Annotated in this window: 55 protein-coding genes (2 of these 55 cut by a window edge); 34 read left to right on the forward strand and 21 right to left on the reverse strand. The window is 64.7% G+C overall.

What is annotated here, in order from left to right; all coding sequences use genetic code 11:
* Both AZKH_RS11995 and lexA read right to left on the reverse strand, forming a co-directional pair.
* Window positions 1-347, reverse strand: the 5' portion of a protein-coding gene (locus AZKH_RS11995) for an MATE family efflux transporter (protein WP_083903068.1). 1,045 nt of this gene lie to the left of the window's left edge; only the first 347 of its 1,392 coding nucleotides appear in the window; the start codon lies at window positions 345-347; its stop codon lies off the left edge, out of view.
* A gap of 149 nt (window positions 348-496) precedes the next feature.
* Window positions 497-1,108: a transcriptional repressor LexA gene (gene lexA, locus AZKH_RS12000; protein ID WP_041656122.1), complete on the reverse strand. Its 612-nt coding sequence runs from the start codon at window positions 1,106-1,108 to the stop codon at window positions 497-499.
* A gap of 150 nt (window positions 1,109-1,258) precedes the next feature.
* Here lexA and AZKH_RS26905 point away from each other — a divergent pair, with 150 nt between their 5' ends.
* The 3 genes from AZKH_RS26905 (at window position 1,259) to AZKH_RS12015 (ending at window position 4,355) form a co-directional block, all read left to right on the forward strand.
* Window positions 1,259-1,771, forward strand: coding sequence for a peroxiredoxin (locus AZKH_RS26905; RefSeq protein WP_015436039.1), 513 nt, complete (start codon window positions 1,259-1,261; stop codon window positions 1,769-1,771).
* Complete coding sequence (locus AZKH_RS12010; protein WP_015436040.1) at window positions 1,737-2,216, forward strand: peptidylprolyl isomerase; 480 nt, start codon at window positions 1,737-1,739, stop codon at window positions 2,214-2,216. Before AZKH_RS26905 ends, AZKH_RS12010 begins: the two co-directional genes overlap by 35 nt.
* Window positions 2,217-2,285: 69 nt before the next feature.
* Window positions 2,286-4,355 carry a dipeptide ABC transporter ATP-binding protein gene (locus AZKH_RS12015; protein ID WP_041656126.1) on the forward strand — a complete coding sequence of 690 codons (2,070 nt, stop codon included), beginning with the start codon at window positions 2,286-2,288 and terminating at the stop codon, window positions 4,353-4,355.
* 27 nt (window positions 4,356-4,382) lie between these two features.
* Here the strand turns inward: AZKH_RS12015 and AZKH_RS12020 are convergent, their stop codons facing one another.
* Complete coding sequence (locus AZKH_RS12020; RefSeq protein ID WP_015436042.1) at window positions 4,383-5,741, reverse strand: transglycosylase SLT domain-containing protein; 1,359 nt, start codon at window positions 5,739-5,741, stop codon at window positions 4,383-4,385.
* Window positions 5,742-6,128: 387 nt separating this feature from the next.
* Between AZKH_RS12020 and AZKH_RS12025 the strand changes: the two genes are divergently transcribed.
* Window positions 6,129-7,097, forward strand: a complete 969-nt coding sequence (locus AZKH_RS12025) for a diguanylate cyclase domain-containing protein (RefSeq protein WP_015436043.1) — start codon at window positions 6,129-6,131, stop codon at window positions 7,095-7,097.
* Window positions 7,098-7,130: 33 nt separating this feature from the next.
* Here AZKH_RS12025 and gloB read toward each other — a convergent pair whose 3' ends face one another.
* Complete coding sequence (gene gloB, locus AZKH_RS12030; RefSeq protein WP_015436044.1) at window positions 7,131-7,928, reverse strand: hydroxyacylglutathione hydrolase; 798 nt, start codon at window positions 7,926-7,928, stop codon at window positions 7,131-7,133.
* On the opposite strand from gloB, the gene AZKH_RS12035 reads away from it, so the two are divergent.
* From AZKH_RS12035 to dnaQ, 3 genes are read left to right on the forward strand one after another with little or no spacing between them, the layout of a single operon-like run.
* Window positions 7,921-8,658, forward strand: a complete 738-nt coding sequence (locus AZKH_RS12035) for a class I SAM-dependent methyltransferase (protein ID WP_015436045.1) — start codon at window positions 7,921-7,923, stop codon at window positions 8,656-8,658. The two genes, gloB and AZKH_RS12035, sit on opposite strands and share 8 nt — an antisense overlap.
* A gap of 12 nt (window positions 8,659-8,670) precedes the next feature.
* The gene (gene rnhA / locus AZKH_RS12040) at window positions 8,671-9,138 is read left to right on the forward strand and encodes a ribonuclease HI (protein ID WP_015436046.1); all 468 of its coding nucleotides are present in this window, start codon (window positions 8,671-8,673) and stop codon (window positions 9,136-9,138) included.
* Window positions 9,139-9,175: 37 nt separating this feature from the next.
* Window positions 9,176-9,907, forward strand: coding sequence for a DNA polymerase III subunit epsilon (dnaQ, locus tag AZKH_RS12045; protein ID WP_015436047.1), 732 nt, complete (start codon window positions 9,176-9,178; stop codon window positions 9,905-9,907).
* A gap of 7 nt (window positions 9,908-9,914) precedes the next feature.
* On the opposite strand, the gene AZKH_RS12050 is transcribed toward dnaQ, so the two are convergent.
* Window positions 9,915-10,670 (reverse strand): fused MFS/spermidine synthase, encoded by a 756-nt coding sequence (locus AZKH_RS12050; RefSeq protein ID WP_015436048.1) that lies wholly within the window; start codon window positions 10,668-10,670, stop codon window positions 9,915-9,917.
* A complete protein-coding gene (mutS, locus tag AZKH_RS12055; RefSeq protein WP_015436049.1) occupies window positions 10,667-13,273 on the reverse strand; it encodes a DNA mismatch repair protein MutS in 2,607 nt (868 codons plus the stop codon). Before mutS ends, AZKH_RS12050 begins: the two co-directional genes overlap by 4 nt.
* A 308-nt stretch (window positions 13,274-13,581) precedes the next feature.
* Between mutS and AZKH_RS12060 the strand changes: the two genes are divergently transcribed.
* From AZKH_RS12060 to AZKH_RS12070, 3 genes are all read left to right on the forward strand, one after another.
* Window positions 13,582-13,827 carry a hypothetical protein gene (locus AZKH_RS12060; RefSeq protein WP_015436050.1) on the forward strand — a complete coding sequence of 82 codons (246 nt, stop codon included), beginning with the start codon at window positions 13,582-13,584 and terminating at the stop codon, window positions 13,825-13,827.
* A gap of 9 nt (window positions 13,828-13,836) precedes the next feature.
* Window positions 13,837-14,700: an MCP four helix bundle domain-containing protein gene (locus tag AZKH_RS12065; protein WP_015436051.1), complete on the forward strand. Its 864-nt coding sequence runs from the start codon at window positions 13,837-13,839 to the stop codon at window positions 14,698-14,700.
* 61 nt (window positions 14,701-14,761) lie between these two features.
* A complete protein-coding gene (locus AZKH_RS12070) occupies window positions 14,762-15,427 on the forward strand; it encodes a YceI family protein (protein WP_015436052.1) in 666 nt (221 codons plus the stop codon).
* 63 nt (window positions 15,428-15,490) lie between these two features.
* On the opposite strand, the gene AZKH_RS12075 is transcribed toward AZKH_RS12070, so the two are convergent.
* From AZKH_RS12075 to AZKH_RS12085, 3 genes are read right to left on the reverse strand one after another with little or no spacing between them, the layout of a single operon-like run.
* Entirely contained in the window at window positions 15,491-16,141 is a 651-nt protein-coding gene (locus AZKH_RS12075) for a thioredoxin domain-containing protein (RefSeq protein ID WP_015436053.1), read from the reverse strand.
* A complete protein-coding gene (locus AZKH_RS12080; protein ID WP_369795059.1) occupies window positions 16,138-16,590 on the reverse strand; it encodes a disulfide bond formation protein B in 453 nt (150 codons plus the stop codon). Before AZKH_RS12080 ends, AZKH_RS12075 begins: the two co-directional genes overlap by 4 nt.
* Complete coding sequence (locus AZKH_RS12085) at window positions 16,562-16,858, reverse strand: DUF1330 domain-containing protein (RefSeq protein ID WP_041656131.1); 297 nt, start codon at window positions 16,856-16,858, stop codon at window positions 16,562-16,564. Before AZKH_RS12085 ends, AZKH_RS12080 begins: the two co-directional genes overlap by 29 nt.
* A gap of 182 nt (window positions 16,859-17,040) precedes the next feature.
* Here AZKH_RS12085 and AZKH_RS12090 point away from each other — a divergent pair, with 182 nt between their 5' ends.
* The 4 genes from AZKH_RS12090 (at window position 17,041) to AZKH_RS12105 (ending at window position 20,984) form a co-directional block, all read left to right on the forward strand.
* Entirely contained in the window at window positions 17,041-18,036 is a 996-nt protein-coding gene (locus AZKH_RS12090; RefSeq protein ID WP_015436056.1) for a sulfate ABC transporter substrate-binding protein, read from the forward strand.
* Window positions 18,037-18,121: 85 nt separating this feature from the next.
* Entirely contained in the window at window positions 18,122-19,018 is an 897-nt protein-coding gene (gene cysT, locus AZKH_RS12095; RefSeq protein ID WP_015436057.1) for a sulfate ABC transporter permease subunit CysT, read from the forward strand.
* On the forward strand, window positions 19,015-19,911 hold the full coding sequence (gene cysW, locus AZKH_RS12100) for a sulfate ABC transporter permease subunit CysW (RefSeq protein ID WP_015436058.1): 897 nt from the start codon (window positions 19,015-19,017) through the stop codon (window positions 19,909-19,911). The genes cysT and cysW overlap by 4 nt, the downstream gene beginning before the upstream one ends.
* Entirely contained in the window at window positions 19,908-20,984 is a 1,077-nt protein-coding gene (locus tag AZKH_RS12105) for a sulfate/molybdate ABC transporter ATP-binding protein (RefSeq protein ID WP_015436059.1), read from the forward strand. Before cysW ends, AZKH_RS12105 begins: the two co-directional genes overlap by 4 nt.
* On the opposite strand, the gene AZKH_RS12110 is transcribed toward AZKH_RS12105, so the two are convergent.
* The 7 genes from AZKH_RS12110 to AZKH_RS12140 all read right to left on the reverse strand — a co-directional run bounded on the left by AZKH_RS12110 (window position 20,985) and on the right by AZKH_RS12140 (window position 28,283).
* On the reverse strand, window positions 20,985-21,431 hold the full coding sequence (locus tag AZKH_RS12110; RefSeq protein ID WP_015436060.1) for a GNAT family N-acetyltransferase: 447 nt from the start codon (window positions 21,429-21,431) through the stop codon (window positions 20,985-20,987).
* A gap of 22 nt (window positions 21,432-21,453) precedes the next feature.
* A complete protein-coding gene (locus AZKH_RS12115) occupies window positions 21,454-22,191 on the reverse strand; it encodes a metallophosphoesterase (RefSeq protein ID WP_015436061.1) in 738 nt (245 codons plus the stop codon).
* A gap of 35 nt (window positions 22,192-22,226) precedes the next feature.
* Window positions 22,227-22,697, reverse strand: a complete 471-nt coding sequence (locus AZKH_RS12120; protein ID WP_015436062.1) for an SRPBCC family protein — start codon at window positions 22,695-22,697, stop codon at window positions 22,227-22,229.
* Between the two features lie 114 nt (window positions 22,698-22,811).
* Window positions 22,812-23,594, reverse strand: coding sequence for an ankyrin repeat domain-containing protein (locus AZKH_RS12125; RefSeq protein ID WP_015436063.1), 783 nt, complete (start codon window positions 23,592-23,594; stop codon window positions 22,812-22,814).
* A 59-nt stretch (window positions 23,595-23,653) separates the two neighbouring features.
* Window positions 23,654-24,496: a methylmalonyl-CoA decarboxylase gene (gene scpB, locus AZKH_RS12130; protein ID WP_015436064.1), complete on the reverse strand. Its 843-nt coding sequence runs from the start codon at window positions 24,494-24,496 to the stop codon at window positions 23,654-23,656.
* A 32-nt stretch (window positions 24,497-24,528) separates the two neighbouring features.
* On the reverse strand, window positions 24,529-26,997 hold the full coding sequence (locus AZKH_RS12135; RefSeq protein ID WP_015436065.1) for a bifunctional diguanylate cyclase/phosphodiesterase: 2,469 nt from the start codon (window positions 26,995-26,997) through the stop codon (window positions 24,529-24,531).
* Window positions 26,994-28,283, reverse strand: a complete 1,290-nt coding sequence (locus AZKH_RS12140) for an HD-GYP domain-containing protein (RefSeq protein ID WP_015436066.1) — start codon at window positions 28,281-28,283, stop codon at window positions 26,994-26,996. Before AZKH_RS12140 ends, AZKH_RS12135 begins: the two co-directional genes overlap by 4 nt.
* A 390-nt stretch (window positions 28,284-28,673) precedes the next feature.
* Between AZKH_RS12140 and AZKH_RS12145 the strand changes: the two genes are divergently transcribed.
* From AZKH_RS12145 to AZKH_RS12165, 6 genes are all read left to right on the forward strand, one after another.
* Window positions 28,674-30,026 (forward strand): MFS transporter, encoded by a 1,353-nt coding sequence (locus AZKH_RS12145; protein ID WP_015436067.1) that lies wholly within the window; start codon window positions 28,674-28,676, stop codon window positions 30,024-30,026.
* A 41-nt stretch (window positions 30,027-30,067) separates the two neighbouring features.
* The gene (locus AZKH_RS12150; protein WP_156822097.1) at window positions 30,068-31,582 is read left to right on the forward strand and encodes a cache domain-containing protein; all 1,515 of its coding nucleotides are present in this window, start codon (window positions 30,068-30,070) and stop codon (window positions 31,580-31,582) included.
* A gap of 20 nt (window positions 31,583-31,602) precedes the next feature.
* Window positions 31,603-31,887 (forward strand): sensor histidine kinase, encoded by a 285-nt coding sequence (locus AZKH_RS26910; protein WP_015436069.1) that lies wholly within the window; start codon window positions 31,603-31,605, stop codon window positions 31,885-31,887.
* Window positions 31,884-33,233, forward strand: coding sequence for a sigma-54 dependent transcriptional regulator (locus AZKH_RS12155; protein ID WP_015436070.1), 1,350 nt, complete (start codon window positions 31,884-31,886; stop codon window positions 33,231-33,233). Before AZKH_RS26910 ends, AZKH_RS12155 begins: the two co-directional genes overlap by 4 nt.
* A gap of 124 nt (window positions 33,234-33,357) precedes the next feature.
* The gene (locus AZKH_RS12160) at window positions 33,358-33,624 is read left to right on the forward strand and encodes a hypothetical protein (protein WP_015436071.1); all 267 of its coding nucleotides are present in this window, start codon (window positions 33,358-33,360) and stop codon (window positions 33,622-33,624) included.
* Window positions 33,625-33,767: 143 nt separating this feature from the next.
* Window positions 33,768-34,520 carry an SDR family NAD(P)-dependent oxidoreductase gene (locus AZKH_RS12165; protein ID WP_015436072.1) on the forward strand — a complete coding sequence of 251 codons (753 nt, stop codon included), beginning with the start codon at window positions 33,768-33,770 and terminating at the stop codon, window positions 34,518-34,520.
* A gap of 80 nt (window positions 34,521-34,600) precedes the next feature.
* Here AZKH_RS12165 and AZKH_RS12170 read toward each other — a convergent pair whose 3' ends face one another.
* Window positions 34,601-35,272, reverse strand: a complete 672-nt coding sequence (locus tag AZKH_RS12170; protein WP_015436073.1) for a pyridoxamine 5'-phosphate oxidase family protein — start codon at window positions 35,270-35,272, stop codon at window positions 34,601-34,603.
* 93 nt (window positions 35,273-35,365) lie between these two features.
* On the opposite strand from AZKH_RS12170, the gene AZKH_RS12175 reads away from it, so the two are divergent.
* Entirely contained in the window at window positions 35,366-36,838 is a 1,473-nt protein-coding gene (locus AZKH_RS12175; RefSeq protein ID WP_015436074.1) for a PLP-dependent aminotransferase family protein, read from the forward strand.
* A gap of 277 nt (window positions 36,839-37,115) precedes the next feature.
* Here the strand turns inward: AZKH_RS12175 and AZKH_RS12180 are convergent, their stop codons facing one another.
* The 3 genes from AZKH_RS12180 to AZKH_RS12190 form a co-directional block, all read right to left on the reverse strand.
* A complete protein-coding gene (locus tag AZKH_RS12180) occupies window positions 37,116-40,217 on the reverse strand; it encodes an efflux RND transporter permease subunit (RefSeq protein WP_015436075.1) in 3,102 nt (1,033 codons plus the stop codon).
* A complete protein-coding gene (locus AZKH_RS12185) occupies window positions 40,214-41,434 on the reverse strand; it encodes an efflux RND transporter periplasmic adaptor subunit (RefSeq protein WP_083903167.1) in 1,221 nt (406 codons plus the stop codon). The genes AZKH_RS12180 and AZKH_RS12185 overlap by 4 nt, the downstream gene beginning before the upstream one ends.
* An 84-nt stretch (window positions 41,435-41,518) precedes the next feature.
* A complete protein-coding gene (locus AZKH_RS12190) occupies window positions 41,519-42,136 on the reverse strand; it encodes a TetR/AcrR family transcriptional regulator (RefSeq protein WP_015436077.1) in 618 nt (205 codons plus the stop codon).
* A 118-nt stretch (window positions 42,137-42,254) separates the two neighbouring features.
* Between AZKH_RS12190 and AZKH_RS12195 the strand changes: the two genes are divergently transcribed.
* The 5 genes from AZKH_RS12195 to AZKH_RS12215 all read left to right on the forward strand — a co-directional run bounded on the left by AZKH_RS12195 (window position 42,255) and on the right by AZKH_RS12215 (window position 47,733).
* Complete coding sequence (locus tag AZKH_RS12195) at window positions 42,255-43,760, forward strand: efflux transporter outer membrane subunit (RefSeq protein ID WP_015436078.1); 1,506 nt, start codon at window positions 42,255-42,257, stop codon at window positions 43,758-43,760.
* Between the two features lie 5 nt (window positions 43,761-43,765).
* Window positions 43,766-44,551 (forward strand): SDR family oxidoreductase, encoded by a 786-nt coding sequence (locus AZKH_RS12200; protein WP_015436079.1) that lies wholly within the window; start codon window positions 43,766-43,768, stop codon window positions 44,549-44,551.
* 77 nt (window positions 44,552-44,628) lie between these two features.
* Window positions 44,629-44,961, forward strand: coding sequence for a hypothetical protein (locus AZKH_RS12205; protein ID WP_015436080.1), 333 nt, complete (start codon window positions 44,629-44,631; stop codon window positions 44,959-44,961).
* 102 nt (window positions 44,962-45,063) lie between these two features.
* Window positions 45,064-45,645: a PaaI family thioesterase gene (locus tag AZKH_RS12210; RefSeq protein WP_041657235.1), complete on the forward strand. Its 582-nt coding sequence runs from the start codon at window positions 45,064-45,066 to the stop codon at window positions 45,643-45,645.
* Window positions 45,646-45,828: 183 nt separating this feature from the next.
* Window positions 45,829-47,733, forward strand: a complete 1,905-nt coding sequence (locus tag AZKH_RS12215; RefSeq protein ID WP_015436082.1) for a bifunctional diguanylate cyclase/phosphodiesterase — start codon at window positions 45,829-45,831, stop codon at window positions 47,731-47,733.
* Between the two features lie 44 nt (window positions 47,734-47,777).
* On the opposite strand, the gene AZKH_RS12220 is transcribed toward AZKH_RS12215, so the two are convergent.
* Window positions 47,778-48,353, reverse strand: coding sequence for a TetR/AcrR family transcriptional regulator (locus tag AZKH_RS12220; protein WP_015436083.1), 576 nt, complete (start codon window positions 48,351-48,353; stop codon window positions 47,778-47,780).
* A gap of 106 nt (window positions 48,354-48,459) precedes the next feature.
* Here AZKH_RS12220 and AZKH_RS12225 point away from each other — a divergent pair, with 106 nt between their 5' ends.
* The 8 genes from AZKH_RS12225 to AZKH_RS12250 form a co-directional block, all read left to right on the forward strand.
* Window positions 48,460-48,963: an HPP family protein gene (locus AZKH_RS12225; RefSeq protein ID WP_015436084.1), complete on the forward strand. Its 504-nt coding sequence runs from the start codon at window positions 48,460-48,462 to the stop codon at window positions 48,961-48,963.
* Between the two features lie 115 nt (window positions 48,964-49,078).
* On the forward strand, window positions 49,079-49,228 hold the full coding sequence (locus AZKH_RS27295; protein ID WP_015436085.1) for a hypothetical protein: 150 nt from the start codon (window positions 49,079-49,081) through the stop codon (window positions 49,226-49,228).
* Window positions 49,229-49,317: 89 nt separating this feature from the next.
* Window positions 49,318-50,736 carry a cytochrome ubiquinol oxidase subunit I gene (locus AZKH_RS12230; protein WP_015436086.1) on the forward strand — a complete coding sequence of 473 codons (1,419 nt, stop codon included), beginning with the start codon at window positions 49,318-49,320 and terminating at the stop codon, window positions 50,734-50,736.
* A gap of 11 nt (window positions 50,737-50,747) precedes the next feature.
* On the forward strand, window positions 50,748-51,755 hold the full coding sequence (cydB, locus tag AZKH_RS12235; RefSeq protein WP_041656134.1) for a cytochrome d ubiquinol oxidase subunit II: 1,008 nt from the start codon (window positions 50,748-50,750) through the stop codon (window positions 51,753-51,755).
* The gene (locus AZKH_RS26915) at window positions 51,755-51,919 is read left to right on the forward strand and encodes a DUF2474 domain-containing protein (RefSeq protein ID WP_015436088.1); all 165 of its coding nucleotides are present in this window, start codon (window positions 51,755-51,757) and stop codon (window positions 51,917-51,919) included. The genes cydB and AZKH_RS26915 overlap by 1 nt, the downstream gene beginning before the upstream one ends.
* 72 nt (window positions 51,920-51,991) lie before the next feature.
* A complete protein-coding gene (locus AZKH_RS12240; RefSeq protein ID WP_015436089.1) occupies window positions 51,992-53,386 on the forward strand; it encodes a PLP-dependent aminotransferase family protein in 1,395 nt (464 codons plus the stop codon).
* A gap of 348 nt (window positions 53,387-53,734) precedes the next feature.
* Window positions 53,735-54,217, forward strand: a complete 483-nt coding sequence (locus AZKH_RS12245) for an MSMEG_0572/Sll0783 family nitrogen starvation response protein (RefSeq protein WP_015436090.1) — start codon at window positions 53,735-53,737, stop codon at window positions 54,215-54,217.
* A 19-nt stretch (window positions 54,218-54,236) separates the two neighbouring features.
* Window positions 54,237-55,133, forward strand: partial view of a Nit6803 family nitrilase gene (locus AZKH_RS12250; protein WP_015436091.1) — the 5' portion only. It continues 126 nt past the right edge of the window; only the first 897 of its 1,023 coding nucleotides appear in the window; it begins with the start codon at window positions 54,237-54,239; its stop codon lies off the right edge, out of view.

Genomic DNA, 55,133 nt, shown 5'->3' on the forward strand with positions numbered 1-55,133 from the left:
AGCAGACGATCGGGGAACGCGAGCAGGATCATGCCCGGCACAGCGAGCATCAGGGCAAGCCAGAGGCCTTGCTGCAGGGTCGGGCCGATTTCCGCGATGCGTCCGGCGCCGTAATGATGGGCCACCGTGGGTGCGACCGCCTGCAGCACACCGACGAGCAGCATCGCGACGGATATGTAGAGCCCGCTTCCCACCGCGACAGCGGCGAGGTCGAGAGTACCAAAGCGGCCGACGATCACGGTGTCCGCAACCATCATGCTCATGGACAGCAACTGGGCAATCAGCACGGGCCAGGCCTGATGGAGCAGGCGGCGGGCGATCTCGGGGGACGAATCTGGAGAGCTCACGGGTATGGCCGGAGTTGGGGAGCGAGGGGCCGGCGGCCCGTTGTGTTCCGGAACGGGAGTCAGTTTAGCCAACACGGGCAACCGGATGCCATGGGCAAGCACGGCTGTTGCGGTTCGGTGCGCCCGGATCCCGTGGGCTTTAGCCGACCTTACTGCAGACCGTTCCGAAGCAAGCCAACGGCGATGCCTTCGATGGTGAGCGGGTCGGAACGCGTATCGACGACAATCGGCTGAAAGTCGGGATTCGCCGGTAAGAGGCTGATGATCGGCCCGTTCCGGGTGAAGGTCTTGACGGTCACGTCGTCATTGACGCGAGCAACGACGATCTGGCCGTTCCGCGCCTCGGGGCTGCGATGAACCGCCAGCAAATCTCCATCGAGAATGCCCGCGTCGCGCATGCTCATGCCCCGCACGCGCAGCAGGTAGTCGGCGCGCGGGGAAAACAGCGCGGGATCGACCTGGTGGCGGCCTTCGACGTGCTCCACCGCGAGAATGGGGCTACCTGCCGCGACTCGACCGATCAGTGGCAGGCCGAGGCCTTCGGCCAGACGGATACCGCGGGCGCGTCCTTCCTCGAGCAGGATCGCCCCTTTGGCCGCGAGGGCGCGAAGATGACTCTCCGCCGCGTTCGGGGAACGAAAGCCGAATGCCGTACACACCTCGGCGCGAGTCGGCGGACGGCCCTCCGATTCGACCGTCTGGCGAATGAATTCAAGGATTTCGGACTGGCGGGCGGTGAGCCCTGGGTCGTGGCTCATCATCATTTCTCCATTTTTACCTGTATTTTTAAACAGTTGCTCTCAATTGGCAAGCCCGAAAATGAGTTCGAAACGGTATGGCGCAAGAACTGTGACGCGAGTAGAGTTCGCTTCGTGTCTCGGCTAGAATCCAACGCACGTCAGGGAGATCACATGCTGCAGATCGGTGACATTGCTCCAGCGTTTTCATTGCCTGATGCGGACATGGAAACGTTCGACTTGGCCGCCGAGCGCGGCAAGCATCATGTGGTCCTCTACTTTTACCCCCGCGACAATACGCCGGGATGCACCTTGCAGGCCGCCGACTTCAGTGATCATGAAGAAGAGTTCGCCCGCCACGATTGCATCGTGATCGGTGTTAGTCCCGACGATTGCCTGACCCACGCCGAGTTTCGTGATCAGCACGGGTTGTCCGTACGTCTCCTTTCGGACGTCGAGACGGAGGTCTGCCGGCTCTATGATGTCTGGCAGCCCAAGGAAGTCGATGGTGTGAAGAAGATGGGCGTGATGCGGACAACCTTCGTCATCGACAAGGAAGGAACAATCCGCCACGCGCTCCGCGACGTTGCGCCCCGCGGCCATGTGGCCGGGGTCTTCGAATTGGTCAGGAATCTGGAAGCAGAGAATAGAAATGGAAATCGTCAAGAACACCGTCGTAACGCTTAAATATACGGTCCTCGATCCCGATGGCAACACGATCGACGACGGTCATCAACCGCTCGTTTACCTCCACGGCGGTTACGACGGCATCTTCCCGATGCTGGAAGAGGCGCTGCACGGCAAGAAAGTCGGCGATCAGCTGAAGGTCAAGCTTCAGCCCGAAGATGCATTCGGGGACTACGATGAAGAACTGGTGCTGGTCGAGGATGTCAGTCAGTTCCCGGAGAACATCGAAGTGGGCATGTCGTTTGAGCGCGTGACCGACGACGGCGAAGAAGACATGCTCTATCGCATCACCGATATCGCCGACGGCAAGGTTGTCGTCGACGGCAACCATCCTCTGGCTGGTACCGCGCTGGTCTTCGACATTACCGTCACGGAAGTGCGCAAGGCAACGGCCGAAGAACTGTCGCACGGCCACGTGCACGGTGCTGGCGGACATCATCACTGATCGGTCCGATCGATCGGTGAACGGGGCCGCGCAAGCGGCCCTTTTTTTGACCTATTCCTCCTCGTGCCCATGACCGCTCTATCAGCGTCCGCTCCTTCCGCAACCGCAGATCGTCAAGCTGCCGGAACGGTCCTTGTCGAAGTCGAGGAGCTTCGGGTCAGGATCGGGGCAGGGGACTTGCCGGTCCGTCCCGTCGACGGCGTCGGATTTTCGATCGCAGCAGGCGAAACCTTCGCCTTGCTTGGAGAGTCGGGCTGCGGCAAGTCGATGACGGCCCTCGCGCTTCTCAGGCTTCTTCCCGACGGCGGCCGGGTGGACGGGGGACGGGTCCGGTTTGGCGGCGTCGAGTTGCTGGCGCAAACCGAGGCGCAGATGCGTGACGTGCGCGGCAGGCGAATCGGGATGATCTTCCAGGAGCCGTCGACAAGCCTCAATCCTGTGATGACTGTGATGGCCCAGATCGGCGAAGTGCTGGACCGCCATCGCGGCCTGCACGGAGCCGCGGCCAGGCTCGAGGCGCTCCGCCTGCTGGAATCGGTCGGGATTCCAGACGCGGAACGGCGCCTCGACGATTACCCATTTCAGTTTTCCGGCGGCATGAAGCAGCGGGTGATGATTGCGATGGCGCTCGCAGGCGAGCCGGAACTCCTGATCGCCGATGAACCGACGACGGCGTTGGACGTGACGATCCAGGCGCAGGTGCTCGATCTGCTTGCGAAGCTCCAGGCGGAGCGCGGCATGGGGATGCTCCTGATCACGCACGATCTTGGTGTCGTCGCAAAAATGGCGCATCGCATCGGTGTCATGTACGCGGGCGAACTCGTTGAGACCGCGAGTCGTTCGGACTTCTTTCGGCGTCCGCTTCATCCCTATTCGCGGAAGCTGTTCGCCGCACTGCCGACCGAAGGACAACGTGGCCACCGGCTGTCGGCCCTGCCTGGTCACGTTCCGCCACTCGACCGTGGATTTGTCGGATGTCGATTCGCGGACCGCTGCCCCCAGGTATTCGAGCGCTGCCATGGTGAAGCTCCGGCCTGGCACCAGCTTGAAGCGCAGGAGGTGCGTTGCCATCTCTACGAGCCAGGTTCGGAACGTGACGCGGACGTACCGACGGGGGCATCCTCCGCACGCTTCGACGAGGCCGCTTCCGGCTCACGTCCCGTGCTCGACGTGCGTCAGCTGAAGGTCCACTTTCCCGTGCGCAAGGGCTTGTTGAAACGCGAGGTTGCGAGCATCAAGGCCGTGGATGGGATCAGTCTGCAAGTGATGCCCGGGCGTACGCTGGCACTCGTGGGGGAGTCGGGTTGCGGCAAGACCACCGCCGGCAAGGCGATCCTGAAACTGATTGCTCCGACCGATGGCGAAGTGCTGTTGGACGGGAAGCGCTTGGCCGAACTATCGGGCTCGGCCTTGCGGGAGGCTCGGCGGGAGTTCCAGATGATCTTCCAGGACCCGTTCGCCTCGCTGAATCCACGAATGCGTGTGGGCGAGATCATTGAAGAGGGTATGGTAGCGCTCGGCGTCGAACGCGATGCGCAATCGCGGACGCGGCGCGTCGAGTCACTGTTGCAACGTGTGGGTCTGCGCTCCGAAATGAAGCTGCGCTATCCGCACGAATTTTCCGGCGGTCAGCGGCAGCGCATCGCCATCGCCCGCGCCCTGGCCGTGTCGCCGAAGCTCATCATCTGCGACGAACCGACCAGCGCGTTGGATGTGTCGGTTCAGGCGCAGATCCTGAACCTGATGCGGGACCTGCAGAGCGAATTGGGCCTCGCCTACCTGTTCATCACCCACAACCTCGGCGTGGTGAGCTGGCTCGCTCACGATGTCGCGGTGATGTATCTGGGCCGCATCGTGGAGCGTGGTCCGGTCGATGCGGTCCTCGGGGCCCCGGCGCATCCCTACACGAGTGCGCTGCTCGCTGCCGTGCCGAATATCGAGCGTGACCAGCCGATTACAGCATCTGGCGCTTCGCGCACGGGGGGCGGGGCCGAAGACCTTCCGTCACCCCTCAGGCCGCCGGCCGGTTGCCATTTTAATCCGCGCTGCCCGCGCGCAACCGATATCTGCCGCAAGCAGTATCCGGACGAAACGCAACACGGGCCGGGGCGCGTGGTGCGTTGTCACTGGCCTGAGTAGGCGGAGCGCGATCAGCGCTCCCGGCTGTTAATGCTTGGTCTTCTTTTGCGGCTGGGGTGACTGCTTACCGCCCTTCGCGGCCTTCGGCGCGGCGGCGGCATGAGACCCGCTTTTCGCAGTGGACGCGGCCTTGCCGTTTGCGGCGTGAGCTGTCGAGTGCTTCGAAGTCTCGGCCTTGCCGGGTTTCTTGGTACTCGCGCCCTTGGCCCCGCCCTTCGCGGGTTTCTCCGGTGCCGGCGGGGGAAGGGTGCTGCGATCGGTTGCCATCGCTCGCGGGATGAGGCGTGCTGCGGCGAGGGCTCCAGCAGCCTCGACGCCCTCCGGGACGAGGAGCGTATAGCCGGCGCTGACGCGGCTCCGGGCATCGAGGCCATTGATTTGCTGCAGCTCACCCAGAGAAAGCCCAGCATTTCGCGCGACGGACGCCAACGTTTCGCCGCGCTGCAGTTCGTGCGTACGCCACTTCTTGCCTGAAGCTTCGTGTTCGGCGAGGCGCAACTGGAATCTTTCTGCACGATCGACCGGAATCACGAGACGCTCGGCCTGGGCGATCGCCGGGCGATTGTGGCTCGGGTTGAGCGCCATGAATTCGTCGAGCGGCATCTCCGCGTACTTGGCCGCGGTCGCCAGATCGATCCCTCCCGGGGTTTCGATGCGCACGAAATGCTGGGTATTCGGGACGTAGGGCAGCTCGAAGTGGAACAGCTCCGGGCGCGCAACGATGTTCTTGAGGGCCTGCAGCTTGGGCACGTAGTTGCGCGTTTCTTCGGGCATTCGCAGGCTGGTGTAGTCCGTCGGCAGACCTTCGTTCTGGTTGCGCTGCACGGCCCGCGCCACGGCGCCTTCGCCCCAGTTGTACGAGGCCAGCGCGAGATGCCAGTCGCCGTGCATTTCGTAGATGGTCTGCAGGTAATCGAGCGCCGCATTGGTCGAGGCGACCACGTCGCGCCGCTCGTCGACCCACTTGTCCTGCACGAGGTTGTAGTTGCGCCCCGTAGACGGGATGAACTGCCACAGCCCCGACGCCTTCGCGCGCGAGTAGGCCATCGGGTTGTAACTGCTTTCCACCATCGGTAGCAGCGCCAGTTCGGTGGGAAGGCCGCGCCGTTCGAGTTCGGCAACGATGTAGTAGAGATAGCGGCCGCCCCGTTCGAACACCTTCTTGAGGAAGCCCGGACGGTTCAGGTAGAAGGCTTGCTGCTCGGCGACCAGGTCGGTATCGAGGTCGGTCATACCGAAGCCTCGCCGGATGCGGTCCCAGATGTCGTTCGCTTCGCGGGTGAGGTCCAGGGTGAGGACGCGGGGCGTCGGATCGCGCAGTTCCAGCGCTTGGTACTGGGAGGCGGAGATGCCTTCGGCGCTACGGGAGGCGGACGGTAGCCGCAAGCCGCCAATTTCCTGAGATGTCGATATTTCAGGGGACGGGGCGAGGGGCGTCGGCTCAAGCGCCTGATCATCATCGGCGTGCGCCAATGAAGTGAATTGGGCAAGCGCCGAGAGAATCATCATCAACAGGAATCGTGCGAGAGATCCCGACATGAATCCGGTGCTCGTTCGAGAAAAGACGTGGACTCTATGGCAGGCGGGGGGGAGCGTCAAACCCGATTTGCAGGTCTTCGCAAAGTCCTGCGTCTCTTGCCCGCGCAAACCATCGGCATGCTTCGTCGTCGTTCATTTCCATAGACGTTCAAAACGAACGGAAATTCGCGACACCGGGAGACTAAGTTGATAGGATTGCGGGGTTTTGATCAACGGGTTAGCGTTGCGCCGCCGATGAAGGCTCTGATCATCGAAGATACCGTCACGAGTGCCACCCTGGTCTGCCATTCGCTCGGCAGGATGGGGCTGGAGACCGTGCACGCGCGCGACGGACTGGCGGGGATCGAATCCTTCAAGCGGGAACGGCCTGATCTTGTACTGCTCGACATCGTAATGCCCGGCATGGACGGGTTCGAGGTCGCGCAGCGGATCCGTCAGCTCGAGAAGGATGGTGAATGGACACCCATCATCTTCCTTTCGGCCCGGACGAGTGACGAAGACCTCGAGCGCGGCATCGCCGTGGGCGGCGACGACTATCTGGCCAAGCCGGTTTCCGAGGCGGTACTGAAGGCCAAGGTCCGAGCCATGCAGCGGATTGCGCAGATGCGGTACTCGCTGCTGGTGCTGACCAGGAAGCTGGACGAGGCCAATCGCGAACTCACTCGCATCTCCTCGTTCGACGGACTGACGGGGATCGCGAACCGGCGCACTTTCGATTCGACGCTGCTGCGCGAATGGCGTCGCAGCGCACGTGTCGGTTCGCCGCTGTCGCTGCTCGTCATCGATGTCGATTGTTTCAAGCAGTTTAACGACGCATACGGACATCAGGTCGGCGACGAGTGCCTGAAGGCAGTCGCGCGCTCGCTGTCCTGCAGCACCCGGCGCCCGGCCGATCTCGTTGCCCGCTATGGCGGCGAGGAATTCGCCGCGGTCCTTCCCGATACCGATCAGGAGGGCGCTGAAAGCGTCGCGGAGGCGATGCGCAGGAGTATCGAGGAACTCGCAATCACGCATCGCCATTCTTCCGCGGCGCCCGTCGTCACGATCAGTGTCGGCATCGCGACGACGACGCCTGATCGCGCCGACGACGGTGGTTTCGTGAGCCTGCTCAAGTGCGCTGACCAAGCGCTTTACGGTGCGAAGCGCAATGGCCGCAACCGGTGGAATGCCACCGTCTGCGGCGACCTCGTGACGCCGGCCTAGCCGTTTCCTCGGCCTGACGCGCTTTGCCGATGCTCAGAACACATCCTTCCATGCCCGAAGGGCAGCGAAGCATTCGCCGGCGTTGTGCGGTCGGGTGCCGGCATGCGCGCTAACGGCCCGCAGGACCCCGTCGACATGCGTCCGCAGGAAGGGGTTGATCTCGCGCTCGCGTTCGATCGTCGTCGGCAGCGTGGGGCGGCCGGCAGCGCGCAGAAGCTCGCATTCCTTCCGGACGCGCTCGCGTTCGGCATTCTCGGGCTCCGACTGCCGGGCAAAATCGAGGTTGGCGAGCGTGTATTCGTGCGCGCAGTACACACGGGTTTCTCCAGGAAGGCGTGCAAGTCGTTGCAGCGACTCATGGAGTTGGGAGGCCGTGCCGCCGAGCAGGCGCCCGCAGCCGCCGCTGAACAGCGTATCACCCGGAAACAGGATCCACGGTGCGAGATAGGCAATATGCGTGGCGGTGTGCCCAGGAACTTCGAGCACATCGAAGCGGATGTCGAGGGCTTCGAGGGCGATCTGGTCGCCCTCGCGCACAGGGTGCGTAACAAAGGGAATATTCCCGTCTGCGGGCCCGTATACGGCCGGAGCGTGCCGTTGCACCAGCTCAGCAACGCCCCCAATGTGGTCGGCATGATGGTGGGTGATCAGGATCGCGTCGAGACGCAGCCCATGCTGGCGCAGGGCAGCGTCGACGACGTCGGCATCGCCGGGATCGACGACCGCTGCGGCGCCATCGCGGCGCAGCAGCCAGATGTAGTTATCGCGGAATGCGGGAAGAGGGATAATGTCGCAGCTGCGGATTTTGGGGTGCTGATTTTTCATGACCATCCTCAGTCTTTCTGACTGGCTTGAATGCCCGCAGGGACAATACCTGCTGCAGTGGGAGCAAGCCAAGTTCGATTTGATGGTATCCGACATCTTCGGCTACAACGCGGTCCAGATCGGCTTGCCGCAGCACGACTTTTTGCGCAGCAACCGGATCCCGTTCAGGTTGGCGTGCGCGCAGTCCGGTCGGTGCGGCATCATCGCGGACCCCGATGCGCTACCGTTCGCTACGGCGAGTGTCGATCTCGTGCTACTGCCCCACGTCCTCGAATTTTCGCAGAGGCCTCACCACGTGCTGCGCGAGGTCGAGCGGGTGCTGGTTCCCGAGGGCAGCGTCATCATCAGCGGATTCAATCCCTTCAGCCTTTGGGGACTGCGTCGGCTGATTGCACGCGGACGAGGGCATTTCCCGTGGTGCGGACAGTATCTGTCCGTCCGGCGCGCGAAGGATTGGCTGGCGCTGCTCGGATTCGAGACGCAGGGCGGTAGCTTCGGCTGCTACGCGCCACCGTTCACTCATGCGACCTCGCTCGAGCAGTGGCGGTTCATGGACAAAGCAGGGGATCGTTGGTGGCCGATCTGCGGCGGTGCCTACATCCTTCAAGGGATCAAGCGGGTGCAGGGCATGCGGCTGATCACCCCGAACTGGCGCGACAGTCGCGCCACGACCAAGCGGCTTTCGCCGGTTGCCCAGCGCGGCCGCGAAGTGCACGGTATACAAAAGACGGAATAGCGGAACAGCTCAATGGAAGAACAGGAAAAGGTAGAGATATTCACCGACGGTGCGTGCAGCGGCAATCCGGGCCCGGGCGGTTGGGGGGCAATCCTGCGCAGCGGACCGCACGAGAAGGAGATCTGGGGCGGCGAGCCGCAGACGACGAACAACCGCATGGAACTCCTTGCGGTGATCCGTGCGCTCGAACTGCTCAAGCGTCCGGTTGCAGCGCGCGTGCATACCGATAGCCAGTACGTGCAGAAAGGGATCTCCGAGTGGATCCACGGCTGGAAAGCCCGCGGCTGGAAGACGGCGGCACGCGAGCCGGTCAAGAATGCCGACCTCTGGCGTGAACTCGACGCCGCCGCGAGCCGCCACAAGGTGTCGTGGATCTGGGTACGAGGCCATGCAGGGCACGTCGAGAACGAGCGCGCGGATGCACTGGCGCGCCGAGGTGTCGAAGCGGTGCGCGCCCGTGGCGCGGCAGTCCATGGGTGAGGGCCGCAAGGCCTGAATCGTCAGAAAGGAATTTCCAGTGAGACAGATTGTTCTCGATACCGAAACCACCGGCCTCGATTGGCGCAACGGCGATCGCGTCATCGAAATCGGTTGCGTGGAACTGCTCAACCGTAACCTGACCGGGCGTCACTATCACGTCTACATCAACCCGGAGCGGGGCATCGACGCCGAGGCGATTGCCGTTCACGGGATCACCGAGGAGTTCCTTGCGGACAAGCCGAAATTCCGGGACATCGTCGAAGAGTTCATCGACTTCGTCCGCGATTCGGAGCTCGTGATCCACAACGCGAGCTTCGACGTCGGCTTCCTGAATCACGAACTTTCGCTGTTGGCGAAGGAGCGGCTCGATACGCTGTGCGGCGGCGTGATCGATACGCTCAAGATGGCGAAGGAGCAGAACCCGGGGAAGAAGGCCTCACTGGATGCCCTGTGCGATCGCTACCAGATCGATAACGCGTCGCGGACGCTGCACGGGGCGCTCCTCGATGCGGAGCTCCTGGCCGACGTCTATCTGGCGATGACGCGCGGTCAGGAGAGCCTGATCATGAGCCTGGACGACGAGCCGGCAGGGATGGGCGGGCTGGGGGATGGCGGCGCGCTCGTGGACCGTCCGCCGCTCATCGTGCTACGGCCGTCGGACGAAGAATTGGCCGAGCACGAGCGGGTGCTGCAGGACATCGCGAAGGCGACGAAGGGGCTTTGCCTGTGGATACCGCCCGCGCCGCCGGTCGAAGCGCCCGCCGGCTGAGTGGCGGTCAGAGGATCAGGCGGCCGCCCGGCAGGCTGCCGGCCTGTTCCAACCGCGTGACGGTCTGCCTGAGATCGAGCTCCGTCAGTTCCTTGAGTTTATGGGCGCGGTCGCGCAGTTCCGCGAGGGGGAGTTCGATCCGGTCGCCTTGCACGGCGAGCGCCACGACGTTTCCACTGTCGCAGGACGGGAAGGCGATCGCGCGATCTTCGAAGGCCGTGATGATGCGTTCGACGCTGGCGCGAAAGCCCCGCGAACGGCCGAAGAGGTTCACGGACATCAAACCCCGCTCGGACAGGCAGGAGCGCGCCGCCGCATAGAACGGGGCCGTATCGAGCCCGCCCGCGCGTGCGTTGCGATCGAAGCCATCGACCAGGATCAGGTCGAATTTCCGGTTCGTTTCCGTGACGTAGCGGACGCCGTCTCCGACGTGGATCGCGAGCCGTTCGTCCTCGTCCGGCAGCTTGAAGAACTGCCGTGCGGCGGCGACCACCCGCGGTTCGATCTCGACGACCTGCATGTGGGTCCGCGGGCAGTGGCGGTGAATGAAGCGCGTCAGCGACGCGGCGCCGAGGCCGATCACGAGGGCCGTCCGGGGCCATTCGTCGGTATCGTGCAGCAGCAGGCCCGCCATCATCTCGCGCGTGTAGGCGAGCTCCAGCGCGTATGGGCGCCGGATGCGCATCGCGCCCTGAATCCACTCCGAGCCGAAGTGCAGATAACGGACGCCGCCGTCTTCGCTGATATCGATCGGCGTGCTCATGACGCCATCCGCTTCAGGCTGTACAGGTGCTCAAGCGCCTCGCGCGGGCTCAGGCTGTCCGGGTCGATGCCGGCGAGCGCCGTGAGCACCGGGTGGGAGAGCTTCTCGTCCTCGGGCTCGGGCAAGGCGGCGAACAGATCCGGCTGCGGTCCGGCGCCGACTTCGCGGTTTTCGAGGGCGCGGAGGCGGCGCTTGGCGTCGCGGATCACAGCGCCGGGAATACCCGCAAGCGCGGCCACTTCGATCCCGTAGCTCTGGCTCGCCGGGCCCTCCTCGAGCGCATGCAGGAACACGATCCGATGCGCGTGTTCGACGGCATCGAGGTGGACGTTCGCGCATTCCGGATAGTCGCCGTTGAGCCGGGTCAGCTCGAAATAATGGGTCGAAAACAGCGTCTGGCAGCGGTTCTTGTCGAGCAGATGGCGGGCGATGGCGAAGGCGAGCGCGAGGCCGTCGAAGGTCGAGGTGCCGCGTCCGATCTCGTCCATCAGCACGAGGCTTTGCTCGGTCGCACCATGGAGGATCGCCGATGCTTCAGTCATCTCGACCATGAAGGTCGAGCGGCCGGATGCGAGATCGTCCGATGCGCCGATCCGCGTGAAGATCGCGTCGAGCGGACCGATGCGCGCCGAACGGGCGGGCACGAAGGCGCCGACGTGCGCCAGCAACGCGATCAGCGCGACCTGGCGCATGAAGGTCGACTTACCGCCCATGTTCGGGCCGGTGATCATCAGCATCCGCCGCGTCGGCGAGAGCCGGCAGTCGTTCGGGATGAAGTTCTCGACCTGGCGTTCGACCACAGGATGGCGGCCGGCGATGATTTCCATGCCGGGCTGGTCGGAAAACTCAGGCCGAACGTATCCGTAGCGGGACGCGGCGTCCCCGAAGGCGGCGAGGCCATCGAGGCAGGCAAGGGCGCGGGCGATGCGCTGGAATGTGCCGATATGCGTCGCAAGCTGTTCGAGCAAGGCCTCGTAGAGCATTTTTTCGCGCGCCAGCGCACGTTCCTGCGCCGATAGCGCCTTGTCTTCGAAGGCCTTCAGCTCGGGCGTGATGTAACGCTCGGCGTTCTTCAGCGTCTGGCGGCGGCGATAGTCGTCGGGGACCTTTTCGGCGTTGGCGTGGCTGACTTCGATGTAGAAGCCGTGCACCTTGTTGAACTCGACTTTCAGGCTCGTGATGCCGGTGCGCTCGCGCTCCCGCGTTTCGAGTGCGAGGAGGAATTCGCCGCAGTTGGTCTGGATGCCGCGCAGTTCGTCGAGTTCTGCATCGTAGCCGGTGGCGATGACGCCGCCGTCGCGCACCGCTGCGGCGGGTTCGGCAGCGACGGCCTGAATCATCAAGTGGAGCGCGTCGTCGGGAACTGCCAGGGCGCCGAGCAATTCGGCGAGCATGGCAGATTGCGGTTGTCCGAGCGCATCGTGCAGCTCCGGGAGCCTTGCGAGGCTGTCGCGCAGCGCGGCGAGGTCGCGAGGGCGGGCACTACGCAGTGCAATACGCGCGGTAATCCGGTCGACGTCCGCCACGCCACGCAATGCCGTACGCGCTTGCGACAGCATGCGCGTGTCGCCATCGGTCTCTGCACCGATCAGTTCGCCGACCGCCGAGTGCCGGGCCGCCGCGTACCCGCGGTCGCGCAGCGGGTGGTGAAGCGCATGGCGCAGCCAGCGCGATCCCATGCTGGTGACGCAGCCGTCGAGAAGCGACATCAGCGTCGGGGCGGGGTCTCCGCGCAAGGTTTCGGTCAGCTCAAGGTTCCGGCGCGTCGCGGCGTCCAGGCGCAGGTATTCGGCTTCGCGCTCGACACGCAAGCCGGTGATGTGCTCGAGGCTCTGCCTTTGCGTGGTGCGCGCATAGTCGAACAAGGCCGCCGCAGCCCCCAGGCCGACGGACAAGCCCTCCGCGCCGAAGCCGGCGAGATCGCGGGTGCCGAAATGGCCGGTCAGCAGGCGTTCGCCGGTCTCCGCGTCGAACTGCCAATCGGCCAAACGACGCAGCACGGGCGAGAGCGTCTCGATCAGGGGAAGGGCGAGCGCATCCGGAACGAGCACTTCCGCCGGACGCAGGCGCTCGAATTGCGCCTGGAGTTGTTCCGACGGACATTCCATGACGCGCAGGTCGCCATTGGCAAGGTTCAGCCATGCGAGGCCAAGCATCCCGCGATGCAGGCTTGCGGCGAGCAACAGCGAATCCGTCCGGTCATCGAGCAGGGCTGCATCGGTGACGGTACCCGGGGTGACGATCCGGCTGACCGCGCGTTCCATCGGCCCCTTGGTCGCACCCGGTTCGCCGACCTGTTCGGCGATGACAACGGATTCGCCCAGCTTCACCAGCCGGGCGAGGTATTGCTCCACGGCGTGGAAGGGCACGCCGGCCATCTTGATCGGTTGTCCCGCGGACTGCCCGCGTGTCGTGAGCGTGATGTCGAGCAGGCGCGCAGCCTTCTCGGCATCGTCGAAGAACAATTCGTAGAAGTCGCCCATGCGGTAGAAGAGCAGCTGATCGGGATGCTGCGCCTTGATCCGAAGATACTGCTGCATCATCGGAGTGTGACTTTCGAGCGGCTGGCCGCCCCACGAGCTTTGGGTCAGGTCGTTTTTCATTCGATACGTCAGGAGATTCTGCGAGCCGCTTCGCGCAGCTCAGGTCGGACCGGGAGCCGCAGGGCGTCGACGGCAAAGGCGCTATTGTCTTCGAAGACAAGTCGGCACGCGAGCACTGGAGGTGAACCGTGCCGGATGCACGAGCGGCGATCGCCAGGCAGGAAGCCGGCAGCGTAATCAGGTCGCCGAATGCCAAGTTGCGATCCAGGCATAGCTACATGTACTATTCAAAGAAACTTTCTGTGACAAATTTGGCACTCTGCATCTAATGCACGCCTTTCATGCATTGACAGACGCCACGACAGCCGATGTCTGCCTACACGAACTGGAAGGAAAGAACGACAGCACGTCTCGCACGCGAAATTGGCGTGCTCGCCGAGATCATCGTCGACGACGTCGTATTCGAGCTTGGTCTGGGGGATGCCGTCATGACCACGCCGCGACAGGTCATGGCCTTTCTTACGCATCTGCAGCGGGAACTGCCTGAGACGATCGACCGCGAGGGGATCATCCGGGAAATCGCGAACGAACTTCTTTCAATCTTGCACTCCTGAGTTTCCGCCATGTCCATCCGCAATAAACTGATCCTCGGTTTTTCGGTTCTGCTCGCGTTCATCGTGTTGCAGGGCGCAACCAGTTTCTTCTACGGCTCGCGCACCTATTCACTGGTCGATGCCGCAATCAACCGCAACTTCGTCGCCTCGACGGAAATTTCCGAGTTGCTGGCGTCGGCGCAACAGTTGCGCCGCCAGGAAAAGGACTACCTGATCTACGCCGGCGACGTCGAAGGGCGCAACAACGTGCTACAGGACTGGAATGCAACGCACGCTCGGCTGCTCGCACAGCTGCAGGCGATGATCAGCAACAACCGTGGGGTGTATTCGGCGGCCGACAGCAGCGAATTTAACCGCTGGAAGGCTGCGCTCGATGAGTACCACGAGCAGTTCGCGCACGTCACCGAAGGGTTTAGCTATGATGTTCAGATGCTGGACCAGGGGCAGGGCAACGGCAGCGCCGTGACCTACAACAAGGCAGTTCATGCCAATGAAGAACTGCGCAAGACGGTGGATCGCTTCAACACCGACCTGATCGAAGGGGCCACCCGCATGGCACGTGCCCGCGCTGACGAATCGGCCGATGCATATCGGCGCATTCGCGGGAACTTCGAGATGGTGGACTACCTGAACGCCGCGCTCGCGCTGGCCGGCCTGATCCTCGCGGCCGCGCTGCTGCTGACGATCCCCGGTTCCATCACCCGGCCCTTGCAGTCGCTGATCGAATCTGCCGACAAGATGAGTCTTGGCGATCTCGGAAAGAAATTCGATGCGGGTGGCGTTCGCGATTTCGAAAAGCTAGCCGCTTCGCTGGAGCGCATGCGCGTGACGATGGAAGCCATGATCGTCCGCCTCAAAGCGCGCTCGCGTTGATTTCAGGCTCGCAGGCACGAATGCCTGCCTTGCTGCCAACTTCCACTAAAAGGACCTTTCCATGCGCTTCAATGCCCGCCGGCTCGTGCTCGCAATCGCCATCGGCGTAGCGACGGCGTCCGCCTTCGCCCAGCAAACGGTGACCAAGCCGATCACTGCCGCCGCAAACACGGCGACGACCCGCAACGTCGCGAAGACGATGATCGACGCGCCGGTTCCCGGCAACTACGTCATCGACATCGCCCATTCGCACGCGCTCTTCTTCATCTCCCACCTCGGGGTCAGCCGCTTCACGGGCCGCTTCGACGATATCAAGGGGGCTTTCGTCGTCGGACAGCGTCCGTCCGAGAGCCTGGTGAATGCCACGATTCCCGTCTCCAGCGTCAATACCAAGCACCAGAAGCTTGAAGATCACCTGAAGAGCCCAGACTTCTTCGACGCTTCGCAATTTCCGAATATGGCGTTCGAATCGACCCGGGTGAGTTGGAACAAGAACGGCGAGGGCGTCCTGTCGGGCAACCTCACGATCCACGGCATTACCAAGCCGATCGATTTTGCGCTGAAGGTGACCGGGGCGGGTAAGGGACCGCGCGGCGATACGCGTGCCGGATTCGAAGCCAATGCGACGATCAAGCGTAGCGAATTCGGGATGATGTATGGTCTGCCGCGGGTCGTCGGCGACTCGGTCGAGATCGCTCTGTCAATCGAAGGCGTGCTGCAACAGTAAGCATGGGGGCGGACAACCGCCCGACGCGGCCCCGCAGGAAGCGGGGCCGCTTTCTTTTTGCGATCAATACGCCGCTTTCAATTCTTCGGCGACCAAGCCTTTCAGCTGGTCGTAGCCGAAACTGGGCATCGGGCGTCCGTTGACGAAGAACTCCGGGGTCATCGTCACGTTGAGCATCTGGGCATCGTGCATATCTTGACGAATTGCCGCTTCGACCGGTGCGCTGCTCATGTCGGCCTTGAGTTTTTCGATGTCCAGCCCCACACCCCCGATGTAGTTCCAAGCGACTTCCGGTCGCGCACGATGACCGTCGGTCCAGTTTGCCTGCGATCCGTACATCGCCTCCAGGGTCTCCCAGAACTTCCCTTGCAATCGTGCCGCTTCGAGCATCCTGACCAACTGGTCGGAACCATCGTGGAACGGCGCGTAGCGCATCGTAAGACGCACGCGGGCGGGAGCGGCTGCCATCAGTTTTTTCACGAAAGGATAGAACTCTCGGCACGTCTCGCAAGCAGGATCGAAGAATTCGACGATGTGCACGCGCGCGTCTGACGCACCGAGGCTCGGCGCCTGCTCGCGGACGAGCGCGGCAGCGTTGGCGACGGGCTGTGATGCCTTGCCACCTCCCTTGCCGCTGCCGTGAAACATCGCGGCGGCGATGAACGCCACGACCATCATGGCAGCGACGATACCGAAGAGATACTTCTGGTTCATGTGGGCATCCTTTTTCGGGCAAGCAGGAGGAAGAGGATCAGGAGCGTGAACGCCATCAGCGACAGGTGCGGGATGGTCAGGAATCTGAACCATTCGATCTGGATATCCTTGCAGGGAACGCCTCGGGTGCAGGGCTGGATACGTTCCGGAATGACGCCGGCGACAAGTAGTACGTGAAACAGGGCGAACATCCATCCGGCTAGCGCGAGCGGCAACGAATACCGCGTGACGCGCGGGTCGAGAGGAAACATTCCGGCTGGAAGGATCAGCACCAGCGGAAATATCGCGACGCGCTGCCACCAGCACAACACGCAGGGCTGGAGGCCCATCACTTCGCCGAGGAAGAGCGCGCCGAGCGCCGAAGCAGCCGCGACGGCCCACGCCAGAAGGAGGCAGTACCAAGCCGTAGGGGACCTTGTCTCAGGACTCATAGGCGACGAGCACCACATCGGCCGCCTGCTCCCGGACCGGAATCAGGGCCTGATATGCCGACGAATTGAACCACCCCTGAAGCGAGGCGAGATCGGGAAACCGGAGGACCACGGTATCAGTGGCATCGTGGTGTCCGGCGAGAACTGCCGCGCGCCGGCCGCGGAATACAAGTTCGCCTCCCCAGGGTTCCAGCGTTGCAGGCACGCCGGCCCGGTATCGGGCCCACTTGGCCTCGTCCTTGATCGTGATGTGGCCAATCAGGTATGCAGGTGCGGAATCAGGCATGAAGTCGTGCAGCGGTCGGTTTCGGTGGGTCCCGATTATAGCTCGGGCATAACGCATGCCCGGGAAGAGGGCGCCATAGAGGGGACAGCGATAACGAAATGAATTCTTGTGCGTTGTGTTGGTGGACTCGATGGGCTATCGTCGGGCCCTCGTTATGTGACCCACCAGCGAATTAAATAGCCATGAAGAAACTCGCCAGCCTGTTGTTTGCCGCAGGACTCGCCATCGCCACCGGGGCGCACGCTGAGTCGAACCTGCTCAATGTGTCGTATGACGTCGCGCGCGACGTCTACAAGGACTACAACCCGATGTTCCAGAAGTACTGGAAGGAAAAGACCGGGGAGACGGTCGAGATTCGCCAGTCGCACGGGGGATCGTCGAAGCAGGCGCGGGCGGTTGCGGACGGACTCGAAGCGGACGTGGTGACGATGAACCAAGCCACCGACGTCGATTTCCTCGCTGAAAAGGGGCTTGTCGCCACCGACTACGTGAAGCGTTTCCCGGATAACGCCTCGCCCTACACGTCGACGATGGTATTCATCGTTCGCAAGGGCAATCCGAAGGCCATCAAGGATTGGAGCGACGTGGCCAAGCCCGGCATGCAGGTGATCGTTCCCCATCCGAAGAACACCGGCAACGGCCGCTACACGTATCTCGCTGCGTGGGGTTACGCGCTGAAGCTGCCCGGTGGCAACGACAAGGCCGCGGCGGACTTCGTCGGGCGTGTGCTTAAGAATGCGCCGCTGTTCCCGTCGGGCGGGCGCGATGCCACGACGACCTTCATGCAGCGGAACATCGGGGATGTGCTGATCACCTTCGAATCCGAGGCCGAATTGATCGCGAAGGAATTCGGTCGCGGTAACTTCGAAGTGGTCTATCCGAGCCTGTCGGTCCTCGCGGAATTTCCGGTCGCGATCGTCGAGAAGGTCGTCGACAAGAAGGGGACGCGCAAGGTGGCTCAGGCCTACCTCGAGTACCTCTGGTCGAAAGAAGGCCAGGAAAATGCGGCGCAAAACTACCTGCGTCCGCGCAACGCCGAGACTCTGAAGAAGTACTCGGCCCAATTCCCGGCGATCAAGACCTTCACGGTTGATGAGGTCTTCGGCGGATGGGCCAAGGCGTCGGCCGCGCATTTCAAGGATGGCGGCAGCTTCGATCAGATCTACGTTCAGAAGTAAAATAAGCGTCTACCGAGCGAGGCGGCCCGCGTTGCGGGCCGCTCGCTTTTTTGCATAACCCGTTGCATCCGCCGATTTCCCCGCCATGTTTCCTGCTGCTGCCAAACCGGACGGAGTCCTGCCCGGCTTCCGCCTCGGCCTCGGCTATACGCTGACTTACCTGTCGCTGCTGGTGCTGATTCCGCTCGCCGGCATGATCCTGACGAGCGGCAAATTGTCGTGGGCCGATTTCTGGTCGATTGCGACCACCGACCGGGCCCTTGCCTCCTACCGCGTCACGTTCGGAGCATCCTTTCTGGCCGCTGCGATCAATGCCGTGTTCGGTCTGATCGTCGCATGGGTGTTGGTCCGTTATCCCTTCCCGGGGAAGCGTTTCGTCGATGCGCTGGTGGACCTGCCCTTTGCGTTGCCGACCGCGGTGGCAGGCATCACGCTTGCGACGCTGTATGCCCCGACGGGGTGGGTCGGCCAATATCTTGACCGTTTCGGCGTGAAGGTCGCCTTTACTCCGCTCGGCATCGTCGTTGCGCTGGTCTTCGTGACCCTGCCATTTGTCGTGCGGACCGTGCAGCCCGTAATCGAGGATATCGAGGCCGAAGTGGAGGAGGCCGCGGCCTCGCTCGGCGCAACGCGCTTGCAGACCTTCGTCCGCGTCCTGCTGCCGGGGATCTTCCCCGCATGGCTGACCGGATTCACGCTTGCGTTCTCTCGTGCGATCGGCGAATTTGGCTCGGTGATCTTCATCGCTGGCAACATGCCGCTCATTTCCGAGATCACGCCCTTGCTGATCATTTCCAAGCTCGAACAGTACGACCTGCCGGGGGCGACGACGCTCGCGGTGGTCATGCTCGTGATTTCGTTCGTAATGCTTCTGCTGATCAATTTCCTGCAATGGTGGACGGCGAATCGTCGGCATGCGGCTACCGATGAGCTACCGCCTGAGGCGCTCGCGCCCGGCGCCCGTCTGGAGGCGCAGTTATGACCGCCCGTCGCGCCACCGTCGAACCGGCCTGGGTGCGCCGGCTGCTCATCGCGATCGCGCTCGCCTTCCTGTTCTTCTTCCTTGTGCTGCCGCTTGCCGCCGTTTTCTGGGAGGCCTTCGCGCAGGGCGCCGCGGCCTATTGGGATGCGCTGCGCGACAGTGAGGCGCGCTCGGCGATGGCGCTGACGCTGGCCCTTGCCGCGCTTGCCTTGCCGTTCAACATCGCGTTCGGCGTCGCCGCCGCCTGGGCAATCGCCAAGTTCGAGTTCCGCGGCAAGAGCCTGCTGATCACGCTGATCGACCTGCCGTTCGCCGTTTCGCCCGTGGTGGCCGGCCTGATGTTCATCATTCTGTTCGGCGCGAACGGTTACTTCGGCGCGTGGCTCGCTGCGCACGAGATCAAGATCATTTTCGCGGTGCCCGGGATGGCGCTCGCGACGCTCTTCGTCACCTTTCCCTTCGTCGCGCGCGAACTGATCCCGCTGATGCAGGCCCAGGGCCGCGAGGAGGAAGAGGCTGGCGTGTCGCTGGGGGCGTCGGGGTGGCAGATGTTCTTCCGAGTGACACTGCCCAACATCAAGTGGGGCCTGATGTACGGAGTGATTCTCGCGAACGCACGGGCGATGGGCGAGTTCGGCGCCGTCAGCGTGGTCTCCGGCCACGTGCGGGGAGAGACCAATACGCTGCCACTGCACGTGGAGATCCTTTACAACGAATACAACCAGATCGGCGCTTTCGCTGCCGCGTCGGTGCTCGCCTTGCTCGGGCTGGTGACACTCGTCGCCAAGACCGTCGTCGAATGGCGCATGCGGCGCGAGACCGAAGCGCTCAACGCCGATCTGCCTCCTGAACGCATCGATACCCCTGCTGCTGCGGCCACGGAACACTCATGAGCATCGAAATACGCAATATCAACAAGCGCTTCGGAAACTTCGTCGCGCTCGACGACATCTCGCTCGACATTCCCACCGGTGAGCTCGTCGCCCTGCTGGGGCCGTCGGGATGCGGCAAGACGACGCTGCTGCGGATCATCGCCGGCATGGAAACGCCCGACAGCGGACAGGTGCTGTTCGGCGGCGAGGAGGCGACGCACATGCACGTGCGCGACCGGAACGTTGGCTTCGTCTTCCAGCACTACGCATTGTTCCGCCACATGTCCGTGTTCGAGAACGTGGCCTTCGGGCTGCGCGTGCGCTCGCGCAAGGAGCGGCCGTCCGACGAGGAGATCCGCGAGCGCGTGATGGGCCTGCTCAAGCTCGTGCAGCTCGACTGGCTCGCCAATCGCTATCCCTCCCAGCTTTCGGGCGGACAACGGCAGCGGATCGCGCTGGCCCGGGCGCTGGCGGTCGAGCCCAAGGTGCTGCTGCTCGACGAACCCTTCGGCGCGCTCGACACCAAGGTGCGAAAGGAACTGCGCCGCTGGTTGCGTCGCCTGCACGACGAGATGCACATCTCCTCTGTGTTCGTGACCCACGATCAGGAAGAAGCGCTGGAAGTGGCCGATCGCGTGGTGGTGATGAACCGAGGCCGCATCGAGCAGATCGGCTCGCCCGACGAGGTCTATTCCACGCCGGCTTCGCCCTTCGTCTATCAATTCCTCGGCAACGTGAACGTCTTCCACAGCCGGCAGCACGGTTGTTGGGCGGAGGTCGAGCGCGAAGAGGAGGGCGCCGGCAGCGCGTCGATCGCGTTCGTGAGACCACACGACATCGATCTCGAATTGTCACCGCTCCCTGGCGGGATGCAGGCCGTCGTGCGCCACGTGCATCGGATCGGCCCGCTCGTGCGCGTCGAACTCGAACACGAGGCCGAGATCATCGAAGTCGAGCTGACGCGGGAGCGGGCGGCGAACCTCGAATTGCCCGCTGGCCGGACGGTCTGGATCAGGCCGCGACAGGGCAAGGTATTCCCGGCCGAGGCGGTCGGGCAGAGCGCGCCAGTCGGCAGGCAGCCCTTCCTGTTCTGATTAGAATACGAGCCGCATCGGCAGCATGCCGGAGCGGCGGAAGCCGAATTTGTGATACAGCCCCTGTGCCCGAAGATTGTCGCTGTCGGTCAGTACGGTGACCCGCAGACAGTCGAGCGCGCGGGCCAGTGCGACGGTTTCGGCCATCAGCAGCGATCCCGCACCGGCACCTCGCCGGCTCGGCAGGATGACGAGGTCTTCGAGCAGGGCAGCCCTTCCACCGAGCGCGGTCGATGGCACGAAGAGCAGGCTCACGGCGCCGAGGATGTCCCCTTCGTCGTCCTCGAGGACGACGAAGCGTCCCACCTGCGGATCGCGCAGGATCGCGGTGATGCCGGCAGCCTGTCGTGCGTAATCGGGCGTGAATTCCGCCTCCTGTTCGAACAGCAGCGCCAGCAACCGGCAGATTGCGTCGACGTCTTCTATTCGGGCTTCACGAACCTTCATTGTCGAGCCTCCCTCGATTCCGTCATCGCGCGTAGCCCGTGCTCAGTGCACGTTCCCACTCCGGCCGTCCATTGCGGCCGGCTAGACAAGCCATCGGCTCGAAATCATAGGGGACGGCGATCAGTTGCGCCATCCATCTGCCGTCGACTCGTTCAACCACGGCGTAGCGGGCGTCCGGGGAGCCGGTTTCGGCGTAATGCCGGTACGGCATATCGTCGTCATAGGCCGGCAAGCCGACGCTGCCCGGATTGACGATGAGCTGCCCGGTCGCCGTGCGCACCGTCCTGGGCGTGTGGGTATGCCCGCACGCCACCAGTCGCGCGGCTTCGGCGCCCAGTCGTTCGGCGATCTCTTTAGCGCTCGCAATGTGCATCCCGCTTGAATCCACCGATTCAAGGAAATAGTTGCAGTCGCTCGTTGGAGTGCCGTGGCACAGCAAGATGTCGTCCGCGAGCCGGCAAGACGAGGGCAGTGAGCGGAGCCAGGCGAACTCGCGCTCGGTCAGACAGCCGTGGGCGTAGCGGTCGCCTGCGTCGGGCGATTCCTGCCCCCACTCGAGCACCTGACGATCGTGGTTTCCTGCAAGGCTCAGCCATCCTTCGTTCATCAGGAACTCGGCGGTTTCACGTGGGAGCAGGGGACCGGAAACGTTGTCTCCGAGGTTGACAATCCGATCGACGCCGCGCCGTCGGACGTCTGCGACGACCGCTTCCAGGGCGGGCAGATTGCCGTGAATGTCGGACACGAGGGCGATGCGCATCGTGGCCTCCTGGTTACGAACAAGGAGCAGCTCGATCAGAGTTGAGCGACCAGTACCGCGAGCTGATCGGCGCACTGCCCCCAGCCCTCGTGGAATCCCATTTCCTCGTGCTCCTCGCGGTCTTCCTCGCTCCAGTGCTTTACCTGGACGTGGTAGCGGGTCTTTCCACCGAGATCCTCGAAAGTCAGGATGACGGTCATGAAAGCCTTATCGGAGGGTTCCCAGGCGCTGGTGTAGGCGTCGGTGAACACCAGCCTTTCGTTTTCCACGACTTCCAGATAGACGCCGCGGTTCGGAAAGTCCTGCCCCTCGGGACTGCGCATGACGATCAGGCTGGCGCCACCCGGCCGCACGTCCGTTTCGACGTGCGACACGGTCCACGGCTTCGGCGCGAACCATTGCTTCAGCAAATCCGGATCGGTCCAGGCCTTGAAGAGTTTAGACGGCGGGGCATCGATGACGCGGACGAGTTCGAGCTCGCGCTTGAGGGCGGTCGGAGTGTTCATCTTGCTAACCTCCTGAAAGACGGCTGGCTATTCGAATGGCAACCAAGCGGATGGCAACCAAGCCTTATTGACCGCGCATTCGCCGTCGCGTTCCGGCCGATACTCCCGGCTTCGCTAGCGCTTCACGCCTTTGGCGGTGATCGCCTCGATTACTCCGGCCGCTTCAGGGTCGGAGGCGTTCTGCGCCAGCGTGAGCGCTGTCTCGCCCTTGCGGGTGATCGCGGTAACGTCGGCACCATGTTCGATGAGCAGCCAGGCAACATCCATGACACCGCCCGACAGCGACAGGAGCAAGGGCGTATTGCCCAGGCGGTCGCGCACGTTGACGAACGCGCCGCGTTGGATCAGCGCCTCGGCGATAGCTCGGTAGCCGCTCGTCGGCTTGCCGCATGCGACGAGAAGCGGCGTGAGCCCGAGCCTGTCCTTGGCGTTGGGGTCCGCCCCCGCATCGACGAGGATCTTCGCGATCACCGTGTAGCCGTTCTTGAGTGCGAAGAGCAGCGGCGGCGTGCCTTGTTCGTCGGAGAAATGGATGTTGAATCCGGCACGGACGAAGAGATCGATCACCTCGCGATCGCCCTCGTGCAGTGCCCGGATGAAACTGGTGCGATCGATGATGATGCCGCGATCGTTCAGTTCGGCGATTGCCTGCTCCTTGCGCTCGGCCTGGCGGAAGGTTTCCAGCTCCCGAAATTCGCGCAGCCGGATGATGTCGTTGAGGACATCTGGCGGGAAGCCCTGACGCCCACCGCGCTTGTCGATCAGGAGATCGCTGAAGTAATCGTGGATCTCGGGCCTGTCCCACAGTTGCTCGATCTTCGTGAGGATGCGGTCGAAGCGCTCCTCGAGATGGATCGGATAGTGGTCTCCGAGGCTTTCGAACAGTGGGTGTTTCATAGTGGCAGCACCAATAACCGCTCCAGCTCCTTGAAGCGGACAGTCCGGCGGGATGCAATTCAGGATACCACGGCCCTGGTAAGACCTAACCGATATCGGGTACAAGCGCCACCTGTGATCCTTACTCCCCGGTGAATTCCGGTTTGCGCTTTTCCTTGAACGCCCGGATCCCCTCCGCGTAGTCGCGGCTGTCGTAGACGACGCGGCGCAGCCCCTGGATGCGCTCGAAGTCGTGCGGCGACATCGAATGTGCGCCGGCGAGGATGCGTAGCTGCTCTTTCATCACCGAGATCGAGAGCGGCGCGTTCCTGGCGATCGTCCGCGCGGTGGCATAGGTGAATTTCCTCGAGATCGTCCGCCGCCACGACGTGGTTGATGATGCCCATCCGTTCGAGCCGCATCGCCGGAATCGGTTGGGCCGTAAACAGCATCTCGTTGGCGATGCGGGCATGCGCCGCGTTGAAAAAGGTCAGCAGACCGCTGACGTTGTAGGGCACGCCGTGGCGGGCTGGCGTGGCGGCGAAGGTCGATTCTGGCGTGGCGACGATCAGGTCGCAGGCGAACACCGTCTCGCACGCGCCGCCCCAGACGCTGCCTTCGATCATCGCGATCACCGGCGCGGGAAACGCTTCGATCTCGCGCACGAGTTTGCGCAGCGGGTCCTTCCACCCAAGGGGGTCGCGGCCGCCTTCCGGCAGTTCGGACACGTCATGGCCCGCGGACCAGACGGCGGTCCCGGGTTGCGCGCGCAGGACCACGCAACGGATCTGCGCTTCGCGACAGGCATCCAGTCCTGCGAGCAATTCGTCGACCAGTGTTTCGGAAAGGCAGTTGCGCTTGGCCGAATGATCGAGGGTGAGCGTGGCGACCTTGTGGTCGATGGAGCAGATAACGAGCGGCATGGTGTGCGGCCAGGGCAGGGAAGGGGCGGATTCTAATCGATTGCCTGTTCCGGGTGCATTGCGACCATCCGAGCGAGCTTGCCTGGCCGGCGGTGCGTGCCGAGTTCACTGGCGAGGACTTCGATCTCCTCGGGCGCCACCGCCGGCGAGCATAGGAAACCCTGGAACTGGTCGCATCCCGAAACCGCCAGGAACTCGCGCTGCGATTCGGTCTCGACACCCTCCGCGATGACGCCGAGCTTGAGCGTGCGGCCGATGCTGATGATTGCCGTGGTGATCGCCGTGTCGCTTTCGTCGTTCGGCAGGCCTTGGACGAAGGAGCGGTCGATCTTGAGCTTGTGGATCGGAAAGCGCTTGAGATAGGTGAGGCTGGAGTAGCCGGTGCCGAAATCGTCGATCGAGAGCCTGACTCCGAGTTCCGCGAGCGCCTGCAGGCGGAGCAGCGCCTCGTCGGCGTCCTGGATCAGGATCGATTCGGTCAGTTCGAGTTCGAGCTGGCGCGGCGGCAGTCCGCTCCGGCGGAGCACGGTGGACACCGAGCGGATGAAGTCCGGATTCTGGAACTGCAGCGCCGAGACGTTCACGGCGACGATCAGGTCGATGTCCTTCTTCTGCCATGCGACCGCCTGGTTGACCGCCTGGTTCAACACCCAGTCGCCGAGGCGGATGATCAAGCCGTTTTCCTCCGCCTGCGGAATGAATCGGCCTGGCGGAACCTCGCCCATCTCGGGGTCGGTCCAGCGCAGCAGCGCTTCGACGCCGATGACGCTTCCCGTCGCGAGGTTGATCTGCGGCTGGTACTTTAGGCGGAAGCGCTGGTGCTCGAAGGCCTCACGCAAGGCCTGGTCGAGCTTCATCCGTGCGAGCAGGTTGAGGTTCATCTGACGCTGGTAGAAGCGGAAGCCGGCGCGGCCGCGTTCCTTGGCGTTGTACATCGCCGTGTCGGCGTTCTTGATCAGGTCGTCTGCGCTCAGCCCATCGCCCGGATAGAGCGCGACGCCGATACTGCAGGTCACGGTCAGCGTCATGTCGTCGAGCACGAAGGAGCGCGTCAGCGCCGCGAGGATGCGCCGCGCCGTCGTTTCGGCCCCCCGCTGGTCGACGTCCTGCAGCAACAGCAGGAATTCGTCGCCACCGAGCCGCGCCGCGGTGTCGCACTGGCGGATGCATTCCTTGATCCGCTTGGCGACCTCGACGAGCACCCGGTCGCCGAAGATGTGGCCGAGCGAGTCGTTGATCTGCTTGAAGCGGTCGAGGTCGATGAAGAGTACCGCGAAGTGGCGCTGTTCGCGCGCCGACCAGTTCAGCGCGAACTCGATCCGCTCGTTCAGCTGCACGCGATTCGGCAATCCGGTGAGCGTGTCCGAATACGCCAGCTCCTCGATGCGCTTCTTGGCAGCGAGCTTGTCGGTCAGGTCCTTGAAGAAGAGCACGTACTGTGGGGGTTTGCCCTCGTCGTCAAGAGCGCGGACGAAGGAGGCGAGGCCGGGAATGCTCAATCCGTCCTTGCGCCGGTACGTGAGTTCGCCCTCCCAGAATCCGTCGCTTTCGACGCGGCGCAGGATCTCGGGCACGAAATTGTCGTCCTCGGGCTTGAACAGCAATGAGTCGGTGCGCTGCCCGATCAGCTCGCCTTCGTCGCAGCCGCTCGACTCCAGCGACTTCGCATTGGCCGCGACCACGCGTTGTTCGCTGTCGATGATCAGGATCGCGTCGAGGCTCGCCGAGAAAACCTTGGCGGCGAGCTGGAGGCGCGACTTGTCGGCGAGGCTCTGCGTAATGTCGCGAAACGAGAAGACCCGCCCGACCGGGCGCCCGCGGGCGTACTGCGGCAGCGAAACGCGTTCGAGGACCTTGCCCGAATGCAGCACGATCACCTCGGTGTCTTCGAGCAAGGGATGGTCGGTCAGCTGGTCCAGCCTGCGAGCATACTGCTCCGGATCGATGACGGATTGTTCGAGCCAGGCGTAGGTCGCCTCGTCGTCGCGTCTCGTCATCAAGTCCCGCGGGATATCCCACAGTTCGGCGAAGCGATGGTTGTAGCTGCGGATGCCCCTGGCGAGATCGACGACGAGAATCCCGTCGGCCGTGGACTCGATGGTCGCGCGCAGTTCGGCAACGATCCTTTCAAGTTCGTCTTCGACGCGGCGCTGTTCGCTGCAGTCATTGATGCCGACGAGGTACACCGCGCGCGCATCTTCGACCGCGACCCGGGTCACCCGGCGGTCGATGTTGAGGATCGTTCCGTCGTCGCGTCGCAGGATTGTCTCGGAGTGGATTTCGTGACTGAGCCCGTGTCGGACTTCTTCCCAGAAGAACATGTCTTCCGGGGTTGCGGCGATCTCCCGAATGGGACGGCCGATCAGGCCAGAGTGCGGGACCCCGAGGAGAGCGCACGCGCTGCCGTTTGCGCAGACGATGCGCAAGTCGCTGCCGTCGACGACCAGCACGGATTCGAGCAATCCGTCGAGCAAGGGGGCCAACGCGTCGAGGCTGATCATTGCGCGCCTCCGTCGTCGCCCGTCCCGCGTCCGCGCTCGAAGAAGTAACAGATGCGCGTACGCGGCGACAGGTAGTCATAGGCGGCGCGCGGGAGCTGCAGCGGGCGCAGGCTGCGGCGGAGGCCGATGTCTGGACAATCGGCGAGATCCACGACCAGCGCCTCTTCGCGGGGCACGTTGGGTTCGTGGATGACCACGCGTGGCTTCAGCGGGCGTTGGGCGTTGACCGATATCACGAGGGCGTATCGATCGTCGCTGAGGTGCACGACCGAGCCCGGCGGATACACGCCCATCATCCGGATGAAGGTATTGACGGTCGATTCGTCGAAGCGGGCGTTGCGCAGCGTGAAGATGCGCGACAGCGCTTCGTGCGGCGTCATCGCGAGCACGGGGTTGGCCGGGTTGCAGAGCGTGTCGTAGTAGTCGGCCAGCGCAACGATGCGCGCAGCTGGCGACAGCGCTGCGTTCCGGAGCTTCTTCGGATAGCCGCTGCCGTCGGCGTTTTCGTGATGCTGCGCGATCACGGTCAGCGCTCCGGGTGGCAGCGCCATGTTGCGTCCGAGCGCGATACCGTAGGGCACGTGCTGCTGGTAGATCTTCTCCTCAGCGGGGGACCGGTTGTCGCTTGCATAGCGCAGCCGATCCGGAAGATCGATCTTGCCGATGTCGTGCAGCAGGGCGCCCAGGCCGAGTTCATGCAGAGCTGGCTTGTCCAGCCCGCAGGTGTTGCCGAGAAGCAGCGAAATCACCGTCACGTTGATCTCGTGCGACGCACGCTCTCCGACCTTTTCCGACAGCAGCCGGATGCAGACTTCTCCCGCGCCGATCAGGTGTGCCGACATGTTCGTCACGAGATTCGTTGCCGTTGTGAAAGCCGCCGTGGGCTTCGTGCGCAGCGATTCGACGAGTGCCCGGTATTCCCGGATGGCGCTCGTGAATTCGCGTTCGCAGGCTTTCAGGCCGGCGTTCTGGTCGGCGAGGATTGCACGACGGGCGTGATCGGCGTCCGACTGCGCTGTCGTATTGTCATGCGGCCGGTCAGTTGTCGAATCGTGTGTTTGCGGCACTCCCGTCGAGCCCGCGGCTGCCGGCTCGGGATCGCTTCGTTCCGGCGAGTACCGGATGCGGTCGATGCCGAGGGTGCGGATCGCGTCGATCTGTTCCTGCGAATGGATCTTGAAACTGTTCAGCGGGAACGGATGCGAAATCCAGCTCAGATCGATGTAGACGAAATGGCCGATTCGCAGACGGGATACGTCGATGACGTCGATATTGTTATCACCCATGGATCACAACTCTCGTTCGTTGGTTCACGCGCCGCACAATGACGATCAGCTGTCTATGTAGCATGCGGTCCGGGTGGTGTATGCGGCAAATGGCACAGTCCGTATAGATCCGCGCCGATGCTGCTTATCCGGGACTGCCGCATTCGGAATTCGTCATAGACCGGCTCTACATGTTTCGCATGATGTCTATGGCATTAAATAACAATTGATTAGGAATGCTCGAGGGAATTTCTGACGATTCTGATTTTTCGCACAATGTTTTTGACCGATTCTGGCGGGTCGCACACTTGGTTTGGACAAACACCGTGAAATCAAGGAGATAAGATTGGCATGCGGGTTGCGTTGTCAATCTCACGCGCAAAAGGGCGTAACAACAACCAGGAGACGACAATGAGTGTGAATGAACTGACCCTTCCCGCCGGGGCTGCCGCCGGCCTTCCCGGGGAAATCCGCCGACAGACGGCGCAGTTGTCGCCCGCAGCGCGTCTGCGCTCGATCTTCAGCGGCTCGGTCGGCAATCTCGTCGAATACTTCGACTGGTACGTCTACGCTGCCTTCGCGCTGTACTTCGCCCCGAAGTTCTTCCCGTCCGGCGACCAGACCGCGCAGCTGATGAACACCGCGGCGGTCTTCGCGATCGGCTTTCTCGTGCGCCCGCTGGGCGGCTGGGTGCTCGGCACCTACGCGGACCGCAAGGGGCGGCGCGAGGCGCTGATGCTGTCGGTGATGCTGATGTGCGTCGGCTCGCTGATGATCGCCTTCATCCCGGGCTACGACGCGATCGGCTACGGGGCGCCGGCGTTGCTGCTCGTCGCGCGCCTGCTGCAGGGGATCAGCCTCGGCGGCGAATACGGCAGCTCCGCGACCTATCTGAGCGAGATCGCGACGCCCAGCCGGCGCGGCTTCTATTCGAGCTTCCAGTACGTCACGATCATCATGGGCCAGCTCCTCGCGCTCGGCCTGCTGCTCGTGCTGCAGAAGTTCGTGCTGACGCAGCAGGAGCTCCACGAGTGGGGTTGGCGCATCCCCTTCCTGATCGGTTCGGGCATCGCCGCCGGGGCGATCTGGCTGCGCCGGAACATGGCCGAGACCGAAGCGTTCAACGAGCAGGGCGCGGCGGCGAAGCGCAAGAGCAACGTGCGCGAACTCGCCAAGCATCCGCGCGAGGTGTTCACGGTCGTCGCGCTCACCGCGGGCGGCACGGTGTCCTTCTACACCTTCACGACCTACATGCAGAAGTACCTTGTGAACACGACCGGTTTCACGAAGGACGACGCGACGATGATCTCGTCGATCGCGCTCCTTGTGTTCATGCTGCTGCAGCCCCTGGTCGGATTGCTGTCGGACTTCATCGGCCGCCGCGCGATGCTGATCGCGTTCGGCGCCTGCGCGACGCTCTTCACCGTGCCCCTGCTCACCGCGCTGTCAGTCCCGCAGAGCATGGGCAGCGCGCTCGGCTGGTACATCCTCGCGCTGGTGATCACGACCGGCTACACGTCGATCAACGCGATCTTCAAGGCCGAGCTCTTCCCGGTGCACATCCGTGCGCTCGGCGTCGGCTTCCCGTTTGCGGTCACGGTGTCGGTCTTCGGGGGTACGGCCGAGTACCTCGCCCTGTGGCTGAAGAGCATCGGCCATGAGCCGTGGTTCTATTACTATGTCAGCGCGTGCGCGGCGCTGTCGCTGATCGTTTCGCTGACGATGAAGGACACGAAGGCGACGTCACGCATCGACCAGGACTGAGGGCGCGGAGAGCGCATGCACATGAAACGGCGGGTACGGTGGTGAGGACGAGGCGCGTCAGGCGTGCGCTCAACCTGCTGCTCGTCGCCGCCGCCTGTGCGCTCGCGGCCTGGCTCGGCTACCGTGCCGTGTGGGAGTGGCAGCTCGCGCGCCTGCACGATGCCGGCCATCAGCGCCTCGTGCTGTTCGCGCGCAGCCTCGAGAGCATCCTCGACAAGTACGAACATCTGCCCTTCATGATCGGCCTGCACCGGGACGCGATCCGCTTGCTGCGCGACAAGGACCCGGCGCTCGTCCCGGCGGTGAACGAACTCCTCAAGCAGGCGCAGGCGGGGACCGAAGTCACCCAGTTCTACCTGCTCGACACCACCGGCACCGCAGTGGCGAGCAGCCAGCAAAGGCTGATCGGCGAGAACTACGAATACCGTCCCTATTTTCGCCAGGCGATGGCCGGCGGAGCGGGGCTCTTCTACAGCATCGGCATGACGACGCGGGTACCGGGCTGCTTCCGCTCGCGCCCCGTGCGCGACGGCGACCGCATCATTGGCGTCGCGGCGATCACCTTCAGCCTCGGCGGCGTCGAACGCGGCTGGGTCGAGAGCGGGGAGCGCGTGGCGCTCGTCGACGAGAACGGCGTGGTCGTGCTCAGCACCACCGAATCCTGGAAATACCGTGCGCTGAAGCCGCTGTCGGACGAGGTGCGCGGGCGCGTCGTCGCCGCGCGCCAGTATCCGGAAGTCGAGATCCGTCCGCTCGCCGCCGAGGCGCTCGACGTGCTGCCCGAAGGCGTCGTCGTCGACGGCGCCAAGTTTCCCGAAGGGCGGGGCAAGTGGCTCGCCCAGTCCTATCGGATCGGCGGGCCCGGCTGGGGGCTGATGCTGTTCTCGGATCTGCGCGAGGTCCGCGAGACGGCCGTCCTCGGCAGCGTCGGCGCGGGCTTCGCGGCGGCTTTCCTGGTATCGCTCTTCGTCTATGGCCGCTTGCGGCAGAAATCGCGCCGCGACCGTCGCGAGGCCGCCGAGGCGCTGAAGCGGGTCTCGGAAGACCTCGAACGGCGCATCGAGGATCGCACGGCGCAGCTGTCGACCGCCAACCAGCAACTGCACGACAAGGTCGACGACCTGGAACGGACCGAGGCGATCCTGCGCAAGACGACCGACGACGCCGTCCAGGCCGGCAAGCTCGCCGTGCTCGGCCAGCTCGCGGCAGGCGTATCCCATGAACTCAACCAGCCCCTGTCGGCCCTGCAGATGCTCGCCGGCAACGGTGTGACGCTGCTCGAGATGGGCGAGAACGACGAAGTCCGCGCCAATCTGCAGGCGATCAATGAACTCGTCGGCCGCATGGGCCGCATCGTCGGACCGCTGAAGTCCTTCGCCCGAAAATCCCCGCTGGAGCTCGTTCCGGTGCGCCTCGGGGCGGCGGTCGACAATGCGCTGATGCTGCTTTCCGCCGTGACGGCCAGGACACCCGTCAAGATCGATGTGTCGATCCAGCCGCCCGAGCTGCAGGTGCTCGCGGATGCCGTCCGCCTCGAACAAGTCCCGTCAACCTGATCCGCAACGGCTTGCAGGCGATGATGGAGGAGGGCGGGGGCGGCGACCTTCGACTCGAAATTGCGGCGACGGCCGACGCCGGCGTCGTGCGTCTCGTGATCCGCGACTACGGCCCCGGCTTTTCGGCGGACACGCTCGCGCACCTTTTCGAGCCCTTCTATACGACCAAGCCGACCGGCGAGGGCCTGGGCTTGGGCCTGACGATCTCGCGTGCGATCATCGAACGGCTCGGCGGAACGTTGCGTGCCGAGAATGCGGGCCCCGGTGCCCGCTTCGAAATCCTGCTCAAAGACGCCACCCCATGACTGCCGACCAGACGCTCTGGCTCATCGAAGACGATCCCGCCGTGCGCCACGCGAGCAGCCAGTCGCTGCGGCTGGCGGGCTTCGGCGCGCGTGCGTTCGGCGACGCAGAGTCCGCGCTGGCGGCGCTTGCCGATGAGCTGCCGGACGCGGTCGTGTGCGATGTGCGCCTGCCGGAAATGGACGGCCTGGCGTTTATGGCGCGGCTGCTGCGCACCGATCCCGGCATCCCGGTCATCCTGATCACGGGGCACGGCGACATCACGATGGCCGTGCAGGCGATGCGTGCCGGCGCCTACGATTTCATCGAGAAACCCTTTCCGCCCGAACGCCTCGTCGAAGTCGTCCGGCGCGCACTCGAAAAGCGCCGCCTGACGCGCGAAGTCAGCCGCCTGACCGAGGAGCTCGCACGCCATGCGGGGGCGACCATCATCGGCGAATGTCCGGCGGTCCAGAACCTGCGCCGACTCGTCGGCGCGCTCGGGCCGACCGCCGTCGATGTGCTGCTGCATGGCGAAACTGGCGCCGGCAAGGAAGTCGTCGCGCACGCGCTGCATGCGGCGAGCGGACGCACCGGACCTTTCGTCGCGATCAACTGCGGCGGCCTGCCGGAAAGCGTGTTCGAGTCCGAAATGTTCGGCTATGAGGCCGGCGCTTTTACCGGCGCGACCAAACGGCGCATCGGCAAGATCGAGCATGCGCACGGCGGGACGCTCTTCCTCGATGAGATCGAAAGCATGCCGCTTGCGCTGCAAGCGAAGCTGCTGCGCGTGCTGCAGGATCACCGCGTCGAGCGCCTCGGCGGCAACGTGCCGGTGGAGGTCGATTGCCGCATCATCGCGGCGACGAAGGACGACCTGAAGGTGCTGGCGGAGCAGGGGCGTTTTCGCGCGGACCTGTATTACCGCCTAAACGTCGCCGTACTGCAACTGCCGCCGCTCCGGGAACGCAAGGAAGACATCCCGCTGCTGATGGCGCACTTCCTGGGCGAAGCCGCACAGCGCTTCAAGCTGCCGACGCCGACCTGGGGCGCGGCGGACGTCCTGCGCTGGCAGGCGCACGACTGGCCGGGCAACGTACGGGAACTGAAGAACACCGCCGAACGCATCTGCCTCGGCCTGTCGGACGGCCTGTCTGCGCAAGAGGGCGAGGACGGCGGTCCGCCGGGATTGGTGAGCCAACTGGAGCAGGCCGAACGGGGCTTCATCCGGAGCGCCCTGAAGGCAAGCCAGGGGAATGTCGCCCGGGCCTCCGAATTGCTGAAGATTCCCCGCAAGACCCTGTACGACAAGCTCGCCCGATACGGTCTGCGCGCGGAGGATTTTCGCGATTCGCAGGCGAGCAATTAAATCGGGAAAGTCGTACTATCCGGCCTCCGCTCAAGAAGTAACGGTTCAGGCCGTTGACATAGATCACCGCGACCGTCGCGGAAAAGCGTTATAAAATTAAAGAACTTTCCAGGACCTCGCGGCCATGAAGAGCCACCTCGCCGAGCACATCCTTCCCGCCAATCCGCGTTTCCATCTGCATCGGCAGGACGGATTGTTCATGCCGATCTCTTTCTTCCTCGTCACCGAGCGGATGCGACGGGAGATCGAGCAGGAGCGCGAGGTGATCCTGCAGGGGCTTCCGCCAGCGCTGCGTGCAAGGCAGGAAAAGCTGTTCGCCCGCTACGACCTCAAGGGTAGCGCGCGGGCCTTCGAAGATGTGCTGCGGCTGTTCGACGTGCCGGGGCACTAGTCCCGCGTCAGTCGCAAAACGCGTCTGCGTAGTTCTCCGTCCTTCCGGCGCGTGTCTTCTTGATGGTAATCAATGAGAACAATTTGCGTCTCCACCATTCTTGATCGTATTCCCGGGCCCCGGGACGATCTTGGGAGCAAAGCATGGTGAAGAAGCTGGATGGCAAGGTTGCCGTGGTCACTGGCGCCAGTAGCGGAATCGGCAAGTCGATTGTCGAGAAATTTGCCGGAGAAGGTGCCAAGGTGGTCGCGTTCGCCCGCAATCTTGCTGCCTTGCAGGAACTGGAAGCGGCTTATCCCGGGCAGGTAAAGGCCGTGGCTGGCGACGTCACCCGATCCGAAGACCTGAAGCATCTTGTTGAGGAATCCATCCAGGCATTTGGCGCCGTGGATATCGTCATTCCGAATGCAGGTATTGCACGGGTCGTGTCGTTCGAGGCCAGCACCGCCGAAGCCTTCAATACCCAGTTTTCCGTCAATTTCTTTGCGGCCGCGGAAACCGCCCGCCTGTTCGTCCCCCATATTCGCAAGGGCGGATCGATTCAGTTCATCACCACTTTCCTTACCCAGGTCGGCTTTCCCGGCTTGGCCATTTACAGTGCGAGCAAGGCCGCGCTGAAGTCCCTTTCCCAGACCTTGGCCGCGGAGCTTGCGCCACAAGGCATTAGAGTCAATTCGATCGCACCGGGACCGATCGGGACACCGCTCTGGGGAACGGTCGGGCTGCCGCCCGAAGTACTCGGTACGGTTGCCGAAAAGATTACTTCGCGGCTCTTGCCGGGTGCTTTCGGTCAACCGGAAGACATTGCGGAGACTTCCGTTTTTCTGGCCTCGGACGCGGCCAAGAATATTTACGGACAAGAAATCGTGGTCGATGGGGGCTATACCGTCGGGTAGCGTGAGGCGCGACACGGCCCGGTGCCGCTGGTCGCCAGGAACAGTTCGAACGGCGGCAGTGCGAACTGCCGCCGCCGTCCTTATGCAGCCCCTGAGCTATTGTCGTCCACGGGGCAGCCGAAACGTGTTGGCGGGACCTCGCGCATCACGCTGTCGTCTTCCGTCTGCGGCGTACCGAGCCTTGTGTGCAGCGGAATCACTCCGGCCCACACAGGCCAGCCCAGGTCCTCCTCGTCATCCTTTACTCCGCAGTCGCGCACCTTGGCCGATGCCTCGGCGAGCGGAATCCGCAGCAAGCTCGTCGCGTTCAACTCCTTGTCGTTGATCGGGCGCAGTGAGTCCCACCGTCCGGGGTAGAGGCCGTCGATGAAGGTCCGCAAGCTGCGCCGTTTGTGGTCATCGTCAGTCACCAGTTCGAACCGACCGTAAATCACCGCCGAGCGGTAGTTCATCGAGTGGTGCATGGCCGAGCGCGCCAGCACCAGACCGTCAGCGAGCGCGATCGTGACGCACGCCTCGCCCTGCGTAAGCGCCTTGAGCATCCGCGACGCCTTGGCCCCGTGAATATAGAGATGCTCGCCTTCGCGCCAGTGGAGGGTCGGGATGGCGTGCACCGCACCGTCGATCTGGAAGGCCACGGTGCAGATCATCGTCGCGTCGACGATGGCGGCGATCGAGTCGGTGTCATAGTGCGCGCGTTCGGGAAGGCGGCGGACGCGGGTGCGGGAGGAGGGGGAGGCGGGAGTGGGCATGGGGCAGTGCTCCGGAAGGGAAGGACGACGCAAGCCTACGGGGATGGTGGTACCTTTCTTAGTGCCACAAAATCAACCGACCATGGAGCCACGATGGAACTCGACTGGCTGCTCGCCTCGCCATTGCCGGAGCGCTTGCCGCGCCAGCGCGTGCTCTACCACCGTCTGCGCGACGCCATCCTGTCCGGCCGTCTCGCGTCCGGTACGCGCTTGCCCGCTAGCCGCGGGCTGGCCGCTTCACTGAATATCGCCCGCAACACCGTGCTGTTCGCGTATGAGCAACTCGTCGCCGAAGGCTGCCTGGTGGCAGACCGCCAGGGCACGCGCGTGGCATCACTCCCAGCGCGGCCGGCGGCGCGATCGGCCACGGCGGATGTGCCAGCCGGGCTCCAAGGACTCTCCACCCGTGCCACGGCCGCGCTGCAACCCGAACCCGGGCGCGAAGCTGCGGCACTGCCGTTTTCTCCCGGAGTGCCGGACTTCGGTGCCTTTCCTTTCCGGAGTTGGCGTGCGTGCCTCGAGCGCGCCTGGCGCGATGCGGGTTGGCGCCAGCTGGGGTATGCGGCGCATGGTGGTGAGCCCGCACTGCGGGAGGCCTTGGCGGGCCATCTCACCAGCGTGCGCGGCCTGGCGGTAAACGCGGCACAAATCGTCATCACCAGCGGAACGCAGGCCGCACTGGACCTCTGCGCCCGCCTGCTCGGCGATCACGGTGACACTGTCTGGGCCGAAAACCCCGGCTATCTCGCCGCCCGCGTTGCCTTTGGCCTCGCCGGGCTACAGGTGCATGACGTGCCCGTCGACGCCGAGGGGCTGTCTCCCTCCGAGGACGATTGGCGTCATCACCCGCCGCGACTCGTCATGATCACGCCTTCGCACCAATACCCGACCGGCCGCGTCATGTCCCTGCCGCGACGCCTCGCTCTCATCGAGCGTGCACGCCAGTCTGGCGCCTGGATCATCGAGGACGACTACGACAGCGAATTCCGACGCGCCGGCCCCGCGCCGCCCGCCCTATTCGGCCTGCAGGCGGATGCCCCGGTGGTCTATGTCGGCACCTTCAGCAAGACGCTCTATCCTGGCCTGCGCCTCGGCTACATCGTCGTGCCGCAGGCCATCGCCGCCGACTTCGCCCGCGCTACCGCGCAGGCGACGCGGGCCGGGCAGGGTATCGAACAGCTCGCGCTCGGCGACTTCATTCGACGCGGCTACTACACGGCCCACCTGCGCCGCATGCGCGCACGCTACGCCGCGCGGCAGGCCGCACTGCGTGCGGCGCTGCGGGAAGCGTTCGGGCCGCGTGTGGAACTGTCGGGCGGCGAAGCCGGGTTGCACCTGGTGATGTGGTTGCCGCCCGAGATACGAGATATTGAGGTGGCGAAGCGTGCAGCGAAGTTAGGGCTCGGGGTGCGGGCGCTGCAAAGCTATGCCAGAGCGCCGATGACGTGCAACGGCCTTGTGTTGGGGTACGGGAATCTGGAGGAAGGGATGGTTTCGGAGAGCGTGAGACGATTGGTCGTCGCGGTGCAGTCTCAAGATACCGATAAGCCGAAAAATTGCCATTAGCCGCCTGAGCAACTGCTAGGTTTCGGCGTTCGTTGTATCCCACCTGCTCGCCTTGGCATTCATGGCAATAAAATCGCCATAATTGGTATTATGTAAACTTACAGCCGCAGGCGCCCAGGCTTGCGCCACGACCCGAACCCTCACGATGAGTGAAGTAAAAGTAGTACTGATCTGGAAAACTGGACCGCATACGTGTGCACCATCGCGCCAAATCAAACAATAGTGAGTGCCGGCACGCCGGCAACCGCTGCGGGGCCGGCGTGCCGGATTCCTTCTGCTAGGCCGTGACAGGTTCCGTTCGCATCGCAGGAACGGCTTGCCCGTCCCTCGCCGCCGGCCTGATCCTGAACCAGATCGCGTACAAGGCCGGCAGGAACACCAGCGTCAGAACCGTCCCGGCGAAGGTGCCGCCGATCAGGGTATAGGCCAGCGTTCCCCAGAACACCGACTGGGTGAGCGGTATGAACGCGAGGATAGCCGCGAGCGCGGTCAGGATGACTGGACGGGCGCGCTGCACGGTGGCCTCGACCGCGGCATCGAAGGGCGCCAATCCCTCCTTTTCGTTGTCGCGAATCTGACCGATCAGGATGAGCGTATTGCGCATCAGGATGCCGGACAGCGCGATCAGTCCGACGAGCGCGTTGATACCGAACGGTTGGTTGAACGCAAGCAGCGTGGGCACGACCCCGATCAAGCCCAGCGGCGCACTGGCGAACACCATCGCCATCGCGGAGATCGACCGCACCTGGAAGATGATCGTGATCAGCGTCAGCGCGATCATGATGGGGAAGATCGGCGCCAAGGCGCGATTCGCCTTGCCGGACTCCTCGATGGAACCGCCCTCCTCGATCCGGTAACCGGCCGGCAGCCTGGCGATAATGGGCTGAAGCTCCCGGAATACTGCGGTGGATACGTCCGGCGGCTGCAAGCCCTCGGCGATGTCGCCGCGCACGGTGATCGTGGGAGTGCGGTCGCGGCGGCGCAGTATGGGGTCTTCCATGCGGACATCCACCGTTCCGACCTGCGACAGCGGAATTCGCTGGCCGGCCGCGCCGACCAGGGTGAAATCGGCGATCCTGGCCGGATCGAGCCGCGTGTTTCCGGCCGAGCGGGCGGCGACCTGCACCGAACGGATGTCCTCGCGCACCTCAGTAATGGGGATGCCGCTCAACAGGAACTGAAGCTGTTGGGCCACGTCGCTGGAGCTCAGGCCGAGGCTCTGCAGCCGGTCCTGGTCGAGCGAGAAGCGCAGCGTCGGCACGCGCTCGCCCCAGTCGGTATTGACCGTTCGCATCTGCGACGAGGCCTGCATGACGGTGCGAACTTCCGCGGCGATGGCGCGCAGCGTGTCGGGGTCGGGCCCCATCACACGGAAAGCCACGGGGAACGGCGAGTACGGGCCGAACACCAACTGGGTCACCCGCACGCGCGCCTCCGGCGCCAGACCGTCGGCCACCGCCTGCCGTAGCCTGAGCTTGAGCGCCTCGCGTGCGGCCTGGTTGTCCGTCAGGACGACGATCTTCGCGAACGAGGGATCGGGCAGTTCCGGCGCCATGGCGAGGTAGAAGCGCGGCGCGCCCTGCCCGACGTAGGCGGTCACGATCTTCGCTTCCGGCTGCCCGGCGAGCCAGGCCTCGACCTTGGCGGCCGCCGCGCTCGTCTGCTGGATCGAGGTGCCATACGGCATCTGGACTTCGACCAGCACTTCGGGGCGATCGGAAGTCGGAAAGAACTGCTTGTTGACCACGCCCATGCCCAGGACCGCGACGGCGAAGGCAGCGATCACGCCCGCCGCGACCAGCCACTTGCGCCGGATCACGCCACCCAGCAGGCGGCGGAAGCGCTCGTAGTGCGGGGTGGCGTAGAGGGCCTCGTGCGCGCCCTCGCGCTGCGGGTAGTTCGGGAGCAGCTTCACCCCCAGGTAGGGAGTGAACACGACGGCGACGATCCACGACGCGATCAGCGCAATGCCGACGATCCAGAACAGATTGCCGGCGTACTCGCCGGCGGTCGACTTGGCGAAGCCGTTCGGCATGAAGCCGATCGCCGTCACCAGGGTCCCGGCGAGCATGGGCGCGGCGGTGTGGCTCCAGGCATAGGCCGCCGCGCGGATGCGGTCGTAGCCTTCCTCCATCTTCACCACCATCATCTCGATGGCGATGATCGCGTCGTCGACCAGCAGCCCCAGGGCCAGAATCAGGGAGCCGAGCGTGATCCGGTCGAAGTTCTTGCCGGTCGCCGCCATGACCACGAAGACCGCGGCCAGGGTCAGGGGAACCGCTGCCGAGACCACGATGCCGGCGCGCCATCCCATGCTGAGAAAGCCCACCAGCATCACCACGCCGAGGGCGACGAAGAATTTGACCATGAACTCGCTGACGGCCGAGTGGATATTGACCGACTGGTCCGTGACTTTGGACAGGCTCATGCCGAGCGGCATCTCGGCGTTGATCGCCGCCGCTTCCGCCTCCAGCGCCTTGCCGAGATCGAGGCCGTTCCAGCCCTCGCGCATGACCACGCCGAGCAGCAGGGCCGGTTCGCCATTGTTGCGGATGAGGAAGGTGGCCGGGTCCTCGTAGCCCCGCTTCACCTCGGCGATGTCGCCGAGTTTCAGCGTACGGCCCCGCGCCGCAACGGGCGTATTGCGGATCGCCTCCAGGTCGTCGATGGCGCCGTCCAGCCGGATGAAGACCTGCGGGCCCTTGGCTTCGATCGAGCCGGCGGGCGTCATGACGTTGCGCCCGTTCAGTGCCGCGAAGAGGTCGCGCGGCGAGACGCCCAGGGTCGCGAGGCGCTCATGGGAGAACTCGACGAAGATCCGTTCGGCCTGCTCGCCGATGATGTTCACCTTCTTGACCCCCGGCACGTGGAGCAGGCGCTGGCGCATGGTCTCCGCGTCGCGCACCAGATGCCGGTGCGGCTCACCCTTCGCTTTCAAGGCATAGAGCGCAAAGGTCACGTCGGCGTATTCGTCGTTCACCATCGGGCCGATGACGCCCCGCGGCAGCCTGAGCGCCTCGTCGCCGAGCTTCTTGCGCGCCTGATAGAACTCGTCGGGGACGTCGCGGGGCGGCGTGCTGTCGAGCAGGTACACGGTGGTGAAGGCCAGGCCCGGTCGGGTGAAGGTTTCGGTCCGGTCATACCAGCGCAGTTCCTGCATGCGCTTTTCCAGAGGCTCGGCGACCAGTTCTTCCATCTCCTTGGCCGTGGCGCCGGGCCAGGCGGTGACCACGGTCATCTGCTTGACGGTAAAGGCGGGGTCCTCCGCCCGGCCCAGCGTCAGGAAGGCGACGACCCCGGCGACGAAGATCGCCAGCATCAGGAACAGGGTGACCGGGCGCTCGCGCACGGCGAGGGCGGAGAGGTTGAAGGCGCTCATTGGACGACCCCCACGCTCGCAACATCGGCTCGCTGCCCCCCGAGGGGGCGGGCGCTTACTTGGGGCGGCCCGGCGTGCGCTCGTTGCCGTTCTCCGCCGGCCGCCGCCACGCTTGGCGCGGCTTCGCCGTCAGCCAGTCGCACCGGCTCGCCTTCGTGCAGCAGATGCGCGCCGAGCACGACCACGCGATCACCCGCCTTGAGTCCGCCAACGACCGCGGCCGCGTCGTCACTGAGGCCGGCCACCTGCACGGCGCGCCAGGTGACCCGCGGCCCCTGCCCCTCGACCCCCTCCCCTTCGACCAGCCATACGCCGGGCCCTTTGCCCGGATCGAAGATCGCGCCGATCGGTACCTGCAACGACGGGACGGAGCGGTCCCGAGGGATGTGGATCGAGATGGTCGAGCCCAGCGGCGCGTCCGCCAGGCGGCCCTCCAGCACGTAGCGCGCCTCGAAGGTGCGCGTCTGCGGGTTGGCGGCATCCGACAACTGGCGCAGTTTTGCGGCGCCCGTCAGCCCGCCGCCATACAAGGCCGTGCGCGCCGCGGAACCGATCGCCGGGCGCAAGGTTTCGGGGAGCTCGACGACCGCTTCGCGGCGTCCGGCATGCGCCACGCGGACGACAACCTGGCCGGCGCCGACGACCTGCCCCGGTTCCGCCAGGGTCTCCACCACCACGCCGTCCGCGTCGGCGAGCAGGACCGTGTAGCCGGTTTCGTTGCGCGCAACGTCGGCCTGGGCCTGGGCCGCCTTGAGCTCCGCCCGTGCCGACTCGGCGGCGGCCTTGATCTTGTCGTAGGCGGAGGCCGACACCGCACCTGCCGAGACAAGATCGTGGTATCTCGCCTCGTCCTCGGCGGTCTGGTGCGCGCGCGCCGTCGCAGCGGCAACGGCCTCGTCGTGGGCGCGCGTGGCGAGCCTCAAGTCGGTGGGATCGATGCGCATGAGCGGTTGGCCGCGCTTGACGGCCTGCCCGGTATCGACCAAGCGCTCCAGGACTTTGCCGGGAACGCGGAAACCCAGGTCGCTCTGTACCCGCGCCGCAACGATGCCGGTGAATGAACGCTCGGCCTCGACGGCGGCCTGTATGGCCCCCACGCGCACCAGGGGAATCTGCGTCCGCGGATCGACTGAAGAAGTGGCGTCGCTGCATGCTGCCAGGGCTAAGGGCAACAGACCGACGACGGCGAGGAAGGGAAGAGTACGGCGCTGAAGCATGGCGACCTCCGGGGATGCGAAGGCCTCCATACTCCATCTAGTGACTATATGTGTCAATAGTCACTATCGTAATTCTTGAACCGGCTAAGGGGCCAGGCTGCGCAGCACCAGATTGGAAAGCTGCGCCGGGGCCTCCTCGGCAGCATCGAGGTTGTACTGGAGCAGGAGCGGATTCACATAGGGCTGCATGACCAGATCGATGGCATGCACGGTCTCGTCCAGCGGCGTCTTGCGCTCGAACTCGCCGCTCTCCCGCCCTTCGCGGACGATCTCCGTCAGGATCTGCCGGATGCGCTCACAGTAGGCGCGGGCCGACGGCCACCCCTCGCCCGCGGAATACGCGGCGATGTCGTACAGCTTGCGATCGTTGAAGAACAGACTCACCCCCGTCGAGACCAAGGCCTTGAACATTCGGCGGAATTTTTCCGTGGGCGTGGCTGCGCCCGCCACCGCCTCTTCGACCGCTGCGACGATGGCGCTCAAGGTTTTGGCGCAAATGGCCTCACCGATCGCCTGCTTGGAATCGAAGAACTTGTAGATATAGGCCTTGGAAAAACCGATCGCCTTGGCCAGGTCGGAGACCGTGGTCTTCTCGTAGCCATAGTGGCTGAAGTGCTCGCCGGCCGCCTCCACGATCTGGTCTCGGACATTGTGGTCGGCGGGGCCGCGCGATGCGGGGGCGGAAGACGGGATTTGGCTCATAAAAAAACAATACCTCACCTGTCTCATCTTTTCAATCAGTGACTATTTTAGTTGACAGTCACACACGAGTGACTATTATGGCTTTTAGTCACCACAGTTCAACTCACGAAGGACTCTCATGCTCGCCCACCCCCGCTCTCTCGCCCTGGTTCTGAGCGTCGGCGTCTTGACGGGCTGCGCCGTCGGCCCCGCCTACCGGCCGCCCGAGATCGCGCTGTCCTCCACCTTCCTCGGACAGGAAGGTGTCGATCACCGGCAGGTTCAGCACACGGCAGACCTCCAGGTCTGGTGGGGCGCCTTCGATGATCCCCTGCTGACGCGTTTCGTCTCCCTGGCCCTGGAACAGAACCTGGACCTCGCGCAAGCGGCGGCACGTGTCGCCCAGTCGCGCGCGTCACTGCGCTACGCCGATGCGGCGCTGCTTCCGGCGGCCAACGTGAGTGCAAGCGCTGCGAGAGCCTACCAGTCGGTCGAGACCCCGCTGGGGCAGGTGCTCGACGCCGCGCCCGGCTTCGACCGCAGCGGCAGCGCCTACGAGGCCAACCTCGGTGCGAATTGGGAGATCGACGTGTTCGGCGGTCTGCGACGGGGGCGGGAAGCCGCACGCGCGGAGTACGAAGCCTCCGAAGCCGGCGCGGTCGCGACACGGCTGGCCGTGACCGCGCAGACGGCGGACGTGTACGTCACGATCCGGGGCTTGCAGGCGCGCATCGCGATCGCCAGACAGCAGGTGGAGACCCGCCGTCAGCTGCTCGCCCTGGTCAGGCTCCAGTACGAGAAGGGGATCGCCGCCGAGCTCCAGATGAACCAGGCCGAGGGGTCGCTCACCCAGGCCGAGGCGCAGATCCCCGTGCTGGAAGCCGGTCTCGATTCGGCGATGAACGCGCTGGACGTGCTGCTCGGGGTGCAGCCGGGCACCTGGCGCACGGAGCTGGCCGCAGTGGCGCCGGTCCCGCTCGCGCCGGGCCTGGCCGGGACCGGCACCCCGGCCGAGATGATTCGGCGCCGGCCCGATCTCATCGTCGCCGAACGGCGCCTGGCGGCGGCCAATGCCCGCATCGGCGTGGCGGTTTCCGAGTACTACCCCAAGTTCTCGCTCGCCGCCCTCGTCGGCAGCGCCACCGCGATCGCGAGCGGCAATCTCTTCACCGGGGCCGCCAGTCAGGCCCAGGGCGTCCTCGGACTGCGCTGGCGGCTGTTCGACTTCGGCCGCGTCGACGCGCAGATCGCCGCCGCGCGCGGCCAGGAGGCCGAAGCCCTGGCGGCCTACCGGCTGGCCGTGCTGCGGGCAACCGAGGATGTCGAGAACGCCTTCTCCGCCCTCGTCAAACGCGAGGCGCAGGTCGGCATCCTGACGCGGGGTGAGTCGTCGCTCGCCCGTGCGCGCGAGAACTCGCTTGCCGCCTACCAGGGCGGCGTCGTCAGCCTGATCGAGGTGCTCGATGCGGACAGCAACCTGCTGCAGGCGCGCGACGCGAAGGCACAGGCGCAAACGGAGGTTGCACGCGCCGCCATTGCCTCCTTCCGGGCATTGGGGGGCGGATGGGATGCGCCGCATGCAGGCAGCGACCGCCGCTACAGCGTCCTTTCCACCAACGATCTCTCCATCAACGACCGCAGGTAAGCAAAATGACCAAGACAAACCGTTCATGGGTGCTCATCACGGGCGCCTCCAGCGGCTTCGGCGAGGAGTTCGCCCGCCAATATGCCGAGCAGGGCCACTCACTGGTCCTGGTGGCGCGCCGGCTGGACCGGCTGCAAGCACTGGCCGAGGCCCTGCGCCGGCAGTACCGCATCGAGGTCGTGGCGGAGCAGGTCGATCTCGCGGACATTGCAGCGGTCACCCAGCTGCATCGGCGCCTCCACGAGCGGGGCATTGCGATCGACATCCTGATCAACAACGCCGGCCATGGACTGCAGGGCCCGTTCGTGGACAGCCAGCTGGACGCGACGCTGGCGATGGTGCAATTGGATGTGGCGAGCCTGACCGCGGTCACCCATGTCTTTGCGCAGGACATGCGGGCGCGAGGACGCGGGAAGATCCTGCTGGTGGCGAGCCTGCTGGCCTATCAGGGCGTGCAGAACTTCGCCGTCTATGCAGCCGCCAAGGCCTACGTGTTGCGTCTGGGCGAGGCGCTTCATCGCGAGTTCAAGCGCGACGGCGTCACGGTGACGGTGCTTTGCCCGGGCGTGTCGGACACCGGCTTCGCCACTGCGGCGCAGATGAAGATCACGCCCGCGTTGAAGCCCCTGATGATGCAGCCGGCCCCCGTGGTCCGCGCCGGTATCCGCGCCTTGCAGGCCGGACGCATCAGCGTCGTGCCGGGCTGGGCGAACAAAGCCCTCGTGATCCTCACGTGGGCGACGCCACGCTGGCTCCACCAGCCGTTCTTGTCGCGCGCGATGAACGGCTGACATCCCTTTCCCGCCCGAGCGGAGCGACGCCCAACAGCGCTGCCCGCCGACTGCTTCACCTCAACAGGAGACTCATCATGAAATCGATTCTGGCCTTGTCCGGCATCGCCCTCGTCCTTTCCGCCCACACCGCGCTGGCCGATGTCGGTCGCCCGCTGGACCCTCACGAGCAGGCGCGGCAGTTGATACTAAGCGCGACGCAGCATTCAGTCGCCATCCGCAACACGATGGCAGCCGTGGCGCTGGCGCCGACGGATCCGCACGAGCTCGCGCGTCAGCGAATCGTCGCGTCGGCCTCGACGGACGTCGCGTTCCGGTCCGCCCCAGCGACGGAATCGCAGCCCGGGACCGACCCGCAGGAACGCGCGCGCCGCTCGATTCTGGGAGTCTCAGGTGAGTTGCGGGACTAGTTTCACATCATCCTGCAGCAAACAGCGAAGCAGAGGATGCGATGTGCCGCAGTCGTCGACCGTCGCTCGCCGAAGAACGAATACCCCAAGGAAGTCGATTTCATGACAACACCAACCGAGACGATGAATCCCGAAGACACGCTTGCCCGTTGGCAAGCCGAGGAAGCGGCCGTGCGCGCTCGCCTTCAGACGGCTCCCGGCATGGCATCACCGACCCAGGTCGCCGGGCGCAGCGGATTGCAGATATTCCAGGCACTCCTCGCCGGCGAGATCCCGCCTCCGCCGATGGCGGTCACGCTCGACTTCACCCTGCTTCGCATCGAGCCCGGATTCGCCATATTCCAGGGGCAGCCAGCCTTCAGCCACTACAACCCGATGGGCACGGTGCACGGCGGCTGGTTCGCGACCCTGCTCGACTCCGCCATGGGATGCGCCGTGCACTCGACACTGCCCGCGGGCAGGGCCTACACAACCCTGGAACTGAAACTCAACCTCGTCCGCGCACTCACCGACGCGGTGCCGCTGGTCCGCGCGGAAGGCCGCCTCGTTCACGCCGGCCGCCAGGTGGCGACCGCGGAAGGCCGGCTCCTCGGACCGGACGGCAAGCTCTATGCCCACGCAAGCACCACTTGCCTGGTCTTCGAGCGGGCGCAGGCCTCCCGGAAAGACAGCCTCGCCTCATGACCACACGTGCCCCCATCAACGCATTGGCCTTCCGCAACTTCGCGATCAGCTGCTACTGACGTGTTGTTGAACATCAGACGTACCACTGCGGAGAAGTGCGGGTTGAACCACCGCCGGCGCCAGCCAACCGCTGAACCCCGCTGTGCCTATACTTGATTCATGGCGAGCAACGAGTAGAAGGACATGGATCCGAGCGGCGGCACCGAGAACGAATTGTCGCGGGTGAGTCGGGCGCTCCGAACCCTGAGCGCCGGGAACCGCACGTTGCTGCGTGCCGCGCAGGAGCTGGATCTCCTTCACGGCATGTGCCGCGTGATCGTGAATGAAGGCGGTTACCGCTTGGCATGGGTCGCATACGCCCGCCACGACGCACAACAAACCCTGGAGATCATGGCCTACGCCATCGAGCGGGACATGCCCGAAGAAAGGGATCTCTTCGATCATCTCCAGATCACCTGGGCCGATACGGAGCTCGGGCAACACGCGTCGGCAATCGCCATCCGCAGCGGCCAGCCATGCATTGGACGCAGCCTCCTCACCGACCCCGGCCATGCCCCGTGGCGCGAGGACTCGATTCGCCTGGGCAACAGCTCCGTGTCGGCCTTCCCGCTGCCCATCGACGGCGAAGTCGTGGGCGCGCTGCTCATCGCTGATTCGGATCCCGACGCCTTCAACGAGGCCGAAGTGAGGCTGCTAGGCGAGCTCGCCGACGACCTCGCCTACGGCATCGACAATCTGCGCAGCCGCATCAAACGTCATGAGGCCGAAGAGCGCATCGCGCGCATGGCCCTTTACGATCCACTTACGGGACTTCCGAACCGGACGCTGTTCCGCACGCGCCTTCAATCTGCACTAGCAGACGGCCGGCAGAAGCATCGCCCGCTGGCCGTCATGCTCATGAGCGCAATGCATTTCCATGAGATCAGCGACACGCTCGGCTTCCAGCAGGCGGACCTGCTGACCTGCTCGTTCGCTCGCCAACTTGAAAACCACCCGCGCGAAGGCCAGTTCGTGGCCTGCGTCGGCGACGCCGAATTCGCGTTGCTGTACCCCGACATGGACGTCTCCCAGGCGGTCCGCATAGCACGCGAACTTGTCAGGGCGTTCAGCAGTCCGATCGAGGTCGGCGGCTTGAGCATCAGCGTCGGGCTGTGCGCGGGCATCGCCGCCTTCCCCGGGCACGGCACCGACCCGGATTCGCTGATCCGACGCGCGCGGATGGCGATGTTCGAAGCCAAGCGCCGTGGCAGCGATTCCGCCGTCTTCACGCCCGAACTCGAACAGCAACGCACGAACCGGCTCGCCTTGATGATCGATCTGCGCCGCGCGATCGAACAAAAGGCGCTGCAGCTCTACTGTCAGCCCAAGATCGATCTCGCGACCCGGCGCATTCGCGGCGCCGAAGGGCTCGTCCGCTGGCAGCACCCGTCGCACGGCATGATCCCGACCCAGGAATTCGTCAAAATCGCCGAGGCCTCGGGCCTGATCACACCGTTGACCTACCATGTCCTCGAGGCGGCCTTCCGGCAGATCTACACCTGGCATGACAGCGGCCTCGACCAGCCGCTCTCGGTCAACCTCTCGGCCCGCGACCTGCGCGACCCGGCCTTGATCGACAAGCTCAAGAGCCTCTTCTCGACCTGGGGCACGCAGCCCGACTGGATCCAGTTCGAGCTCACCGAAAGCGCACTCATGGAAGATCCCGTCGGCGCGCTCGATGCCATCCAGCGCATCAAGGCGCTAGGCGTCGAGCTCTTCATCGACGACTTCGGCATCGGATATTCAAGCCTCAGCTATCTGCACAAACTGCCGGTCGACGCGATCAAGATCGACCAGTCCTTTGTCCTGTCGATCCCGGACAACGCCGTTTCCGCCGCGATCGTCGAATCGACGATCGACCTCGGCCACCGGCTGGACCTCGAAGTCGTCGCCGAAGGCGTCGAAACCGAATCGGCGTGGAATCAACTGGTGGCCCTCGGCTGCGACACGGCCCAGGGCTATTACATGGCGAGGCCGATGCCCGCAGGTCAATTCAAGGAATGGCAGACGCACTACGACGCCGGCGTCGGGTCCCAACGCGCGCACTGAGGGCCACCGCATGCAAGCGTAGTCACCCGGATTCGCCGGTCGCCCTATCGGCGCGCCGTCAGCGCACCGGCGAGGACACGCGCCTGTTGTTCCAGCGCTTCGTCGAGGCCACAAACCTGTGCCGCCACCGTCAGGCCCTCTCCGATCAGAAACAATTGTGCGGCCGCCGCCTGCGGAACCGCCATTCCGGCCTCGACGCAGAGGCGCTCGAGATACTCGCGAATCGTCCGCTTGTGTTCTGCGGCGACGACGTGGGCCCCATCATTCGACTCGCCATATTCCGCCGCGGCGTTGATGAAGGCGCAGCCGTGAAAATCCGGCTCGCGCGTCCATCCGATGATGAAATCGACGTAGGCCGCGGGTCGCTCGGAGAGTGGGCGTGCCTCTAGCTTGGCCCGCATGCGGTCCATGAAAACCTCGTCGCGACGACGCAGCGCCGCCTGCACCAGCGCCTCCTTGGTCGGGAAATAGCGGTAGAGGGTCTTCTTGGTGACATCGCCCTGCTTGCTTAGCTGGTCCACACCGGTGGCGTGAAACCCCTGCTTGTAAAAGAGCTGCATCGCGCTATCGACGAGCTGGTCGTACTTCTTCATGGAATCGGCCTCGGAGATGGCTTGCATCCAGTATGCGACTCCGCGCTCGAAAAGTACACCGATCGGTTGACTTAAGTATACCGATCAGTATACTTCGCTTCCACCAACCTAACCTCGACCACCGGAGATCACCATGCAGCCACAGTCCCGCCTCGCCGCGTCCGCCGCCCCCGCCGCTCCCAGCCCCGCTTTTCTCTTGAGTTCGATGCTCGGTGCCACGCTTGCGATCGGCCTCACCGGCTGGCTGACCCAGGTCTCCGGCTATCCCTTGCAGATGGCGCCGTTCGGTGCGAGTTGCGTGCTCGCTTTCGGCCTGCCGGAAAGTCCGCTGGCACAACCGCGCAGCATCATCGGCGGCCATCTGGTGGCCACCCTGGTTGGCCTGCTGGTCCTGCATGTGTTAGGGAATGGCTGGGCAGCGGCCGCTCTGGCCGTCGGCCTCGCGCTGGCGCTGATGCAACTGACTCGGACGGTTCATGCCCCGGCCGGCGCGGACCCATTGGTGGTCCTGGCGAGCGGCGCCACGGCCGATTTTCTCCTGACGCCGGTGCTCGCGGGCTCGACAACGATCGTGCTGGTAGCCCTGCTGGTGAACAATGCCCGCCAACGTCGCAGCTATCCGCGCTACTGGCTGTGACGACGCCTCAATTGCGTGCTGCCGCGGTGCACGCTTCCCGTCTCCTCCGACGCAAGGCCTCATATCCTCTACGGGGAAACTGTTCCGCTCATAAATTGACAAGACTGAAACTGTTATGCCCATCGATCCGGTGGTGTACTTGCTCCTGATGGTCCATGCCGCAAACCGCGCAAACCGCGCGAACCGGGGCGGCTATCGCGCCGAACTGCGCGCGATCGGCGACGTGCTGCGGGCGTTCGACGATTATGCGGTGAGCTACCAGTAACGCTCGCGACGGGGACGGCGGCGGCCGCAGAACGCTTGCCGCACTTTCCGTTCAAAGCCGCAATCGATTGCGGGAAGGAAACACCTGACATGTCGGACCTCGATGCTCTGCTCCTGGCGCGGATCCAGTTCGCGTTCACCATTTCCTTCCACATCGTCTTCCCGGCCATCACGATCGGGCTGGCGAGCTACCTCGCGGTGCTGGAGGCCTGCTGGCTGCGCAGCGGCGAGCCGGTATTTCGGGACTTGTACCACTTCTGGTCGAAGATCTTCGCGGTCAATTTCGGCATGGGCGTGGTCTCCGGGCTGGTCATGGCCTACCAGTTCGGCACCAACTGGAGCTTCTTCTCGGATTTCGCCGGCAGCGTCACCGGCCCGCTGTTGACCTACGAGGTTCTGACGGCGTTTTTCCTGGAGGCGGGTTTCCTCGGCGTGATGCTGTTCGGCTGGACCAGGGTCGGACCGGGACTGCACTTCTTTTCAACCGTCATGGTCGCGATCGGCACGCTGGTGTCGGCGACGTGGATCCTCGCGTCCAACAGCTGGCTGCAGACGCCGGCAGGGTTCGAGATCATCGACGACCGCGTGGTGCCGACCGACTGGCTCGCGGTGATCTTCAATCCGTCCTTCCCCTACCGCCTCGTCCACATGGGGCTGGCCGCCTTCATCTCGACCGCGCTGCTGGTCGCGGGCTCGGCCGCCTGGCACCTGCTGCGCGGGCGCGACAACGCGGCGATCCGCAAGATGATGTCGATGGCGATGTGGATGCTGCTCGCGGCGACCCCGATCCAGGCGCTGGTCGGCGACTTTCACGGCCTCAATACGCTGCAGCACCAGCCTGCGAAGATCGCCGCAATGGAAGGCCACTGGGAGAACCACCCCGGCGCCGGGGTGCCGCTGATCCTGGTCGGCTGGCCCGACATGGAGCGCGAGGAAAACCGCTTCGCGGTCGAAATCCCGCGTCTCGGGAGCCTGATCCTGACGCATTCGACGGATGGTCAGTTTCCCGGCCTCAAGGAGTTCCCGCCCGAGGACCGCCCCAACGCCACCATTCTGTTCTGGTCGTTCCGCGTCATGGTCGGGCTCGGCATGCTAATGATCGGGCTAGCCGTGTGGGCGCTGTGGGCGCGGCGTGGCGAACGGCTATATCGTTCGCGGCCGCTGCTGCGCTTCGCGCTCGGGATGGGGCCGAGCGGTCTGATCGCGCTGCTGGCCGGCTGGTACACGACCGAGATCGGGCGCCAGCCGTGGGTCGTGTATGGCCTGCAACGCACCGCCGATGCGGTGTCGCCGGTCGGTGCCGGCCAGTTGGGCGTGAGCCTGGCGCTGTTCGTGATCGTCTATGTCATCGTGTTCGGTGCCGGCATCGCTTACCTGCTGCGCCTCATCGCCCACGGACCGATTCCGCACGAAGGCGACCATCCGCTTCCGGGCGGCCCCGGCGAGTTGCGCACGCCGGCACGCCCCCTTTCCGCCGCGTCGGATGACACCACACCCGCTTCCGCATGAGGCTGACCGCCATGGGTATCGATCTTCCACTGATCTGGGCCGTGATCATCCTGTTCGGGGTCATGATGTACGTCATCATGGATGGCTTCGACCTCGGCATCGGCCTGCTCTACCCCTTCGTACCGGGCAAATCCGACCGTGACGTGATGATGAACACCGTCGCGCCGGTGTGGGACGGCAACGAGACCTGGCTCGTGCTGGGCGGCGCCGGTCTGCTGGCGGCCTTCCCGCTGGCCTATTCGGTCGTGCTGACGGCCTTCTACCTGCCGCTGGTGCTGATGCTGCTCGGCCTGATCTTCCGCGGCGTGGCCTTCGAGTTCCGATTCAAGGCCGACGACGCCCACCGCCACTGGTGGGACAAGGCCTTCATCGGCGGCTCGCTGGTCGCGACCTTCTGTCAGGGCGTCACGCTGGGCGGGTTCATCCAGGGCATCCGCGTCGTCGACCGCGCCTATGCCGGCGGTGCATTCGACTGGCTGACGCCGTTTTCACTGTTCACGGGGCTGGCGCTGCTGGCCACCTACGCCCTGCTCGGCTGCACCTGGCTGATCCTGAAGACCGACGGGGCGCTGCAGGCACGCATGGTCGCCCTCGCGCGCCCGCTGGTCTGGGCGCTGGCAGGCGTCATCGGCGTCGTCAGCGTGTGGACGCCGCTCGCCCAGGAGGCCATCGCCGCCCGCTGGTTTTCGTGGCCCAACATCGCATGGTTCGCGCCGGTGCCGGCGCTGGTCGTCGTGACCGTCCGGCAGCTGTTGAAGCAACTGGGTGGAGCCCCGCACGCCGGACCCTTCATCCTCACCTTGTGCCTCGTCTTCCTCGGCTACAGCGGCCTCGGCATCAGCATCTGGCCCAACGTGATCCCGCCCGGCATCTCGATCAGGGACGCGGCGGCGCCGCTGCAGAGTCTGGGCTTCACGCTCGTCGGCGCCCTGCTGATCATCCCGCTGATCCTGATGTACACCGCGTGGAGCTATTACGTCTTCCGCGGCAAGGTCGACGCGACACAGGGGTACCACTGATGGCGCGCGCGCCGCATGAGCCACCGCGCACGGTCGCCCCGCCGTCCCGCCTGGGCCGGCTGGGTTGGTTGATCGCGATCTGGGCCGCGAGTGTCTTCGCACTCGGCGTCGTCGCCTGGCTGGTCCGCCAACTGATGGCGCTTGTCGGCCTGGCGTCGGCATGATCCGATACTTGCCGATGACTTCCCGGCGGACGATGCATACAATCTCAGCAATTCATTCATTTGTATGCGTCGATGCGTCTTCCGAAATCGATCTGGACTCCCACGGACCTAGCCACGGACAAGCCGGCCTACCTGGCGATCGCCGACGCCATCGCCGATGACGTGCGCCAGGGCCGGCTCGCGCCGAACGCACAGCTGCCGCCACAGCGCCAGCTCGCCGACGCGCTGGGCTACAACTTCACGACGATCAGCCGCGCCTACGCGGAGGCGCAGCGCCGCGGCCTGCTCGACGCCCGCGTCGGCCAGGGGACCTTCGTGCGCGCGGACGCCCGCCCGCGCGCACGAACGCCCGCGCCGCGCACGACGCTGATCGACATGTCGATGAATCTGCCGCCCGAGCCCGACCGGCCCGAACTGCTGGCGCGCATGGAGTCCGGGGTGAAGATGCTCGCCGGCGACATCCGCGCACTGCTGCGCTACCAACCGTTCGGCGGCGGCCCCGAGGACCGCGATGCCGGCGTGCAATGGCTGGCACGGCGCGGGGTGACGACGACGCCGGAGCGGGTGCTGGTGTGCCCCGGAACTCACAGCGTCCTCAACACGCTGTTCAGCCTGCTCGCGGGCAATGGCGCACGGATCTGCTGCGACAACATCACGTATCCGGGCGTGCGGGCGCTCGCCGCGCTGCACGGCATCAGCCTGATCGGGCTCGCCGCGGACCGCGACGGCGTCCTGCCGGACGCCTTCGAGGCGGCCTGCCGCGACAGCAAACCGGCCGCGCTGTACTGCAATCCGACGCTGCAGAATCCGAACACCGTGACGATGCCGCTCGAACGCCGCGAGGCGCTCGCGCAGATTGCCGCGCGCCACCGCGTGCCGATCATCGAGGACGACCCTTACAGCCTGCTGCCGGAGAACCCGCCGCCGAGCTTCTTTACGCTGCTGCCGGAACTCACCTACCAGATCTGCGGGCTTTCCAAGACGGTCGGGGCCGGCCTGCGCGTCGCCTATCTGGTGATTCCCGATCCGCGCCAGACGCCACGCATCGGCGCCATGCTGCGCGCGGTGTCGGTGATGGCGCCGCCGATCTCGGTCGCGATCGCGAGCGAATGGATCCTCGACGGCACCGCCGATGCGCTGCTCGGCTTCGTCCGCGAGGAGTCGCGCGCGCGCCAGCAATTGGCGGCGCAGGCGCTCGGCACGGTGAGCTACCTCGCCTCGCCGGACGGCTTCCACCTGTGGCTGCCGCTGCCGGAAGGCTGGAGCCGCGTGAGTTTCGCCACGCACCTGCGTTCGAGCGGCATCGGCGTCGTCACCAGCGACGCTTTCCTGGTCGGCGGCCCGGCGATCGAGGCGGTGCGGATCTGTCTCGGCGGCACGGCGACCCGCGCCGAAGTCAGCCACGCGATGGAGCTCGTCGGCTCGGCGCTGTCCCACCCGCCGGCAATCTACTCGTCGATCGTCTGATCGGGGGAAGGGGCGTCGCCGGACGGCGCTTCGCCACCCCAACCCTACTTTCGCGACATTGTATGCATACAATCGATGCACAATTGTCGTGCAGTTTCACCGCGTCGACGCACAAGCCTTGTGCGTGATTATCCCCAATCTTCGACCCCTTTCCGGTTCCTGCCAACGGTCTTCTACGGCCCAAAGCCTCGTCGTTCCTTGGCAATATTGAATGCATACAATATTGCATCATTGATGGCACATTGATTGCTGAACTGATCCTGCGCACCGCATGCAGGATCCACCGGCCGTCTTGCCGATTCCTTGCCTGCGGGGCGTCCCCAACCCCAACAGAGAAAAGGAAACGACATGCCCGCTGTAACCCTGCCCCCCAATGCCGCCGGTGACTTCTTCGTCGATTACGAAGAGAAGGTGTTCGAGGACGTCAAGGCCGAACCCGGCCAGAAGGCGCTGGTGACCTTCCATACCGTCGCCTTCGAAGGTTCCATCGGTCTCGTCAATCTGCTCCAGGCGACGCGCCTGCTGCGCAAGGGATTCGACACCACCGTCCTGCTCTATGGCCCGGGCGTGACCCTGGGCGTGCAGCGCGGCTTCCCGCGCATCGGCGACGAAGCCTTCCCCGGTCATCTGGCGATGAACAAGCAGATCGCGAAGTTCATCGAGGAAGGCGGCAAAGTGTATGCATGCCGCTTCGCGCTCCAGGCGCTCTACGGCCACGGCGAGCCGGCGCTGATCCCCGGCATCCGCCCGATCAGCCCGCTGGACGTGATGGACATCCAGCTGCTGCACGCGCGCGAGAACGCCTTCGTCGTGCACACCTGGACGCTCTGAGCGCCGCAAGGAGACGAGCATGACGACCGAACGTATCGTCCGCGTCGCCGCGGTGCAGTTGGCGCCGGACCTGGAATCCGCGCACGGCACGGTGGACAAGGTCTGCCGCGCGATCCTGGAGGCCGGCGAGAAAGGGGCGCGGATGGTGGTCTTTCCCGAGACCTTCGTCCCGTACTACCCCTACTTCTCCTTCGTGCAACCGGCCGTGAGCATGGGCGCGGCCCACCTCAAGCTCTACGAGTGGGCCGTGAGCGTGCCCGGGCCGGTGACCCAGGCCGTCGGCGAAGCGGCGCGGCGTGCGGGCGCAGTCGTCGTGCTCGGCGTCAATGAACGCGACCACGGCTCGCTCTACAACACCCAGCTGATCTTTGACGAAACCGGCCGGCTGGTCCTGAAGCGCCGCAAGATCACCCCCACCTACCACGAGCGCATGGTGTGGGGCCAGGGCGACGGCAGCGGGCTGAAGGTCGTCGACACCGGCATCGGGCGCATCGGCGCCCTCGCCTGCTGGGAGCACTACAACCCGCTCGCGCGCTACACCTTGATGGCGCAGCACGAGGAGATCCACGCGAGCCAGTTCCCCGGCTCGATGGTCGGCAACATCTTCGCCGAGCAGATCGCCGTAACGATCCGCCATCACGCGCTCGAATCCGGTTGCTTCGTCGTCAATGCCACCGGCTGGCTCAGCGACGAACAGGTCGCCGCGATCACGCCCGACCCCGCGATGCAGCGCGCGCTGCGCGGGGGCTGCCATACCGCGATCGTCTCGCCCGAGGGCAACTACCTCGGCGAGCCGCTGCGCGAGGGCGAAGGAATGCTGATCGCCGACCTCGACATGGCGCTCATCACCAAGCGCAAACGCATGATGGATTCGGTGGGCCACTACGCGCGGCCGGAACTCCTCTCGCTGCGCGTC

It is taken from the genome of Azoarcus sp. KH32C, from assembly GCF_000349945.1.
GTDB lineage: Bacteria > Pseudomonadota > Gammaproteobacteria > Burkholderiales > Rhodocyclaceae > Aromatoleum.

What these genes read in the sequence shown, in the direction of transcription:
- lexA (WP_041656122.1), bottom strand. Translation starts at nt 1,108, where the DNA reads ATGATGAGCCACGACCCAGGGCTCACCGCCCGCCAGTCCGAAATCCTT.
- AZKH_RS26905 (WP_015436039.1), top strand. Translation starts at nt 1,259, where the DNA reads ATGCTGCAGATCGGTGACATTGCTCCAGCGTTTTCATTGCCTGATGCG.
- AZKH_RS12010 (WP_015436040.1), top strand. Translation starts at nt 1,737, where the DNA reads ATGGAAATCGTCAAGAACACCGTCGTAACGCTTAAATATACGGTCCTC.
- AZKH_RS12015 (WP_041656126.1), top strand. Translation starts at nt 2,286, where the DNA reads ATGACCGCTCTATCAGCGTCCGCTCCTTCCGCAACCGCAGATCGTCAA.
- AZKH_RS12025 (WP_015436043.1), top strand. Translation starts at nt 6,129, where the DNA reads ATGAAGGCTCTGATCATCGAAGATACCGTCACGAGTGCCACCCTGGTC.
- AZKH_RS12035 (WP_015436045.1), top strand. Translation starts at nt 7,921, where the DNA reads ATGACCATCCTCAGTCTTTCTGACTGGCTTGAATGCCCGCAGGGACAA.
- gloB (WP_015436044.1), bottom strand. Translation starts at nt 7,928, where the DNA reads ATGGTCATGAAAAATCAGCACCCCAAAATCCGCAGCTGCGACATTATC.
- rnhA (WP_015436046.1), top strand. Translation starts at nt 8,671, where the DNA reads ATGGAAGAACAGGAAAAGGTAGAGATATTCACCGACGGTGCGTGCAGC.
- AZKH_RS12050 (WP_015436048.1), bottom strand. Translation starts at nt 10,670, where the DNA reads ATGAGCACGCCGATCGATATCAGCGAAGACGGCGGCGTCCGTTATCTG.
- mutS (WP_015436049.1), bottom strand. Translation starts at nt 13,273, where the DNA reads ATGAAAAACGACCTGACCCAAAGCTCGTGGGGCGGCCAGCCGCTCGAA.
- AZKH_RS12060 (WP_015436050.1), top strand. Translation starts at nt 13,582, where the DNA reads ATGTCTGCCTACACGAACTGGAAGGAAAGAACGACAGCACGTCTCGCA.
- AZKH_RS12065 (WP_015436051.1), top strand. Translation starts at nt 13,837, where the DNA reads ATGTCCATCCGCAATAAACTGATCCTCGGTTTTTCGGTTCTGCTCGCG.
- AZKH_RS12070 (WP_015436052.1), top strand. Translation starts at nt 14,762, where the DNA reads ATGCGCTTCAATGCCCGCCGGCTCGTGCTCGCAATCGCCATCGGCGTA.
- AZKH_RS12075 (WP_015436053.1), bottom strand. Translation starts at nt 16,141, where the DNA reads ATGAACCAGAAGTATCTCTTCGGTATCGTCGCTGCCATGATGGTCGTG.
- AZKH_RS12080 (WP_369795059.1), bottom strand. Translation starts at nt 16,590, where the DNA reads ATGTGGTGCTCGTCGCCTATGAGTCCTGAGACAAGGTCCCCTACGGCT.
- AZKH_RS12085 (WP_041656131.1), bottom strand. Translation starts at nt 16,858, where the DNA reads ATGCCTGATTCCGCACCTGCATACCTGATTGGCCACATCACGATCAAG.
- AZKH_RS12090 (WP_015436056.1), top strand. Translation starts at nt 17,041, where the DNA reads ATGAAGAAACTCGCCAGCCTGTTGTTTGCCGCAGGACTCGCCATCGCC.
- cysT (WP_015436057.1), top strand. Translation starts at nt 18,122, where the DNA reads ATGTTTCCTGCTGCTGCCAAACCGGACGGAGTCCTGCCCGGCTTCCGC.
- cysW (WP_015436058.1), top strand. Translation starts at nt 19,015, where the DNA reads ATGACCGCCCGTCGCGCCACCGTCGAACCGGCCTGGGTGCGCCGGCTG.
- AZKH_RS12105 (WP_015436059.1), top strand. Translation starts at nt 19,908, where the DNA reads ATGAGCATCGAAATACGCAATATCAACAAGCGCTTCGGAAACTTCGTC.
- AZKH_RS12110 (WP_015436060.1), bottom strand. Translation starts at nt 21,431, where the DNA reads ATGAAGGTTCGTGAAGCCCGAATAGAAGACGTCGACGCAATCTGCCGG.
- AZKH_RS12115 (WP_015436061.1), bottom strand. Translation starts at nt 22,191, where the DNA reads ATGCGCATCGCCCTCGTGTCCGACATTCACGGCAATCTGCCCGCCCTG.
- AZKH_RS12120 (WP_015436062.1), bottom strand. Translation starts at nt 22,697, where the DNA reads ATGAACACTCCGACCGCCCTCAAGCGCGAGCTCGAACTCGTCCGCGTC.
- AZKH_RS12125 (WP_015436063.1), bottom strand. Translation starts at nt 23,594, where the DNA reads ATGAAACACCCACTGTTCGAAAGCCTCGGAGACCACTATCCGATCCAT.
- scpB (WP_015436064.1), bottom strand. Translation starts at nt 24,496, where the DNA reads ATGCCGCTCGTTATCTGCTCCATCGACCACAAGGTCGCCACGCTCACC.
- AZKH_RS12135 (WP_015436065.1), bottom strand. Translation starts at nt 26,997, where the DNA reads ATGATCAGCCTCGACGCGTTGGCCCCCTTGCTCGACGGATTGCTCGAA.
- AZKH_RS12140 (WP_015436066.1), bottom strand. Translation starts at nt 28,283, where the DNA reads ATGGGTGATAACAATATCGACGTCATCGACGTATCCCGTCTGCGAATC.
- AZKH_RS12145 (WP_015436067.1), top strand. Translation starts at nt 28,674, where the DNA reads ATGAGTGTGAATGAACTGACCCTTCCCGCCGGGGCTGCCGCCGGCCTT.
- AZKH_RS26910 (WP_015436069.1), top strand. Translation starts at nt 31,603, where the DNA reads ATGATGGAGGAGGGCGGGGGCGGCGACCTTCGACTCGAAATTGCGGCG.
- AZKH_RS12155 (WP_015436070.1), top strand. Translation starts at nt 31,884, where the DNA reads ATGACTGCCGACCAGACGCTCTGGCTCATCGAAGACGATCCCGCCGTG.
- AZKH_RS12160 (WP_015436071.1), top strand. Translation starts at nt 33,358, where the DNA reads ATGAAGAGCCACCTCGCCGAGCACATCCTTCCCGCCAATCCGCGTTTC.
- AZKH_RS12165 (WP_015436072.1), top strand. Translation starts at nt 33,768, where the DNA reads ATGGTGAAGAAGCTGGATGGCAAGGTTGCCGTGGTCACTGGCGCCAGT.
- AZKH_RS12170 (WP_015436073.1), bottom strand. Translation starts at nt 35,272, where the DNA reads ATGCCCACTCCCGCCTCCCCCTCCTCCCGCACCCGCGTCCGCCGCCTT.
- AZKH_RS12175 (WP_015436074.1), top strand. Translation starts at nt 35,366, where the DNA reads ATGGAACTCGACTGGCTGCTCGCCTCGCCATTGCCGGAGCGCTTGCCG.
- AZKH_RS12180 (WP_015436075.1), bottom strand. Translation starts at nt 40,217, where the DNA reads ATGAGCGCCTTCAACCTCTCCGCCCTCGCCGTGCGCGAGCGCCCGGTC.
- AZKH_RS12185 (WP_083903167.1), bottom strand. Translation starts at nt 41,434, where the DNA reads ATGCTTCAGCGCCGTACTCTTCCCTTCCTCGCCGTCGTCGGTCTGTTG.
- AZKH_RS12190 (WP_015436077.1), bottom strand. Translation starts at nt 42,136, where the DNA reads ATGAGCCAAATCCCGTCTTCCGCCCCCGCATCGCGCGGCCCCGCCGAC.
- AZKH_RS12195 (WP_015436078.1), top strand. Translation starts at nt 42,255, where the DNA reads ATGCTCGCCCACCCCCGCTCTCTCGCCCTGGTTCTGAGCGTCGGCGTC.
- AZKH_RS12200 (WP_015436079.1), top strand. Translation starts at nt 43,766, where the DNA reads ATGACCAAGACAAACCGTTCATGGGTGCTCATCACGGGCGCCTCCAGC.
- AZKH_RS12205 (WP_015436080.1), top strand. Translation starts at nt 44,629, where the DNA reads ATGAAATCGATTCTGGCCTTGTCCGGCATCGCCCTCGTCCTTTCCGCC.
- AZKH_RS12210 (WP_041657235.1), top strand. Translation starts at nt 45,064, where the DNA reads ATGACAACACCAACCGAGACGATGAATCCCGAAGACACGCTTGCCCGT.
- AZKH_RS12215 (WP_015436082.1), top strand. Translation starts at nt 45,829, where the DNA reads ATGGATCCGAGCGGCGGCACCGAGAACGAATTGTCGCGGGTGAGTCGG.
- AZKH_RS12220 (WP_015436083.1), bottom strand. Translation starts at nt 48,353, where the DNA reads ATGCAAGCCATCTCCGAGGCCGATTCCATGAAGAAGTACGACCAGCTC.
- AZKH_RS12225 (WP_015436084.1), top strand. Translation starts at nt 48,460, where the DNA reads ATGCAGCCACAGTCCCGCCTCGCCGCGTCCGCCGCCCCCGCCGCTCCC.
- AZKH_RS27295 (WP_015436085.1), top strand. Translation starts at nt 49,079, where the DNA reads ATGCCCATCGATCCGGTGGTGTACTTGCTCCTGATGGTCCATGCCGCA.
- AZKH_RS12230 (WP_015436086.1), top strand. Translation starts at nt 49,318, where the DNA reads ATGTCGGACCTCGATGCTCTGCTCCTGGCGCGGATCCAGTTCGCGTTC.
- cydB (WP_041656134.1), top strand. Translation starts at nt 50,748, where the DNA reads ATGGGTATCGATCTTCCACTGATCTGGGCCGTGATCATCCTGTTCGGG.
- AZKH_RS26915 (WP_015436088.1), top strand. Translation starts at nt 51,755, where the DNA reads ATGGCGCGCGCGCCGCATGAGCCACCGCGCACGGTCGCCCCGCCGTCC.
- AZKH_RS12240 (WP_015436089.1), top strand. Translation starts at nt 51,992, where the DNA reads ATGCGTCTTCCGAAATCGATCTGGACTCCCACGGACCTAGCCACGGAC.
- AZKH_RS12245 (WP_015436090.1), top strand. Translation starts at nt 53,735, where the DNA reads ATGCCCGCTGTAACCCTGCCCCCCAATGCCGCCGGTGACTTCTTCGTC.